Source organism: Fretibacterium fastidiosum (assembly GCF_964642095.1).
Lineage (GTDB): Bacteria > Synergistota > Synergistia > Synergistales > Aminobacteriaceae > Fretibacterium > Fretibacterium fastidiosum.
Window position 1 is genome coordinate 1,030,832 of record NZ_OZ209244.1, and the last position, 57,671, is coordinate 1,088,502.

The 57,671-nt window shown below is 59.9% G+C and carries 44 protein-coding genes and 1 CRISPR repeat array (2 of these 45 running past the window's edge); of the genes, 38 read left to right on the forward strand and 6 right to left on the reverse strand.

Annotation, left to right across the window (positions count from 1 at the left end):
- On the reverse strand, positions 1-1,338 hold the beginning of the coding sequence (locus ACK28C_RS04580) for a DNA-directed RNA polymerase, beta subunit/140 kD subunit (RefSeq protein ID WP_015556895.1). 3,249 nt of this gene lie to the left of the window's left edge; 1,338 of the gene's 4,587 nt are visible here — the first part of the coding sequence; it begins with the start codon at positions 1,336-1,338; its stop codon lies off the left edge, out of view.
- Positions 1,331-3,532 (reverse strand): hypothetical protein, encoded by a 2,202-nt coding sequence (locus ACK28C_RS04585; protein ID WP_208873619.1) that lies wholly within the window; start codon positions 3,530-3,532, stop codon positions 1,331-1,333. The genes ACK28C_RS04580 and ACK28C_RS04585 overlap by 8 nt, the downstream gene beginning before the upstream one ends.
- A 181-nt stretch (positions 3,533-3,713) precedes the next feature.
- On the opposite strand from ACK28C_RS04585, the gene ACK28C_RS04590 reads away from it, so the two are divergent.
- The 3 genes from ACK28C_RS04590 (at position 3,714) to ACK28C_RS04600 (ending at position 5,616) form a co-directional block, all read left to right on the forward strand.
- Positions 3,714-4,349, forward strand: a complete 636-nt coding sequence (locus ACK28C_RS04590) for a hypothetical protein (RefSeq protein ID WP_409152523.1) — start codon at positions 3,714-3,716, stop codon at positions 4,347-4,349.
- Positions 4,350-4,399: 50 nt separating this feature from the next.
- The gene (locus tag ACK28C_RS04595) at positions 4,400-4,876 is read left to right on the forward strand and encodes a hypothetical protein (protein WP_409152524.1); all 477 of its coding nucleotides are present in this window, start codon (positions 4,400-4,402) and stop codon (positions 4,874-4,876) included.
- A 68-nt stretch (positions 4,877-4,944) separates the two neighbouring features.
- Complete coding sequence (locus tag ACK28C_RS04600; protein WP_208873615.1) at positions 4,945-5,616, forward strand: lecithin retinol acyltransferase family protein; 672 nt, start codon at positions 4,945-4,947, stop codon at positions 5,614-5,616.
- A gap of 163 nt (positions 5,617-5,779) precedes the next feature.
- Here ACK28C_RS04600 and ACK28C_RS04605 read toward each other — a convergent pair whose 3' ends face one another.
- Complete coding sequence (locus tag ACK28C_RS04605; RefSeq protein WP_015556891.1) at positions 5,780-8,647, reverse strand: hypothetical protein; 2,868 nt, start codon at positions 8,645-8,647, stop codon at positions 5,780-5,782.
- Positions 8,644-10,917, reverse strand: a complete 2,274-nt coding sequence (locus ACK28C_RS04610; RefSeq protein WP_409152525.1) for a GTPase domain-containing protein — start codon at positions 10,915-10,917, stop codon at positions 8,644-8,646. Before ACK28C_RS04610 ends, ACK28C_RS04605 begins: the two co-directional genes overlap by 4 nt.
- A 465-nt stretch (positions 10,918-11,382) precedes the next feature.
- Positions 11,383-14,626: a CRISPR direct-repeat array (repeat unit 36 nt; unit sequence CTCAGCACGTCGGAAACCTCGGAAGGGGATTGAAAC).
- Positions 14,627-14,745: 119 nt separating this feature from the next.
- On the opposite strand from ACK28C_RS04610, the gene ACK28C_RS04615 reads away from it, so the two are divergent.
- The 22 genes from ACK28C_RS04615 (at position 14,746) to cmr6 (ending at position 35,860) form a co-directional block, all read left to right on the forward strand.
- Positions 14,746-15,711, forward strand: a complete 966-nt coding sequence (locus ACK28C_RS04615; RefSeq protein WP_015556889.1) for a hypothetical protein — start codon at positions 14,746-14,748, stop codon at positions 15,709-15,711.
- Positions 15,712-16,254: 543 nt separating this feature from the next.
- Positions 16,255-17,415, forward strand: a complete 1,161-nt coding sequence (locus ACK28C_RS04620; protein WP_015556888.1) for an MBL fold metallo-hydrolase — start codon at positions 16,255-16,257, stop codon at positions 17,413-17,415.
- A gap of 21 nt (positions 17,416-17,436) precedes the next feature.
- Positions 17,437-18,525, forward strand: a complete 1,089-nt coding sequence (locus tag ACK28C_RS04625; protein WP_208873604.1) for a hypothetical protein — start codon at positions 17,437-17,439, stop codon at positions 18,523-18,525.
- 78 nt (positions 18,526-18,603) lie between these two features.
- Positions 18,604-18,903, forward strand: a complete 300-nt coding sequence (locus ACK28C_RS04630) for a hypothetical protein (protein WP_015556887.1) — start codon at positions 18,604-18,606, stop codon at positions 18,901-18,903.
- The gene (locus ACK28C_RS04635; RefSeq protein ID WP_208873602.1) at positions 18,900-21,278 is read left to right on the forward strand and encodes an Hsp70 family protein; all 2,379 of its coding nucleotides are present in this window, start codon (positions 18,900-18,902) and stop codon (positions 21,276-21,278) included. Before ACK28C_RS04630 ends, ACK28C_RS04635 begins: the two co-directional genes overlap by 4 nt.
- A gap of 42 nt (positions 21,279-21,320) precedes the next feature.
- The gene (gene cas2 / locus ACK28C_RS04640; protein WP_015556886.1) at positions 21,321-21,608 is read left to right on the forward strand and encodes a CRISPR-associated endonuclease Cas2; all 288 of its coding nucleotides are present in this window, start codon (positions 21,321-21,323) and stop codon (positions 21,606-21,608) included.
- Between the two features lie 220 nt (positions 21,609-21,828).
- Positions 21,829-22,653, forward strand: a complete 825-nt coding sequence (locus ACK28C_RS04645; RefSeq protein ID WP_208873600.1) for a reverse transcriptase domain-containing protein — start codon at positions 21,829-21,831, stop codon at positions 22,651-22,653.
- Positions 22,650-23,660 carry a CRISPR-associated endonuclease Cas1 gene (gene cas1, locus ACK28C_RS04650; RefSeq protein ID WP_015556884.1) on the forward strand — a complete coding sequence of 337 codons (1,011 nt, stop codon included), beginning with the start codon at positions 22,650-22,652 and terminating at the stop codon, positions 23,658-23,660. The genes ACK28C_RS04645 and cas1 overlap by 4 nt, the downstream gene beginning before the upstream one ends.
- 133 nt (positions 23,661-23,793) lie before the next feature.
- A complete protein-coding gene (locus ACK28C_RS04655; RefSeq protein WP_015556883.1) occupies positions 23,794-24,162 on the forward strand; it encodes a hypothetical protein in 369 nt (122 codons plus the stop codon).
- Positions 24,163-24,164: 2 nt separating this feature from the next.
- Complete coding sequence (locus ACK28C_RS04660) at positions 24,165-24,494, forward strand: GIY-YIG nuclease family protein (protein WP_015556882.1); 330 nt, start codon at positions 24,165-24,167, stop codon at positions 24,492-24,494.
- A gap of 38 nt (positions 24,495-24,532) precedes the next feature.
- Positions 24,533-24,958, forward strand: coding sequence for a hypothetical protein (locus ACK28C_RS04665; RefSeq protein ID WP_015556881.1), 426 nt, complete (start codon positions 24,533-24,535; stop codon positions 24,956-24,958).
- Between the two features lie 9 nt (positions 24,959-24,967).
- Positions 24,968-25,477, forward strand: a complete 510-nt coding sequence (locus ACK28C_RS04670) for a hypothetical protein (protein ID WP_409152527.1) — start codon at positions 24,968-24,970, stop codon at positions 25,475-25,477.
- 42 nt (positions 25,478-25,519) lie between these two features.
- Complete coding sequence (locus tag ACK28C_RS04675) at positions 25,520-25,744, forward strand: hypothetical protein (RefSeq protein WP_409152528.1); 225 nt, start codon at positions 25,520-25,522, stop codon at positions 25,742-25,744.
- Entirely contained in the window at positions 25,741-27,384 is a 1,644-nt protein-coding gene (locus ACK28C_RS04680; protein ID WP_409152529.1) for a ThiF family adenylyltransferase, read from the forward strand. The genes ACK28C_RS04675 and ACK28C_RS04680 overlap by 4 nt, the downstream gene beginning before the upstream one ends.
- 26 nt (positions 27,385-27,410) lie before the next feature.
- The gene (locus tag ACK28C_RS04685) at positions 27,411-28,256 is read left to right on the forward strand and encodes a hypothetical protein (protein ID WP_409152530.1); all 846 of its coding nucleotides are present in this window, start codon (positions 27,411-27,413) and stop codon (positions 28,254-28,256) included.
- Positions 28,257-28,672: 416 nt separating this feature from the next.
- Entirely contained in the window at positions 28,673-29,101 is a 429-nt protein-coding gene (gene cas6, locus ACK28C_RS04690; RefSeq protein ID WP_208873592.1) for a CRISPR system precrRNA processing endoribonuclease RAMP protein Cas6, read from the forward strand.
- Between the two features lie 36 nt (positions 29,102-29,137).
- Positions 29,138-30,454: a type III-B CRISPR module RAMP protein Cmr1 gene (gene cmr1 / locus ACK28C_RS04695; protein ID WP_409152531.1), complete on the forward strand. Its 1,317-nt coding sequence runs from the start codon at positions 29,138-29,140 to the stop codon at positions 30,452-30,454.
- A complete protein-coding gene (gene cas10, locus ACK28C_RS04700; RefSeq protein WP_015556879.1) occupies positions 30,451-32,283 on the forward strand; it encodes a type III-B CRISPR-associated protein Cas10/Cmr2 in 1,833 nt (610 codons plus the stop codon). Before cmr1 ends, cas10 begins: the two co-directional genes overlap by 4 nt.
- A gap of 2 nt (positions 32,284-32,285) precedes the next feature.
- Complete coding sequence (locus tag ACK28C_RS04705) at positions 32,286-33,455, forward strand: type III-B CRISPR module-associated Cmr3 family protein (protein ID WP_208873588.1); 1,170 nt, start codon at positions 32,286-32,288, stop codon at positions 33,453-33,455.
- Positions 33,456-33,487: 32 nt separating this feature from the next.
- Positions 33,488-34,396 (forward strand): type III-B CRISPR module RAMP protein Cmr4, encoded by a 909-nt coding sequence (cmr4, locus tag ACK28C_RS04710; protein WP_015556878.1) that lies wholly within the window; start codon positions 33,488-33,490, stop codon positions 34,394-34,396.
- An 11-nt stretch (positions 34,397-34,407) separates the two neighbouring features.
- Positions 34,408-34,737, forward strand: coding sequence for a type III-B CRISPR module-associated protein Cmr5 (locus ACK28C_RS04715; protein ID WP_015556877.1), 330 nt, complete (start codon positions 34,408-34,410; stop codon positions 34,735-34,737).
- Between the two features lies 1 nt (position 34,738).
- Positions 34,739-35,860 (forward strand): type III-B CRISPR module RAMP protein Cmr6, encoded by a 1,122-nt coding sequence (gene cmr6 / locus ACK28C_RS04720; RefSeq protein ID WP_015556876.1) that lies wholly within the window; start codon positions 34,739-34,741, stop codon positions 35,858-35,860.
- Positions 35,861-36,032: 172 nt separating this feature from the next.
- Here cmr6 and ACK28C_RS04725 read toward each other — a convergent pair whose 3' ends face one another.
- Both ACK28C_RS04725 and ACK28C_RS04730 read right to left on the reverse strand, forming a co-directional pair.
- Positions 36,033-36,158 (reverse strand): hypothetical protein, encoded by a 126-nt coding sequence (locus tag ACK28C_RS04725; RefSeq protein ID WP_279369735.1) that lies wholly within the window; start codon positions 36,156-36,158, stop codon positions 36,033-36,035.
- A 213-nt stretch (positions 36,159-36,371) separates the two neighbouring features.
- On the reverse strand, positions 36,372-39,491 hold the full coding sequence (locus ACK28C_RS04730; protein ID WP_409152532.1) for a hypothetical protein: 3,120 nt from the start codon (positions 39,489-39,491) through the stop codon (positions 36,372-36,374).
- Between the two features lie 328 nt (positions 39,492-39,819).
- Between ACK28C_RS04730 and ACK28C_RS04735 the strand changes: the two genes are divergently transcribed.
- From ACK28C_RS04735 to ACK28C_RS04795, 13 genes are all read left to right on the forward strand, one after another.
- Positions 39,820-41,655, forward strand: a complete 1,836-nt coding sequence (locus ACK28C_RS04735; RefSeq protein WP_015556875.1) for an ABC transporter ATP-binding protein — start codon at positions 39,820-39,822, stop codon at positions 41,653-41,655.
- The gene (locus tag ACK28C_RS04740; RefSeq protein WP_015556874.1) at positions 41,652-43,394 is read left to right on the forward strand and encodes an ABC transporter ATP-binding protein; all 1,743 of its coding nucleotides are present in this window, start codon (positions 41,652-41,654) and stop codon (positions 43,392-43,394) included. Before ACK28C_RS04735 ends, ACK28C_RS04740 begins: the two co-directional genes overlap by 4 nt.
- A gap of 550 nt (positions 43,395-43,944) precedes the next feature.
- Positions 43,945-45,588 (forward strand): nucleoside kinase, encoded by a 1,644-nt coding sequence (locus ACK28C_RS04745; RefSeq protein WP_015556873.1) that lies wholly within the window; start codon positions 43,945-43,947, stop codon positions 45,586-45,588.
- Positions 45,578-46,522, forward strand: coding sequence for a site-specific DNA-methyltransferase (locus tag ACK28C_RS04750; RefSeq protein ID WP_208873584.1), 945 nt, complete (start codon positions 45,578-45,580; stop codon positions 46,520-46,522). Before ACK28C_RS04745 ends, ACK28C_RS04750 begins: the two co-directional genes overlap by 11 nt.
- The gene (locus ACK28C_RS04755) at positions 46,519-47,154 is read left to right on the forward strand and encodes a BglII/BstYI family type II restriction endonuclease (RefSeq protein ID WP_015556872.1); all 636 of its coding nucleotides are present in this window, start codon (positions 46,519-46,521) and stop codon (positions 47,152-47,154) included. Before ACK28C_RS04750 ends, ACK28C_RS04755 begins: the two co-directional genes overlap by 4 nt.
- A 12-nt stretch (positions 47,155-47,166) precedes the next feature.
- Positions 47,167-48,930, forward strand: a complete 1,764-nt coding sequence (gene ade / locus ACK28C_RS04760) for an adenine deaminase (protein ID WP_015556871.1) — start codon at positions 47,167-47,169, stop codon at positions 48,928-48,930.
- 16 nt (positions 48,931-48,946) lie between these two features.
- Complete coding sequence (locus ACK28C_RS04765; RefSeq protein ID WP_015556870.1) at positions 48,947-50,266, forward strand: NCS2 family permease; 1,320 nt, start codon at positions 48,947-48,949, stop codon at positions 50,264-50,266.
- A 180-nt stretch (positions 50,267-50,446) separates the two neighbouring features.
- Complete coding sequence (locus ACK28C_RS04770) at positions 50,447-52,090, forward strand: hypothetical protein (RefSeq protein WP_208873582.1); 1,644 nt, start codon at positions 50,447-50,449, stop codon at positions 52,088-52,090.
- 36 nt (positions 52,091-52,126) lie between these two features.
- Positions 52,127-52,867 (forward strand): gamma-glutamyl-gamma-aminobutyrate hydrolase family protein, encoded by a 741-nt coding sequence (locus tag ACK28C_RS04775; RefSeq protein WP_015556869.1) that lies wholly within the window; start codon positions 52,127-52,129, stop codon positions 52,865-52,867.
- Between the two features lie 100 nt (positions 52,868-52,967).
- Positions 52,968-53,891, forward strand: coding sequence for an AraC family transcriptional regulator (locus tag ACK28C_RS04780; RefSeq protein ID WP_015556868.1), 924 nt, complete (start codon positions 52,968-52,970; stop codon positions 53,889-53,891).
- 230 nt (positions 53,892-54,121) lie between these two features.
- Entirely contained in the window at positions 54,122-55,345 is a 1,224-nt protein-coding gene (locus ACK28C_RS04785) for a hypothetical protein (protein WP_409152533.1), read from the forward strand.
- A 358-nt stretch (positions 55,346-55,703) separates the two neighbouring features.
- Positions 55,704-56,801: a hypothetical protein gene (locus ACK28C_RS04790; protein WP_208873578.1), complete on the forward strand. Its 1,098-nt coding sequence runs from the start codon at positions 55,704-55,706 to the stop codon at positions 56,799-56,801.
- A gap of 345 nt (positions 56,802-57,146) precedes the next feature.
- Positions 57,147-57,671 carry the 5' portion of a hypothetical protein gene (locus ACK28C_RS04795; protein WP_208873577.1) on the forward strand. It continues 375 nt past the right edge of the window, so 525 of the gene's 900 nt are visible here — the first part of the coding sequence; the start codon lies at positions 57,147-57,149; its stop codon lies beyond the right edge, outside the window.

Genomic DNA, 57,671 nt, shown 5'->3' on the forward strand with positions numbered 1-57,671 from the left:
GTAAAGGACCCGGGGCAGGGGGCAGGGCTTGAGTGAGCCGTGCCGATCCCGCTCTTGAAAGTTAAAGGCAGGAATCGGCAGCGGGGCGCCGTAAAGGTAGCGAGGCTCCGGGACCGGGGTGCTGTCACGGATGGCCGAAGCGATATCGGGGACGTTGAAATCGGCCTCCCGAATCCACCGTTCGCAGGTTTTTCGGATCGTGTGCGTCCCGTTCCGGATAAAGAAGTGCCGGGCCAGGGATTCCGATACCACGAGCCCGTCCTCGTAGGTGTAGCCCTCGAACGGCATGACCAGGGTCAGAGCGTTCAGTCCAATGGGGGGGCTGAGACGCCCGTTCGAGTCCAGAGAGCCTTTGAGGGCGGGAATGAAACGCGCGCGCTGTCCCTCCAGGTATCCGGGGACGATGGGAGGCTCCGCACCCTCGATTTCGATCTCGGCCTGTTTCATGTTCTTGCCGCCCATCATCAGACGGGGACCGTCCGTGTGAAGGGGGTAGGGGATCATTCCAACGGCGATGGAAAAGAGGTAATCGTCATTTGGCTTGATCGAACCGTCGTTTTTCACCTCGGCCCCTGCGGCCAGTTGAAGGTCCAGTCCCGTGCGCTTGGACTCAGGGGTCTGGAAGGGACAGAGCCGTCCTCGGTGGCTCTCGTGCGGCAGGCGCAGCCTTCCGTGGCTTTCGACGCCCCAGAGCCCGATGCAGACCTGGCGCTGCCCTTCGAGCCTCAGCAACGGGTTTTCCCGATGGGGGGACCCGATTTTCGTCAGCAGGCGATGGCGTTTCCGGGAGCTGACCCAAAGCGCGTTGAGTCCGGCCTCCAGGCGGACGAATGCCTTCAGGTTGACCTTATCAGCCTCCACGGAGTGGGCAAACTGCCCCCAAAGCCGTTCTGCGTCATGCCACCAGAGCTGGGAAACCCTCCCTTCATCCAGATCTGGAGCAAGTTTTAGCCGTGAGCGATCCGTTTGGTAAGCGCTGGGAGAATTTTCCTCGCCCTCCCCGCCCTCCGTCCTGGAAAAGCCTTTCAGCGTGAAGATATGGGCCGAAGCCCATTTCGTGTCCGTTGCGCCGTCTGTGAGGTCAACAAACACGTGGGGTTCGGAGGGAAGCAGCCAGTGCAGGGTCAGAGAGCCGTCCTCGCCGAACTCGGCGGCCAGTTTCCGGAGCCTCTGGCCCTTTAAGGTCAGGCACAGCATCCGGAATTCCTGAGGCCGCTCCAACGCCCTTTCCTCAACGGCAACGGAGATGCCGCAGGGCAGAAAATCCCCGAGAGACCGTTCGAGGGAGCGGCTCAGGGAAGCCCATTCCGGGACCTTCAGTCTCCGCCCCTCAGTCATGGGATCCCTCCGTTGAGGTCCTGGCCTTGAGGATCAGGTGCTCCTCCAGGACGGATTTCGCCTTTTTATATTCGCCCTCGATGTCTTGTTCGATCGACTCCATGATTTTTGCAGTGTTTTCGTTGCACATTGTGGCATCGACAGGATACAGCCGAACGCTCACCTCTTTATCCGAATCCCGGACCGGAAGGACGAAGCCGACGCTCTGGTGCTTGTAGAAGTGCAGGAACTGCTCCCACTTGAAGGCGACGCGGTTGGCCAGGGACAGCCCGGCGAAGGACAATGCCTCCTCGGTCTGAATTTTCCCCCAGTCCCCTTTGGCCCGATCCTCCGCAGACGGGTGCTTCTGACGGAGGGCATCGAGGGCTTGGAACACCCCAAGGTAGATGGCCCTGCAGGACGTTTTGATAACCTCGTCCTCGTCAACGAAGGTCCCCTCGAGCACCTGTTTCACGTCCAGCCTGCTCGTGGCCTGTTTCAGGTCTGAAAAAGGCTGTGCGATCTGCTGCGGTAGGGCGAAGGCCTCGAGCTGGGCGCTGAGAAACTTTGCCTCGTCCTGCGTCCGGTCGAGCCGCGCCCTCAGGTACTCCCTGCTGATGACGCGGTCGGACTGGACGTCGCAGCCGTCGATGACTCGCAGCAGCGCGGTCGCCTTCAGGATGCCGTCCGCCGTGAAGGGAAGGTCCACGTTTCCGAGGGCCTCCTCGAAACGGACCTTGAGAGGGCGGAGGGTTTCCTTGAATTTTTCCTCGCCGTAGAGGAGTTTCCCGACGGAACCGATGAGTTCGGAGGGCTTCCCGTCGCCGTCCATGAGCGCCGTGTAGCCCCTGTGGTGCTCCGATAGAAAGGGCACGCAGAGTTTGAGAAAGCGGAAGGGGTCGCAGTCGTGTTCCTCCCCGAAAAATCTTTCGGGATACTGGCGGAGAAGCTCACCCGTCAGGAGGTGATGGACCTCGCGCACCGCGGAGGGAAAGAGCCCCAGGGGAAACGGGGTGCACCGCCCCGGCGTGGGTCTGACGGGGAAGGAGAGCGCGGTGTGCCCGATATCGTGGAGGTAGATGCTGGCGATCAGCAGGGCCAGCAGCTCCGGTTTTTCGGGGTCCTCCCCCAGGCTCAGCAGCGCTTCCATCTGGGGCCCGGCGCAGCGGAAGAGGTTCGAGGCGAACTCCATCAGGCGCTTGGAGTGGCGGCGGCTGTGCTCCACCGTCTCGGGGATCTGATCCCCCATCCACAGCTCGGCCCAGTTCTCGGCAAGGAGCCTTTCCAGGTGCTGAGCCAGACGGCGCCCCCTGTCTCCAGCGTTCCGCAGGCGGTCGAACAGGGCCGCCCCCGTGCCGCAGGGCTGACGGCGCCCCCTTTCGTAGCTCTTGATGAGCATGGGGGCGAGGGGGCGCGTGTCGGAGACCCACTGGGGGACCCCCAGGTTCGATTCCAAGTCTTCCCCGGTCTGGCCCTTTCGTGAACCGATGGCCTTGAGCAGGCTGATTTCCTCATCCAGCGTCCCGATCGCATAGCCCAGGGGGATGTGCATGAGTTCGAACGCCTGAGGGCCATTCTCAAAAGTGTACAGGCAGGGTATGGAGTGAAGTTGCGCGTACATCACCGCGAAGGCGACGATGGACTTGTAGCCCCCGGAGGTGCAGAAGACCGGCTGTTCCGGTCCCTTCTGGTCCACTTGGCGGTCGAATTCCTCAAAGAGCACGGCGACGGAGCGGAGAAATTTTTCGCGGTCTGCGACCTCGATCTTGGTGGGGAGGATGTCCTCCAGGCCGCATTGTATCCTTGTGGGGAAGAGATGTTGGGCCGCGTTGAGGTAGATGCGGGCGGCGTGGGCCGTCAGCCTGGACGGGACGTCCTCCGAGGGGAGCAGCACGACGTGCAGGGTCTCAATCTGTTCCCGGTTGTCCTTGAGCCAGTGGACGAGCGTCTGGATCTCGGCCGTGGGGAATGTGAATTCGTCGAAAGTCTGAGGCAGGGCCTGGGAGTCCAGAAGTTCGATGGCCTTGAGCCGGCGGGGATTTCCCATAGCCCCCGTCCGCATTAGCTCGCACAGTGGAGAATCCAGGCCCCCTTCCGATTCCTGCAGCAGTTTTTCATTGTTCTTATTATCCCACAACAGGTTTTTGCCGTCGTTACAGCGATAGTTGAATGAGGTTCCGACGGTACAGATCATCCGCACGTGCTTTTTGTCCACGGTCCTCGCCCCCATGTTCGATTCGTATCCAAGCTGGCATATCATCTTCTCGTTATTGTACTATACTTGGGTGTACACGGCAGGGTATTCCTGATTTTTCACTGATATATCGTCTATATGAATAGGCTTTAGCGAATGGGGTCCATGAGGACGGATTTTAAGGAAGGATGGTGTGAGTTGGATGAAGACAGAACCAGCGGGCCTTAAGGGGGACGGGTCGATGAGGGCGTTGACGGTGACCACCTGCGGAACCAGTCTCCTGACGAATGGAGCGGACCGGGAGGATATTCCTTTCCTTCGGAGCAACGCCAACAAGCGGGAGGAGGAGTACAGCGCGGAGGACAGGGGCAGACTGCTGGCGTTGGTGGAGGAAAGGCGAGGGCACCTTTTGTCCGCGAGGGATGAGGCGGAGATCCGCAGGCTCTCGGCGGAATTGAACGGCTTTATCGGGTGCTATCGCAGGGCCGGAGGTTTGGCGGACGCGGCCGGCGATATGCATTTCCTGATCTGCACCGATACCTTCCAGGGGCGCCTCACCGCAGGTTTGTTGAGCGACTGGGGGGAAAAACGGGGCATCAAGATGACCGTCCAGCCGATCGAGGACCTGAACACCCGCGACATGAGCGCTTTCAGGCTTGGGATCAACAATCTGGTGGAGTGGTGCAGCGCGGTGCTGCCAGGATACCGCCAAGCGTCGTGGCGTATTCTGTTCAACCTCGTTGGGGGCTTCAAGTCGCTTCAGGGCTACATGCAGGCCCTGGGGATGTTCTACGCGGACGAGACCCTCTATATTTTCGAGGCCGGGGGGAGCTTCTGAGCATCCCAAGGCTGCCTGTAAACTTTGACGAGAGCGCCAGGCGGTCGGTTGTGGACAACTTCTCCGTCGCCCGGCGCCTGACGTGGCAGTCCCTTCCCATGGAACAGTGCTCCGGGCTGCCCGAGACGATGCTGGATATCGTTGACGGCGAGTGCACCTTCTCCGCCTGGGGGAAATTGATGTTCGATCAGGTTTCGGCGAAACTGTACGGCGAGAGGCTGCTTCCTCCGCTGTCGGACCGAATCCGTTTCAGCAGCGCAACGGAGAGCGAGGCCGGCAAGCTGGACCCCGACAAAAAGGTCCTCTTGAACCGGGCTATCGACAACCTGTCCCGTTTCCTTGAGAACGGGACCAACCTGAGCAGCTTCGACTTCAGAGCGCTGAAAGGAGATCCAAAGGAGGACTCCACGCACGAGTTCAACCTCTGGTCAACGCAGAATGCCTGGCGGGGCTTCTGCCACTACGCCTGCGAGGAGGGCAAAAAGGTCATCGTGGTGGACTCCATCGACGCAGGGATCGGGCATTAAGGTATGGCGGTCAGGAAGGGGGATCGCCCGGAGCACGGTCCCCCCTTTGGCGCTTTTAATTTCGACGCGTGCCGTGCTTCGTCGGGGGCGGCAGGGAAGGATGGCTTGTATTCCAGGAATGGAACGAGGAGGGAAAAGCTCTCATGGTTATGAGAAATCAGGAAAACCTCAGGAGGCTTGAAAACGGCGACGTCATCAGAGTGTACAGGAAGTCCTTTCACTACGATCACTATGGAATCTACGTGGCGATGGACAACAGCGTCATTCACTACACGACCCCCAAAAAGGAAGGGGACGGTAATGATTCCGGTATTTGCGGGGATAGTTGCGGGATAGTCCGCGAAACCAGCCTGGATGAATTCCTGGACGGCGCCGAAAGTTTTGAGGTCTGCCGCTACCCCGAAGAGGGGTCGTGGCGCCCTCTGTGGTGGGCACGGGAAACCTTCGAGGTAAGGCGCGACGAAGTAAAGAAAAACAGGCCGCCCTTCTGTGAAATGGCTCAGAACTCTCCGGGGGGCCAGGCAGTGCAAAACGCGAAGAGTCTCCTGGGAGAGAATAAATACAACCTGGTGTGGAACAATTGCGAGCACTTTGCCGTTTTCTGCCGGTATAACTATCGTGCTTCCGGCCAGGTGCAGGGCTGGGTGGGGGCAGCGGCGGTATTCATTGCCATTGTTGTTGCCATTCCTCTGGCCCTCTTGGAGCTCGGAAAAGCGAGAAATGAGGACTCAGACAGCTGAAGTCTCCGATCCCGCTCCTGAATGAGCGGTCGAGGGTACACAGGGGAGGGGGCGGGCTTCCTTCGTCGGGTATTGTAAGGGGATCGCCAGAAGCACGATCCCCTTTGAATACTTTGATTTTGAAGTGTGCGGCGCTTCCCCTTTAACGCCCTCTCCTGTGTCCTCAGAGGAGGAAGCCGGGGTCGCGGTCTATGGGATGACTTCCGTCGATGTGGATTTTCCCTGAGTTCCGGAAATCCTTCTCGTCGGAGAAAAACCTGATTTCTGCCGTAACGTTTTCAACGGTCAGCCTGTTCCCTTCCTGGTGCGTTGAGACGCTCTCGACGGTATCCCCGTTCTCCTTGGTCAGCAGCGCCCGGTTGAAGCAGAGCTCCGTGGCGGACTTCTGCCGGAAGAACATCTTCAGCGACCGGTAGGGGGTCCCTTCGGCATTTTTCAGGAGGATGCGTGCAAAGACCTGGGGCCTGTCGATGATGTCGGCGTTCCCCTTGCCCGCGAAGTTGATGCCCAGGTAAAGGCCCTTGCCCTCGGAGGTAAAATTGGTCTCCTCGACATAGGTGGGCAGCTCCTCTTCGGGGTTGATGTTTCCGTAATCCGCCTCGACCAAAAGGTTGAAATCGTTGCGGAAGCGCGGGAGCCAGCGGTCGCCGTCGTCCGTCGCCAGGATGCCGATGCAGCGGCTGCGCCGCATGGTGTCCAGAGGATTGCAGCGGATGTAGTTGCCCTGGAAGGTGATGGACTTTCGGGCGTTCTCCAAAAGGCCCTCTGCGACAACCGTTTTTGCCTCCATCTCCATCCGCATGTTCTTTTGAAGGTCCTGCTCCCCGGCCGGGGTCTCCAAATAGCCTTTGGCGGAGTCCTCAGGGCGGTCGTCAAAGGAGTATTCCAGAGGCCAGATGAAGTCGTTTTTAACGGGAGCTTTTTCCCTGGGGATGCTCTCCTCCAGGAGCTCCCTCAGGCCCAGAAGGGCGCTGGACCTTCCGGAGACCAAAATGAGGTCGAGTTCGGGCTTGGCCCGGCTCCAGGCGGCGATTCGCTCGAACACGGGGCGGAAAACTTTTTTGACGATGTCCTTCAGCTGATCCTGGGTCAGGAGGGACTCGCTGTCGCCTGGGGCCTTCAGCGGAGTTCCTGACAGTAAAGGAGTCCAGTCTATGGAAAAGCTGGGGTTTTCCCCCAGATGCCTTTTTGCCGCTTCCGCGATGTCGAAGAACTCCGATATCTTGGAACGCCTGTAACGGGATAGGATCTGTTTTTGATCCCCATCCAGGAAGGTCTCGTCGATTCGGGGATCGTTGAGGTTCGTCCTCAGCCAGTGGCTGGCCTGCTCCTGCGACATGCCGCTGTTGACGTTATGCTCGCGGATGCGGTCCTTCAGTATCTCTGCGATGCGCCGTGTGATCTCGAGTCCGCCCTGATCGAGGGCAAAGTACAGCTGGATGTCGGACTCCACGATGGGGCCCATCTTCGTCTCGTGTTTCAGCGTCAGCCAGACGATGTCCGTTGTGCCCGCTCCGAAGTCGAGAGCCAGCACGTTGCGCTCCATCCTGTCGCCCTCGTCGTTTTCGGTGCGGTAGGGTCCCATCAGGCTCAGGATATCTACAGGCGGCATTTTGTTGAAACGTCTTGCCAAAAATCCCACGAACGCGGCGGAGGCCTCATCCAGCGCGTACCGGCTTTGCAGGATGGCCTCCGGCCTCCAGTTGGCGACGTAGTTTCTCAGGGCGCTGCGAGCCAGGGCCTTCTTAAGACACTCTTCATATTTTTTGACCTGATGCTTCAGCCAGACCACGGGATAAGACCAGCTGAGGCTTTTTAGGGGCCCCCTGAAGCCCTTTCCACACCCATCCAGGATGGAAAGGCGGTGGGCCGTCATCTCAAAAAGAGCAAAGAGGTAGTTCTCGATGTCCTCGTCCGACTGCGGATCGTCGTTGAGTCCCAGCGACTTCTTCGGCGAAAAGACAAAGGTGTGCAGCACCCTTTCGGAAGCCGTGTGCCGGCTGGCCTCCAGGATCAAGAGTGCCTCGTCGCCAATCACGATTTTGTCTTGCCCCTCATAGCCCCTGACCTTGCAGAAGAGAGAGGGAATCCAGGGGGTTCCCCTGCGAGGCAGAGGGAAGCGGTTGCGCAGCATGTCGGGCGGAAGATTCAGGGACCTCTTCTCCGTGCTGTCGTTCCCCTCCTCCCAACGGATCACTTCCCAGGAGGCTTCCCGTTCGCTCTTCATGTTCGAGAGGTCCGGAACGAGCGTTTCATGCTCCCAGGGGCACAGATCCCTCAGAAAAAGGTCCTGCGACTCGTCGGGATTGCCGTCGTAGTTGACGATGGACAGGATGCTAGCAGAGGTCCCGAAGTCGAGAGCCATCAAAAACCCGTCCTCCTGGCGGACGTCCGTTTCGGAGATGTGGAAGGCAATCTGTGGTGGTCTGAAGTGCCACTCCCTGGACCTGAGAAGCCCCCCCAGGTTGGAAAACGAGTCCACCGGTTTGGCGGAGGGTTCCCAACCGGGATGGTGGGGCAGGAATGCCAGGCGGGGCAGGGAGAGCAGAAGGACTTTTTGCCCTTTGTAGAATTGCCCTATTTCTTTGATGAAAGCCGTGTTTTCGGAAGACACGGACTGCGGAGAGAGCAGGAGGGGGCAGTCGTTGGTTTCGGGCCTCCACTCCAGAAAGAGGGTGCACTCTTTCGCGTCCGAAAGGGCATAGCCCAGCCTGAGGGGAAGATCGTCAGCCGGAACCTGAGAATACTCAAGACATTGCCCTTCCCTGTCGATCGAAAGTTCGTAAAGGCATTTTTCCCACAGTTCCTTCGGCAAGATGGAGGCGAGGGGCAACGGCGTCCCGGAGCGCCGCCAGCAATCCGGGCCGGGGGCCCCATTCAGGACGTACGCAAAGACGTTTTTTGACCTTTGAGACGTCTCAAAAAAACCCTGGGCCGTCTTGGACTTTCTTTCGGAGGACGTGCAGCACTCGCAGCGAAGGGCAAACCGTTTTGGGGAGCGTCCCTGGACGGAAACAAAAGGCAGGCTCATGATTGAACATCCTCCTTGACAAACGAAGTCGTGTTCTCGAATAACGTGACCACAGGATCGTCTTGCAGGCTTTTGAGGCAGGCGGCGCATTCCGAACGGGCTTGCTCGAACAGGCTTGAAACCTCCGGCCTCTCCTCCGCCAGGTGGCTTTCGTAAATCTCCCTGAGCAGCTCCATCTCGTCGGGATCGGCCTCAAAATAATTCTGGGCCAGATGCGACCGGGTCGCATTGTCGATGTCCCTCAAAAACTCGACGATCCCAGGGAGCCTTTCCAGGGCTGCCGCCATGAGTATGGTCATTTCGCCCCTGTTTTCCTCAAAGGCCCCTTTTTTGGCGTTGAACAGCCCGGCGATGGCAGGGGTGTGCAGCAGGCATTGTCTGAGCGTGGCGGACAAGGCCTGTCTGTCTTCCTCATTGATGTTTCGAGTCCATAATTCATTCTGCAGCGTGTCCGATACGACGGCGTTGAGGACGTCCTGCTCGCTGCATGCCGGCCTTGAACGTCCCCGAAGCTCAACCTGATTGTTTTGGCTTGCCTGCTCCAGAAGACGCCGGCAGTTCTGCCCGAAATGCATTTTCTGGTCGTAGCGTCCTGTTCCAAGGATCTTGCGGACCAGTTCGGATGCCCGCGCGATCTCCTCTTCGGCTTGAAAATTGGCGCGCGAGAGGGAGAATCCGGCGAGGAAGTTTTTGTAAGAGGCCAGGATGTCCTCCAGAAGTTTTTCCCGTTCCCTGGCATGGGCGATGGCGACGGGGCCGCGTGAGGCATAGTTGACGATGCTTTCGGTCAACAGCTCCAGGCCTTTGTCGGAAGGATCGAGAAAAGCACACAGGGAACGGACGAGCCACCTTTTGAAGGGGGAGAGATCGACCTGTCTGTTTTCGTACGCGATGTCGTCGCACTCCCGGACCAGAGACAGGACGCACCTTTCGGCGTCCGAAAGGTCGTTTTGTGGGGCGCCGTCGAGAACCCCGCACAGGCGTTCGGACATCTCGGCTCCGGACCCGCTGGGGACGCTTTGCGTGAGCCTGTTCAGGAAATCGTAATCCCTGTCGTAAAAAAAGATGGGGGGCCAGGTGGTGATGTCGTCCTTCTGCACAATGGGGGGCGTCCCGTCGGGTGCCGTGGCGAAGAGGGGCATCAGGATGTTCTTGTACAGCATCCGTCCAAAGCTGTTGTTCTGTGCCGCGATGTCCTCCTCGTCCTCTTCCTCGTCAAGCGCTCTCATGGCATTTTTAAAGAGCTCCGTCGCATGGGTCAGGAGCACGAAGAGCCGGCCTTCCGATTCCGACCGGCATCGCCGGGCCCAAGGGTACATGACGTCCTCCTGAAACTGACCGCCGATGTTGATGGAGCTGGGCTGCGAGGAGGCGGTGAGCAGCAGCATGTCCAGCTCGTTGACGGCGACCTGAAAGACCTTGGTGTTCTTGACCTTCTTCCAGTCGCCAAAGTCGCCTTGCTTGGTGGAGTCCGCGCCGGGGGAGTCGACGATATCCACCTCGGCGAGCACCGATCCAGCCCTGCCGCAATCCTCGGAACGGACGTCCATCGGAATGCAGATCTCTCTCGCATGCCACTGAATGTCCTCAAAACGAACGGCGCCCCTCCCCGTCTCGTCCAGGACGAAGATACCGTCCACCTCCTGAAGAGAGCGCGTTTCGTCTCCTCCTTTGTCCTCTGCTTTGTCTTTTCTATTGCCGTAGACGGGGAAGCGGGCCAGGCAAAAGACGCGGTCCTGATCGTCCCGCCTGACCTTGAAAAAATCTCTGTCGGGACGCGGTGGCCTTGGGGAGTCCTCTTGCAGGTCGCCGCTCATGCAATTTTTGTCGAGGAGGGAGACCTCGATGGAGTTTGAGGTGTCGTCATCCCGTTTGGAGGTGATCCTCACCAGGCAGGCGGTCGTGTCCTCGGTGCCGTAGGGAAGGGCCTTGAGAGGGACCCCTTTTTGTTTTTTGGTTTTACCGAGCCAGGAATTAAGAAGGGTTGTCTTGCCGGCTCCCCGTCTTCCCATGACGCAGAGGCTGGGGCGAAGAAGCACGCAGCGCTCAAAATCGGACAACTCCCTGTTCATCCTCTCGATCCGGGCACCCCAGGTTTTTTGATGACAGCGTTCGAGGGCCTGGTTTTGTGCGACGGCTCTCAGCATCACGGTGTTGATCTCCCCGATGTGTGCGCGAATGGCTTTACCCGTCTCGGTCAGGGCTGCGATGAAGTTCTCCCTGTGTTCAATCGGGTGCTGTCTCTCGTCCGTTTTTTTGACCTCGTCCATGTGGATTTGCCTCCGTTCCCGCTCAATGTCGATGGAGCGTAACAGTTCCTCCGAACGCTCCGCCGTGTTCTTGTTCTCGAGAGATCTCTTTCATCATCACGTTCCTTATTTTATCGTATAACACTCCGCTGTGCACCTGGCCCCCGATAAGACTCATGACTCGTGTGGTGTGATGGCGCAAAGTATGCCGGAGGAGATGAACGTCTTTGGCTTTGGAAACGGTGTTTTTCACCGGTCCCTTCTTTGGCGTTTGTTCTGCCATCCTTGGTGTGTTCGATACATGGGGTGCAGGGCTTTGTGCTGCACCCCGCAGAGGGGATGGGGTGAAAAAACGGCAGGGACAATGCGGCATGGCTTCTGAGTGGCATGAAAAAGCATCGAAAAAACGATTTTTTGAGAGGCCGGGGAGGGGGTGAAAAAAAGAGGGCTTAAAGAAGCTTGCTCAACGTATTTTTTCGTGATACACTCAGCACGTCGGAAACCTCGGAAGGGGATTGAAACCCGGGTGGTCAAACGGCACACCATCCCACTGGCAGCTCAGCACGTCGGAAACCTCGGAAGGGGATTGAAACCATACTGACCGGCCTCCTCGTCCATTCGCGAAATGCTCAGCACGTCGGAAACCTCGGAAGGGGATTGAAACTTACCCAGCTTTCCGGTTGGAAGAACTGGGTATCTCAGCACGTCGGAAACCTCGGAAGGGGATTGAAACGCTAAAATGGCTATGGAGTATCATCTTAATAGTACTCAGCACGTCGGAAACCTCGGAAGGGGATTGAAACGAATTCCATAGTAATTAATCGCCTGCAGGCAACTTCTCAGCACGTCGGAAACCTCGGAAGGGGATTGAAACACAATCAACCAGCTATATGATCCTTCCCCCGTTCTCAGCACGTCGGAAACCTCGGAAGGGGATTGAAACAGTAGTGAAAGGCCTCTTGGGCCTGCTCGAGAGCTCAGCACGTCGGAAACCTCGGAAGGGGATTGAAACATCGCTAGATTCAGTTACTGCCTCCAACTGTTACCTCAGCACGTCGGAAACCTCGGAAGGGGATTGAAACAATTCCTCGACCTGATCTTTCGGGATTAGGCCCCTCAGCACGTCGGAAACCTCGGAAGGGGATTGAAACGATCCACTGAACCACTCGATGAGTTTGATGAGCTCAGCACGTCGGAAACCTCGGAAGGGGATTGAAACCTTTGACTGTGGCTCATAGTAGATCCTAAGAGCCCTCAGCACGTCGGAAACCTCGGAAGGGGATTGAAACTCAACCCGTCCAGTAGCACTCGTATGATCAAAACTCAGCACGTCGGAAACCTCGGAAGGGGATTGAAACTAGCACGGTGAAGTTTCGTTTTCAATAAAGTAAACTCAGCACGTCGGAAACCTCGGAAGGGGATTGAAACAAGATGAAGACGCTGATGCCTCTTGAGTAAAATCTCAGCACGTCGGAAACCTCGGAAGGGGATTGAAACCTGCCTGTCCTGATAGGGACGATCTTCTTCAAAAACTCAGCACGTCGGAAACCTCGGAAGGGGATTGAAACTCTTCGTGGATTCTGAGGGAGAGCCGATCGAAAACTCAGCACGTCGGAAACCTCGGAAGGGGATTGAAACAGTAGGGTATCGCCAGCAAATTCCCAGACGATACCCCTCAGCACGTCGGAAACCTCGGAAGGGGATTGAAACCTGTGACGCGGATAAAGGCGCCACGCCGGTTCATCTCAGCACGTCGGAAACCTCGGAAGGGGATTGAAACGGCTAGGTCCGAGATTAGTCCAGTAATACTCCCACTCAGCACGTCGGAAACCTCGGAAGGGGATTGAAACTCCCTATTCGGGCAGGCGCTCTTCACGAGCTGACTCAGCACGTCGGAAACCTCGGAAGGGGATTGAAACTCGGATGGGGCGTCATGTTAATGACGCTCATTGCTCTCAGCACGTCGGAAACCTCGGAAGGGGATTGAAACCAGGAGGCCAAAAGCTTCGTACTTCCTGCATGGCCTCAGCACGTCGGAAACCTCGGAAGGGGATTGAAACTGTTTATGGAAGTAAGAGCTCTTCCGTTAACATCTCAGCACGTCGGAAACCTCGGAAGGGGATTGAAACGTCACGTACCTCATTCAACTTGTAATTGACGAGGCCCTCAGCACGTCGGAAACCTCGGAAGGGGATTGAAACCCATCAACTTCTTCACAAGAAGCGCGCCCACCTCAGCACGTCGGAAACCTCGGAAGGGGATTGAAACACGGGCTTGAGCGTGACTTCATTGCCACGCCCCTCAGCACGTCGGAAACCTCGGAAGGGGATTGAAACCTTGGTGCCGGTGTCGCCGGCACCGTGGTCCTTCTCAGCACGTCGGAAACCTCGGAAGGGGATTGAAACTCCCGGGTTATTATTCATAACCCGGGCAGCCGCCTCAGCACGTCGGAAACCTCGGAAGGGGATTGAAACACCTCCGCCGGGACAAGGAGATCGGCCCCATACTCTCAGCACGTCGGAAACCTCGGAAGGGGATTGAAACACTGCCCCAGGGACTGGCAGTAGAGAATTTTGCCTCAGCACGTCGGAAACCTCGGAAGGGGATTGAAACCCCCTCGGAATCCGAGGGGGAGGTTTCCTCCGTTCTCAGCACGTCGGAAACCTCGGAAGGGGATTGAAACAGATAGTTGTTTCGGCCTATCTCCAGTAGGCGTCTCAGCACGTCGGAAACCTCGGAAGGGGATTGAAACCCTTTTCAGAATCGTCACGTACCTCGTTCAACTTCTCAGCACGTCGGAAACCTCGGAAGGGGATTGAAACAAACTATATCTTCTTGCACATCTCCATCAATCGCTCAGCACGTCGGAAACCTCGGAAGGGGATTGAAACCCCGCTCTCCCTTTTTCTTAGGATAGTCATAAAATCTCAGCACGTCGGAAACCTCGGAAGGGGATTGAAACGCTATTCGCCAAGAGAGCGGCACCCGATGATGGCTCAGCACGTCGGAAACCTCGGAAGGGGATTGAAACCTGTTGAAAACTAAACTTCATCATCCTCTTCACCTCAGCACGTCGGAAACCTCGGAAGGGGATTGAAACTCAGGAGAAAGTCTACCCCAAAAGATCTTCTCGCTCAGCACGTCGGAAACCTCGGAAGGGGATTGAAACGAAGGTATACTTCTCTCTTCCTGTTGTACCTTTCTCAGCACGTCGGAAACCTCGGAAGGGGATTGAAACACCCCGACTGCTGGGTCATTACGATCTTCCTCCCTCAGCACGTCGGAAACCTCGGAAGGGGATTGAAACCCAAGCTCTTTCCACGTAATCATTTCCTGATTCTCTCAGTACGTCGGAAACCTCGGAAGGGGATTGAAACAGGGAACATCACCGCAGCAATACCGTACTTATTGCCTCAGTACGTCGGAAACCTCGGAAGGGGATTGAAACAGGGAACATCACCGCAGCAATACCGTACTTATTGCCTCAGTACGTCGGAAACCTCGGAAGGGGATTGAAACACGGTCTGGTCGGTCGCCTTCGCGCTGGTAATGTCTCAGTACGTCGGAAACCTCGGAAGGGGATTGAAACATCTGGGCGCTTCCTACGATGTTTTGTAGGAAGATCTCAGTACGTCGGAAACCTCGGAAGGGGATTGAAACGTCGATAGAGGAGTAAATCTTATTTCATTTAGAGCTCAGCACGTCGGAAACCTCGGAAGGGGATTGAAACGCAACTAGTGCCGCAACCCTTTTTGTCCGTGTTCTCAGTGTCAGTGCGTCCAGTGACGCGCCCTGGGTGCGAGAGGGCTGGTTTGCTATAATGAGACCAGGAGCTGAAGGGATGGGGGGATGGTGCGGATGCTGGTCAACACGCCCTACGACGACGTGTTCCGAACGCTTCTGAACGATTGTTCGAGCCTCATTATTCCTATAGTAAACGAAATCTTTCACGAGTCGTACTCCGGGGACGAGGCGGTGGAGTTCTACTCGAACGAGCACTTTATCAACGGTCAGGATGGCAAAGAGCGTGAGCGCATCACGGACTCGTGCTTCGGGATACGGGGCAGGTCGCTGAAGAAGTACCACATCGAGTGCCAGAGCACGTCGGACGACACGATGTTGGTCCGGATGTTCGAGTACGACGCGCAGATCGCGCTGGATGCGGGCGAGGTCAACGATGGTGTGTTGACGGTGCGTTTCCCCGCGTCTGCGATCCTGTACCTTCGGTGCCGCGCGACCACGCCGGACGTGCTGACGGTCCGCATCGAGCTGCCCGGCGGAAGGTCTGCGGCCTACGATATCCCGGCGATGAAGGCCCAGCGGTACACACCGGAGGAGATATTCTCCAAGGGGCTGTTGTTTCTCATCCCCTTCCGCATTTTTGCGCATGAGGGGCGATTTGGGAGGTACGAGAGGGACGAGGGGCTGTTGCGGGACTTTCTGTCGGAGTACGCGGGGATACGGGATCGGCTTGAAGGGCTGGCGGAGAGTGGGCAGTTGACGGAGTACGTGAAGCGGACGCTTGAGGAGATGTCGGGCAAGGTGTTGGAGCACATAGCCCGCGGACACGAAAAGGTGAGGGAAGGAGTGAAGTCCATCATGGGAGGCAGGGTGTTGGAGTACGAGGCGAAGACGATCCTGAGGGAGGGCATCGCTCTGGGCGAGGCCAGAGGGCTGGCCAGGGGCGAAGCGAAGGGTATCGCCTCGACGGCGCGGCGGATGTTGATGCGGGGTGTCCCGCTGGAGCAGGTCGTTGACTTCACCGGGCTGTCCCTCGGCGAGGTTGAGGCGCTGAGAGGCGAGTCCGGAAACTGAAGCACCGACTTCAGAGGACAACCCCTCCGGTCCTTCGGACCACCTCCCCTTTCAGGAGAGGCTTTTGGCCCCCCTGCAAGGGGGGCTGTCCCGCAGGGACTGGGGGGTGTCGGGGAGGCAAACTTACGCAGTAGGTTTCACTGAAAACATTGGTCTGACATCTCCCGCCAACGCCGAAAGACGACAATAAATTGTCCTCTTTCGGCACAGCCGACCGACCGGTCGCCGCAATCCTCCCGAAAGATCGGCTTGCGTGAGGCCGGTTGTCTGGCCGAGCTGCGGAAGTCCCCCGGACTTCCTTCGCCCTCAGCCGACCGACACGACGCCGACCGCCTGTCGGCGTCCGTAAGTCGTGTCGTCTGGCCGAACCCCTCCGCCCCTGCGGACTACCCCTCCTTTCAGGGGAGGCAAAGCAGCGGAAAAATTCAATGCTTACATTCTCCATTCACTAAAAGAAAATCTATTAAGTATGAAGAGCAGTGAAAACGAGATTTTCGGCCAGCGCCGGAAGAGCTCACTCTATCTGTCTGTGGGGAGGTCGCCATGAAAAAGAAAAATGAAAAATATAAGATGTTCCCGATTGGTGGGGGGGATGAGATTGGAGCCAGTTGCTATGCCGTTCAGATGGGTGGGGAGCGGGTTCTTTTAGACGCCGGCATCCGTTTTGGAGCTCCTTTCGGTTCCTTCCCCAGTCTGCTGGCGTTCCTGAAAAAATGGGATATGGACGGACTCTGGGAGCTCTCAGCCGTAATCATCAGCCATGCCCATTTAGATCACATGGGAGCGTTGCCGACCCTTCTTGATGAACTGGGAACGGTGCCGGTCTATTCATCGCCAGCGACCCTGGATTTGATGCGGACATACTATGAAAATTTTGAGCAGCGTTCCCCGGCCTCTTCGGGGCGAAACATCGCTGTCCGCCTGGCGGCTACAGACCGCCTGATTCCCAAACCTTATGGAACTACCATTCAAACGAAGGAGCTTAACATCACTTTATTTCCGGCTGGGCATATCCCTGGAGCCGCCATGACCCTGCTGGAGGACGGCGAGCGGCGTGTCCTTTACACGGGGGACTTTTGTGATTTTGCCCAACATACAGTAGGAGCCGCGGAGTTTCCGCAGACGAAAGTGGATACTTTGATCTGTGAGTGTACCTGTGGATACCGCAATCGAAGCTCCGAGGGCAGGAACAACGTTGGCCTCATGCAGCGTCTGAATGCGCTCCTTGATGAGGGATCACTTGTTGAATGCCGCGTCAGAAGCATTGGACGAGCAGCAGAGCTGGCCGGTGTCCTTCGAGAGTGCGCCAACCGTGGAGAGATGCCGGATGTGGATATCTGGGTTGATCCGGATTGCGAAGCTGAGTGCCGTGTCTGCGAACGCTGGGGAAACCCTGTGTTTAAGGGCCGCGTCAAACTCTCGGATCGTATGCCCGTCAGGGGGATGCGTGGGGTCCGCATTCACGCTAGTCCGGCTTCCTGTGGGGGAAGAAGAGTGGAGGACAGAGAATTGGGTCTTTTCAACCATGCAGGTTGTTCCGGCATCCTCAATTTGATCGCACACGTCAGGCCAACGAAGGTTATCCTCGTCCACGGCAGCCCCTTGACAGGAGGCGTGCGCAATATTGTCGAGGAGGCGCGGGAACGTTTTGGAACGTGTGTCGAGGTGGCTCACAGCAAAAATGGTCAGGAGATGTTTGTCTGAGTGCGGAGGGTTGAAACGATTATGGAAAAGAACGAAATGAAGAGTGCGCCAATGGAACGTCTCGCCTATGTTATCGAGAGAACCATTGCCTCGCGAAAGCGCATGACAAAAGCTTTCCTGCTACAGAGGAGCCAGGATGACCTTGACACTGTCGAACGCCTGCTGGCCTGTTCCGGTAAAACGGAGGAGGAGTTCAAACGAGTGCTCTGTCCCAAAGAGAGAAAATCTCTGAACTCTGTTCGGATTGTTACAAGGAGACTTCGTTTGCAAAATTTTGATGCGTTGAGGCACTGGGCTTCGCGAACTCGTTGGTGTGCACGAAATCTGGCGTTCTGGGTCCGCGATCGTCATATCGACCCTGGGAGATTGGCTCGGCTTACCGCATTGGCCGATGCGAACAGTTTTGAGCAGATCGCCGTGCTGGTGGCGTTCCTTGAGGTTTGTCAGGACTTCCCCTGCCGTACGCTCATGTACGAACTGCTCCGCATTGCCTCTCCTGGAAACCTGAAGGAGCTTGTTCAGTCCTTACTGACAACGCCTCAGGCCCTCGTGGTTCACGAAGAGGACCAAAGTGGTGCTGAGGATATGGCGGAATTGCAGGAGCACGGCGACAAGATCGAGATCCTTACAGGGCAAATCAAAGACCTGAAAAGTGCCCTGGAATGCGCGCAGATTCAAATCTGTTCCTATGAAAAGAGGATGGATAGCCTCCAAAAGAAGCTTGCCGATAACGTTTGGTTCGATGCCTTGTCTCAGATGAATTCCCCCGCCATGGGCATGCTCCTTGACCAGTTTGCCGCGTCGGAGGAAAACCTCCGTAAACTTCGGAGTAAGGGTGTCGAGATACCGAGGGAGATCGAATCAATTCCGGCCTGTATACGCATGTTTATACGTGCGATTGAGGCCTTGGGCGTTGTACCGATTAAGAAACCTGGCGCGATACTGAACATCACCCTAACTGAGTCCGAGTCTTACGAGTACAGTGGTTCCGATTTTGTGGACAGCGCAGAGCGAAAGGTCGTACAGGTTGTGACACCAGGCTGGATTTACGGAGATAGAATCATTTCTCTCCCTCGTGTGGTGGAGCAGCTTGCCTCTTCCCAAAACTGACCGGCAAAAGCATTTCTGCAGCGTTTGTTGCCTGTTGTATCCCATATCTTGTGCGTATCAAGCAGGGAGGAGAAAAACATGACGGTACAGACGAACAATTTTTATCTCGGCATCGACCTTGGCACGACGAATTCCGTGCTTGCATGGGGACGTGTGGACGCCCGAAGCGGACGGGTCATTCCCATGGTTGCCGAGCTTCGATCGATGTCCGCCGGACAGGGGATGGTAAAGCAGGCGCTTTTGCCTTCCTGCGTGTACTATAAGAGAGGGAGTGAACAGCCCATTGTCGGCGGCTATGCGCGAACGATGATCGGACGCCAGAGCAGCCGGGTGATAAAGTCCGTAAAGAGCGCAATGGGGTCCGGAAAAAATACGTGATCGACGAACAGGAACTGAGCCCTTCATGTATATCGGCTGCAATCCTCAGGCAGATTGCATCTGCTTCACAGGAGTTGTTTGGCTTTATCCCGGACGATGTTGTCATCACGGTTCCTGCCTCTTTTGACAGCGATCAACGTTCCGATACGATTGAGGCCGCGCGTCTTGCCGGGTTCAAGGTGACAAACGAGGATGGATCGCCTCGAAACATTCTCATGGATGAACCAAGGGCCGCGCTCTGCGATTTTATCAATCGTCAGGAACGTGGCGAGATTCCCGAAACGCTGATAGACTTTTCCTCGCCACAGAATGTGCTTGTCTTTGACCTTGGAGGCGGTACGCTTGACGTGTCCTTCCACCAAGTTAGACGTTCCGATGGAGGAAACGGAAACGTTGAGGTAAAGGACTATGCCATTTCACGTTATACGCAGCTTGGAGGAGATAATTTCGATCAGCTGCTTCAGGAGTTCTTTATCGAAAAGTTTTCGGACAAGCTGGATATCAGCTGTTTGGACGAATTCACGTCTTGCCTGGTTCGCAATAATTTTCTTGATGAGGCCGAAAGGGCGAAAATTGAGCTCAACGCGATGGTGGAGAATCGGCGTCTTCAGGGACAAAGTGGCACCAGCGGTCTTGTTCATGAAATTCTCCGTCCAAACATCTTTGAAAGCCATCTCTTCGAGTATGATTTGTCGATTGAAGAGTACCGCAGCGTCATCAGGCCCCTCCTGGCCCCTGAGCTGTCGATGGAGTCTCTCGAACGGTTTGACTGCCTGGGAACTCAATCGTACAACATCATCTACCCTATCCTCGACGTCCTCAACAAGGCCCGCATGAAGCTGGGGCATCTGCCTCATGTCGATGCGGTTCTGCTCAACGGTGGCATGTCGAAGCTTTTTGCCGTCCGTGAGCGCTTGGAGGAATTCTTTGGTTTCGCTCCCCTCGAAGTTGGAGACCCCGACAAATCCGTCGCACGCGGTGCCGTTGTTCATCACCATGCCCTGCATAAGGGAGCACGCCCCGTGCGTATTCAGAACGAAAATTTAGGCATAGCCCTCAAGGGAGGACATCTTCTCAACCTTGTCCGGGCCGGCGCTCCTCTGCCGTACAGCACCGGAGTCATCGATATGGCTACGACGGAAGAGCAGGCGATGACGCTCGACCTGCCGTTTTACGTTGGCTCGAGAGACGACATTCAGCCGCCCAACCGCCGCATGGCTACGCGGCGCGTCCGGTTCGACAGACCGCTGCCCAGGGATACTCCCGTTCAAATCCGGGCGACGGTAGACGAGGCCGGTATCGTGAGCCTCGAAGGTTGGGGACGCGATGCGCCTGACGTGCGGTTTTCTGTGCTTGCCGTTTCGGGGGAGATCGAACGCGAACCCGTTTTCCGCATCCAGACCAATCCCTCCGTCAGCCTTCCGAAGTCCTGGCGAAGGCGCCCCAAATTGGGTGTTCGCACCGATAAGATCGTGGATATGCACGCTCTCATCAAACGCTATGAGAAGGTGGGAGCGCGCAACAGCTGTATCGACGCCTGTACCACGAAAAAATTGAAGGAGATTGAGCGCTCGATTGCCGAGGCTGCGAATTGCGACCAGGCTCTTTTACCTCTGATTAGAATTGTCAAATGGAACTCGCGCCTTTCTGTACGCGCCGTTCGCCTGATGGGGCGCATTGTCGGGCACTGTTCCAGGGAGGAGGCCGCCGTCGGTCTTCAGGCGCTTGAGAAGATATGTTCCGTAGGCATGCTCAAAACGCTGTACGGCTGTTCGTGGAACATCGGAAGAGCCCAAGACATCGTGCATGCCGCCATCGTGGCCCTGGGAAAATTGTCTTTGCCTTCTCATGAAAAGCTTTTCCTGGATATGATGCACCATAGACACTTGATCCCGGGGTATTACGTACCGGCCTTGTGTTGTTCTCTGGGGCGCACCGGAAACTCGGAGGAGGCCGTCAGGGCCGTTGCCGATTTTATGGGAGGAAGTGACGGTGAGAGGATCGCCGCCTACTGGGCCCTTGGCCATATCGGCAGCCGCGAGAAGAAAAATCCACTTCCCATCTCGTGCTTCGAGGATGTTCTGCCAAAGATGTTCCGGCATCTGCATGTCGAGCCTCATGGGGACGTGGCACGTAACGGCGTTTACGCTATTGGGGAGATTTGTGACAGGCGCGGTCTGGGTTCTTCCGACCGGATAAGCGAGCATTGGTCCAGTTTTATCACCCCCCTGCTCAATAGCCTGGGAAAGCGCAAATTCCGCGTTGGCGGAAGGGATGTTGCGCGTTGGGTGAAGATTGCGGAGGCCATGCTCCGCGGTTCCGATCTGGATGCCGGACAGAAGGAGCACTTGCTCAAATTGCGTGTAGAAGGATAAATCGGGTGGACCTGTCGAACCGGACGTAAAGGAGGGAAAAACATGCCTGGAATCGTCCATGTCCTGGCCTACGACATTCACGATGATCGCAGGCGTAGGCGTATGGCCAAGCTGATGGAGGGGAGAGCGACCCGTGTTCAGGAAAGCGTTTTCGAGACCTGTCAGACCAAAAAACAGGTTATGGAACTGATTCGGGACAGTCTGCCGTTCCTGAACCCTTCGGAAGGGGATTCCCTGCGCGCATATCGCGTCTGTGCGGACTGTATGCGCCACTTCCAAACGGTCGGAGGAGAGCGGATCGACTGGGAATCGGCTTTGATCCTGCATTGATAGGGGAATCGAAAAGGAGAGGGACAAGATGAGCCTTTACGCCCAATTGTGCTGTCCGGAATTTCTTTTGCAGGCGTGGAAGAGGGTGGAATGCAGGAAGGGTATGGCCGGTACGGATGGACAGACCATTGATGCATTCCGCCGAGACCGGGACCGGAACGTCACGAGGATTTCGGATTCGCTGAAAAACGGGACTTATGCTCCATCCCCCCTCCGGGGTGTGAAAATCTCCAAGAATGGGGGCGGGTTTCGCAGACTCGGTGTCCCCACCGTCAAGGACAGGATCGTTTTCCAGGGGGCGAATCGTCTGCTTGCGGATGTATGGGACCCACTTTTTGCGCCGCTCAGCTTTGCCTACCGGTCCGGGCGCAGCATCGCCGACGCCATCGACGCCGTCATCGAACGCATCCGTAAGGGCAGGGTGTGGTTTGTAAAAGGCGACATCAAGGGGTGTTTTGACGAGCTCAGCTGGGATGTGCTCTCGGCGTGTCTTCATGACTGGCTGCCCGACGAGTCCCTGAGGCGCCTGGTCAATCAAGCCATTCGGGTTCCTGTGGTGGAAGGAGGGCAGATTCGCCCACGTCTTCGCGGGATACCGCAGGGTTCCCCCCTCTCCCCTCTGCTGGCAAACCTGTACCTTCACTCGTTCGATCTTCAGATGCTCCAACAGGGATTTCCGGTCATCCGGTACGCTGACGACTGGCTTCTTCTGGTGGGGAGCGAGCCGGAGGCTCAGGCGGCACTCCAGACCGCGCAGGGGATTCTCTCCGTGCTGAATATCGCGATCAACGAGGAGAAAAGCGGCATTGGCAACCTGCGCTGCGAGTCCGTAGCGTTTTTGGGACATCGCATCGGCGCAGAAAGGATCGATGCCGATTCAAGCGGCTGGAAGCGATTCCTGAACGCCCTGAGGCAGCTCCAGGGGGCAAAAACTCCTTCGGAGCGGATTCAGGCTCGATCGGCGCTGTCGCATATCCGTTCCATGTACAGGAAAAGTGGCGCCATCCCCATGGAAGATGAGTCTATGGAAGAGGGCGAACGATGACACGGACGATTTACCTGACGCAGGATAACGGAGTATTGGGCAGAAATGGCGAGGGGTTTTCCTGGAGGAGGAGCAGGAAGGAGCCGCCGGAAAAGATACCCAATACCAACCTGGGCGATGTGGTCGTGGTGGGGAACGGGAGCATCACGACCCCCGCCCTGCACCTTCTCATGGACAGGAACATCCCGGTTCATTTCGTCAGTTCAGGAGGACGTTACAAGGGAAGCCTGACGTCCGGCATGGGGCACGGGTACGAGCTCCGGCGTGCGCAGTACGATTCCGCGCTGTCGGAAGACCGGAGCCTGGATTTTGCCCGGTCCTTTGTTGTGGGAAAGGTACTCAATCAAAGGCAGACGTTGACTCGATTCATGTACCGCCGGCCCGGAGGGGGAGAGGTTTTTGAAGATGCGGCCAGGGAGCTCGCCATCCTGGCCCGCGAGGCGTCGGGGAGCAGCTGCCTGGAAGCCCTTCGAGGGACTGAGGGAAATGCCGCAAGAATCTATTTTTCTGTTCTCGGCAACGCCCTGATCGCTCCCTGGCGCTTCGATGGAAGGACGCGCCGCCCTCCGCGCGACCCCGTCAACGCCCTGCTCTCGTTCGCCTACACCCTCCTGCTGGGCCGGGTGACGACGGCCGTCGTGACGGTTGGACTGGACCCCTGCGTTGGATGGCTGCACCCTGCATACCGGGGACGTCCCTCGGCATCCCTGGACCTGATGGAGGAGTTCCGTTCTGCGGTTGTCGACAGGCTGGTGATCTCCATCCTCAATCAGGGTTTTCTGTCCGAGAACCACTTCTCCGCCGGAGAAGGGGGCGGGGTGAGGATGGCGCAGAGCGCGAGAGAAAAACTGATGCGCCTGTTCAAGGAACGGCTGCGGACGGAAGTGGTAAACTCCAGCAACAACCACAGCAGCAGCTATGAGAACCACATTTTTGCCCAGGCTCAAAGTCTGGCCCGAAGTATTCGTGATGGAGACAGCTACCTGCCGTTCGTCCTTAAGCTCTGAACCTATTTCTAGCTCCCGAGGCGAAAATATCACCGAAAGAATTTCTATATATTTTGAGAAGGCAATGAAGAATCCTCTGAAGGGCTCGGAGAGCGAAATCGGTGAAGGACGAGATGAGGGAGGAGATGCAGAGATGACGGACAGCCAGAACGCAATGTGCCACGGCATCATTCATGCGGCCGCGACTTCCGCGGCTGCGGTCGGGGGCAGCCTGGCGCAGCTGCCGGGGTCGGATAACCCTCCTCTGGTCGCGCTTCAGGCAACGATGATCGTTGGGCTTGGGAAGGTCTTCGACATGAGGCTGAGCGAGGTGGCCGCCAGGGCGATCTGTGCCACCGTGTTGAGCAGCATGATTGGAAAGTATGCTGCACGGGTCGCTACGCAGGTGCTGGTGGGGTGGATACCGGGGGTTGGAAATGCGGTCAACGCAACTACCGCCGCTGGCATCACAGAGGCCATTGGGTGGGCTGTGGTCGAGGAATTTGACAAGGAGGCGCGTTAGATATGGGAAACAGCGTGATCGGTCCGGGGCGTATGAGGGAAACGGACAGGGTGAGGGGCGCAGACTGCGACACTCCGAACGCCCCCGGAGTTTACCGGATTCGGGATAAGGCTACCGGCGAGATCGTTTATATTGGCCAAACCGGGGATGTCCGAACGAGGCTTCAGCAGCACGAGCGATCGGGGCGTTTCGATCCCGAGACTCAGAAGGCGTCCTACGGCATTGCCCGCGATGGGGCGTCGGCTCAGGAGCTCTGCGATACCGAGAAGCTCCATATCGCACGCCACAGGCCGTCGGGCAACAAGACCGCAGGCGGCAATGGAAGGCGGTAGCAAGGAAATAAGAAAAGAAATGAAAGGAGGCAGCCGATATGGCCATCAACGTCACTAAGACCCTTTCCGAGCGCATTCAGGCTCACGAGGCGCCGATCATGAAGCGTAAGTTTCCTCAGTTCGCCTTGTTTCAGGGGGACCCTTCCCTCCCCTTCGCCTCGAATGGGGAGTTGTTCTGGGGAGGAACCCTGACCACGAACTTCGGTTCTTCCTTCAGCGTGGCCGTCGTCTACCCTGCCAGTTACCCGCACGGGCAGACCAAGGTGTTCGTCCGTGAATTGATGGGGGTCAGGACACCCCACAAATATGTTGATGGACACCTTTGCCTCTACTCCAACGATCACGGCGGCGGGGGGGAGGGGATTGGAACGGAGACCACGGCAGCGGCTCTGTTGGGCTGGGCGGCTGCCTGGCTGAACGCCTGGGAAGTCTATCAGCGCAGCGGAAACTGGCCCGGGAGGTAGGGGAGCGGGGTGATTCAAATCTACTGCGACGCCTCCTTCCGAATGGGGGTCGGTGGAATGGCCGTCGTCGCCGGGGCCCGTGACCCTTTGGAGCTTGACGGCTTACGGCGCTGGCGCCTCTGCTGGAATGTTGTGGAGAGGCGCATGTGGGGGCTCGTCGTCTTCCATGCGGGATGTCGCTGCGGCACCTCCGGTGAGGCGGAATTGAGGGCCATGGGCATGGCTTTTATCGTCGCCTGCGAGCTGATGAGGGTAAGAGGGGAATGGAGAGCTGAGATCGTCAGCGACAGCCTTTCCGCGATCCGCGATGTTATGGGGGACAAAGGAGGCCTGCCCTTCCTGGAGAACATGCAGCGTCTGTGGAGGCAACGGAGGATCATCCTCAGCAAGGTCGGGGCCCATCGGGGCAATCGCTTCAATGAAATTTCCGACGCCTGTTCCCGATGGGCACGCATCGAAACCGAAAAGAAACTGAGGAGCCGTTTCTCGAACCGGAGATCAATCCGGAGAGAAAACTGAGACATTCACAACTTACGTTATTAAAGAGGGGGAGATTTTATTATGAAGATGCCTGGAGCCGGTAAGAGCGAGAAAGTGCAGAAGACTTCCAATCCCTTCGACGGGGCCGCTGAGATGGATATTCTGAAGCTTACGGAGCGCGTGCTCAATGACGATTGCTGCAAGGGGTATGTGACGTCGGACGGCAGGGTGATGCCGCGCAACGATGCGTTTCACTCCGGAGCCAAGGATGGGATTGAGCTGGTCAAGGAGCGTGTTTGGGGATGAGTTTCAGCGGGGAGGTGACGACGCGCCTGTCCCTGGATGCACTGCAGCGCATCGTGCGGGAGGCCGTGGTGGCCCCCGGACGTGAAACCGGCGGCGTCCTGGTGGGCAGTTTCTGCAACGGTGCCGAGGGGAAACTTGAAATTCATGCGGAACGCGCCAGCGGGCCGGGCGAACAGGCCCTCCTTGGCAGCGGAGTTTTTCGTCCCGAGATGCCGCATTATCGCGACCGGGTCGCTTACTACCGAAGGACGAAGAACTGGAATTATCTTGGGGAGTGGCATAAGCACCCTGGAAGCTTTGGCGCTTTGAGCCGCCTGGATGTCCTGACGGCGCGGGAAATCTGCGAGACGGAGGGATGGCCGTTCTTGTTCCTGCCCGTTATTACCCTTTGTGGCGATGATTACCGCATCGACTGTCACGTCTGGATGCGGGAAGACGGAGGGGATGGAGGAGAGGGAGGAGAGGGAGAAATTCGTCATACAGGCGTCTATGAGGGCTCCGTTTCGGATATCCTGAGGGAAAGGGAAGGGGCGTATCGGATGAAGCTGTACATCGACCAGAAGTTGATTCAGGATTTTCGGGCTTCCTCCGCATCCGAGGCCGAGCATCCGGGGGTGTGGAACAAAGGCGAGAGCTTCGTCTTCATTCCCGGCCCCGGCGTGAAAAATGCCCGGCTCCGTCTTGTTCGGGAGGGCTGCGAGGCGACGGTCAATCTTTTGCCTGGTGGGGTTTTGGGAGTGGTTGGCGAGGATAGTGAGCGGTTCTGGATGTTTTGCGAGGGGGAGATGGTGTCGGTCGTCCCCGAGGTCATCGACATGGGAGCGGCGGTTTACGAGAGAAACGCCGGCCTGCTGGAGACGATGGAGCTGGCCGGCAAGTGCGTGTGCCTCGTCGGGTGTGGCAGCCTTGGGGGGACGATAGCCCTGGAACTGGCCAGGGCCGGGGTGGGGAGGTTCTTTCTGTTCGATATGGATACGCTTGAGCCGGCGAACCTTTCCAGACATGTCGCCGGCGTTGACGAGCTTGGACGCAATAAGGCGTATGTCGTGGAGCGGAGGATCCGATCCGTCAATCCCAACATTCAGGTAAGCTGCTGCACGAGGAACGTGGTGGACGATCCCGGTGGGATGGCCGCCCTGGAGGAGGCGGCGAAGCAGAGCCATCTGCTGATCTGCACCACCGATACGGACGATTCTCGCGTGCTCGTAAACTCCATATCCGTAGAGCACGGGATCAAGAGCCTTCAGGTGGGGCTCCACGAGAGGGCGGCATCGGGGATCGTTCAGCTGGTTCGTCCCGGAGAAGCGTGCTTTTCGTGCCATCGGCGGCGTATTCTGAGCGAGAGTGCGCTGCGTTCGGAAAAAGTCTCCTACAGCGAGGCGGAGGACCCTAGGGACCTTTACGTTCAGCCCGGACTTTCGGCTCAAATTAACCTGGTGGCGGAGGTTGGTGCCTTGAGGGCCATAGAGGCGCTCATGGACAGGGATTCACATGAGAACCTGACCCTCGTTTACGTCGACAGAGGAGGGGAGGCCCCTGAGGTGGAGAGCGGGGAGGCGCGGGGCAGGGAATTGCAGCTCAGGATATGCCGGCTGGAACTTGAGAAGGTCTCCGGCTGTCCGGTATGTGGGGGGGAATGACGAAGATGACGGCTCTGGAGTTCTTATTGACGGCTGCGGCGGCGGTTGTCCTGCTGTGTCTTCGAGGAGACGGCAGTTCGGTTTCGGCGGAGAACAGGCAGCCTGACGAGACGACGCGAGAGGAGGTGCCGGAACGCTGCCCGGCGCGGCATAGTCCTGTCGCTTCCTCTCAGCCGTTCGGGATGTCCTTTTCGTCAAAAGTCGTGCGGGAAATGGAAGCGCCCGAGGAGAAGGATCACCGCCTGCGTCCCTTTCACGTCCTCAATCCGGAGGGGGAGCTCTTCATGGTGGATACGGGAGCGGAGGGTCCGTTTTACGGTCCGGTCTGGACGCGCGTTCTGGACGCCTATGAAAAAGGCGAGTTTCTCCGTGCGCGCGTTGCATTCCGAAAGACAAGCCGTCAGAACGAGTTCTCCGGGTATGTCCTGAGTCTGGATGGGCTCCCTGTCTTTTTACCGCGCAGCAAAAGTTTTTATTTCTACGACGAGAAAAAAGATGCCGCAAAACGCTGTATTGCTGTTAAAATTGAGAGCATATACCCCAATGGGCCTCGGATCGGAAACGTTGTCGTCAATGCCAAACCGGCCTGGGACCTGGTAAGAAAGGGATTGTACCGCCTGGCTCCGGGCATTGAGGTCCATGCCCTGGCTATGGATATAGACCAGGGAGGAGGCGTGGAGGAAGGACATCTGGTCTTCCCGGCGCCGGAACACCGGCGGATTCTGGTCCCGCTCCCTGAGGCCCGAAGGCTGGCCCGGCAGGCGGGGCAATCCGTTCCGGACGATTTCCTCACCGGCCTGTATTGGCGGCTGCGGCTGATTGCCGGAGATGAGAGTGCATGGCAGGCCGAACCCCTGGAGGTTCTTATTTGAAGCTTGTCGTGGAAAATACGACTTGCTGAGAGGATGGAGGAGTCTTGATCTCTTCTCTTGTTCTGTGTGAGGCTCTGTCGGATGGACACGTTCCCGTTTCCAACGGGTACCTGCTTTTTTCCGCTTTGGCTCGTCGGCTCTCGGGGTTTGGGGGGCCGGAGCCCCTGCATGGAGCGCCCGGGTTCAAGGGGGTGGCCTTGAGCGCGCTCACTCCGGAATCCTTCTGGCGCACGCTGCATTATTCCTGGGGGAAAGGGGTCCTTCAACTTCAAAAGGGCGACAGGCTGGCCTTTCGCGTTTCCTTCCTGGACGACGCGCTTTTGGAGCCCTTTGCGGAGGCCGTGACGGGCTCTTCCCTCACCCTGGGCGGGGCGCCTGTCGGCGTCAAAAGGGTCTCGCGTCCCGGGGAAAACGCGATGAGCCGCCAGACGGACGAAGGGGCACTCAGGGAAAGCCCTCCCTGCGGCGGGGCTGACGTGACGTTTCTCTCTCCTACCGGGTTCAAGAGCGGGGCGGTTCAGAACATCCTCCCCTCTCCCGAACTCTGGTTCCGTAGTCTGGCTGCCCGATGGAAAACGGCCTATGGGGAAAATCCGCTGGAAAATCTGGGACAGGAAAATTCGATTAAAAACACGTTTGTCGCAGATTATTCCCTGCGAAGCGCGGCAGTGGTGCTGAAGGAAAATCTCGTCTTCCGCGGCTGTGTGGGACGGGTCCGTTATGTCTGGAAAAACGAAAGTACGGCGGTTAGAAAGGCGCTTGCCTGTCTGACCGCCTTCGCTTTTTTCTGCGGCGTCGGCTACAAGACGACCCAGGGGATGGGACAGGTGTTGGCGGAGTTTTGAGGCGATCGGTATTTTTTATGGAGAGGATGGTGCGGTATGGGGCGAAGCATTCCGAAGTCGGTGTGCATTGACGGGATTGAAAGTATCGGGCCAGGCGGCTCCCCCGAAGAACGGGTCTATGAAATCGAGCTGATCACCCCGATGTACGGCGGCGGGGTTGTGGCGGGGGTTGTCGATGAGGAGATGCCGGTGAGGGCGACCTCTATTCACGGACATCTGCGATTTTGGTGGCGTTTGCTCTATGGACTGAAGCTGTCTTTAAACGATATGAGAGAGGAAGAAGCCGCAATTTTCGGAAGCACTCGATCAGCCAGCAAGATAGCACTCAGGGTCAGGCTACATGATACCCGCTTGAGCTTAAAAGCTATGGCTTCTATTTCAGAAGAAGGCGAAAAGAAAAAGATTGTTTTTGAAGAGGGAAAAGAAAAGCTACAGTACGCGATTTTTCCTTTTCAGGGAAAAATCGGAAAAAGAGGAGAACCGGATGTCGCTCCATTTTTGGCTATCGTAAAGGCAGGATTCAAACTTTCCCTGTCCTTTTCTCCGAAACTTCCAGATGCTCAGAGGGAACAGGTTTTGAATTCCCTTCATGGCTGGATTAATTTCGGAGGGCTGGGGGCCCGGACGCGGCGTGGGTGCGGAGCACTTTACTCTAAAGAGTGCGCGATGGAAGAAGCAAAAAATATTTCCAGCCTTTTAGCAGGAGCTCCAGGTATTGAGACTGTCCTGATGGGGAATGTGAAGGATAATGCGGAAAGTGTCTGGTGCGAGATGGTTGACCTCATGAAGCAGTTCCGTCAGGGGGTGGGGATAGGGCGAAACGAAGGACAGAGCAAAGAAAGCAAAGAAAAAACAAAAACGCCGGGTCGCTCACGATGGCCGGAGCCTGATACGATTCGAAGGCGGGTTGAAGCCCATTTGGAGCGCCATGCGCCGACCATGCAAGTTGAGGGATTCCCCCGCGCGAGGTTTGGTATGCCGATCATCTTTCACTTTAAGGACAGCGATCCTGAAGGTAAATACAATCGAGCGGAGGACCCGATCGATACGTGTTTGCGTCCGGAGTCCAGCTCCAGAATGGCAAGCCCCGTCCTTCTCTCACCTGTCAAATTGAAAAATGGTAAAGTCGTCCCCGTGATCGTCTTCTTGAAGGCCGGGCCTCTCAGCAGCCTTCTGCTCGAGCGCAGCGACACAAAAGCCACATATTCAATTTCTGATGATCAGATCGTCAACCCCAAACTCGCAGCGTACAGCAGTTCGCCGATGAAAGGGCGCTCGGAGAGCGGCGACGCGCTCGAGGCGTTCAAGACCTATCTGCTGAAGGAAAAAAATTACAAGGAGGTGATCCTATGAGCCAGGGGACCAGCTGGCTGTTGCAGATAAGCGTCGGGCCGGTGCAGGAGTTCATCGCCGCGGCGCGGCGCACGCGCGACCTGTGGTTCGGTTCGTTCATGCTCTCGGAGATATCCAAGGCCGCGGCGAAAGCCGTGAAGGATGCCAGGGCCGAGCTGATTTTTCCTGAACCGAATGGGGACCTGAAGCCCGACTCCGACCTGAACGTCGCCAACGTGATCCTGGCCCGGGCGAGCGGCGATGACCAGGCGATGAACGCCCTGGCGGAGAAGGCAAGGGAGGCCGCCGTCGCGCGTTTTAAGGTGTTTGCCGCCGAGGCCTTTGAGAAGGCGAAGCGTTATATTGTAAAGGAACGTTGGGACAAACAGATCGAAGACGTCATCGAGTTCTATGCCGCCTGGGCAGAGATCGGGACGGGGGAGGGGGCCTATAAGGCGGCCCGCCAAAAGGTGGCCCGCCTGCTGGCGGCCCGGAAGAACCTGCGCGATTTCCTGCCGCATGAGGGGGAGTTCAGGGTTCAGAAGTCCTCGCTGGACGGACTGCGGGAGAGCGTGTTCAAGGATGGAAAGGGCCCGAAGATTGCGGGATTGTGTCTGAAGGAGGGAGAGGTGCTCGACTCCGTGGGGCTCATCAAGCGTATTTCCGGGGATAAGCGTAAGCGTTTCCCGTCCGTGTCGCGCGTCGCGGTGGACCCGTGGGTGCGTGGCGTGAAGGAGGAAACGCTCCGGGCGCTGGAGCCGTATTGTGGGGCGCTGGTCGAAACGGGGGCCATCAGTGATGTGATAGGGTACGAGGCCTTCCCCTACGAGGGGACGGCTGTGCTGCTCTCCCGCCACGCCTCGATGCTGGCGGAGTGCGAGCTCAAGTACGAGCCCGAGGAGAGGGAAGCGGTCAGGGAAAAGGTCAGGGCAGCCTGCAGGGGGATCGCCACCATCCTGTCCGGCTTGAAGGAGCACGACAGGCCGCAGGAGCCCTACTTCGCCTTGCTGGTCGCCGACGGCGACCGCATGGGAGCGGCGATCTCGGAGATCGGGGACATGAAGGGACACCAGGAGTTTTCCTCGACCCTCTCGAAGTTTGCGGGGGAGGCTCGGGATATTGTCAGGAATTTCCACGGGGTCTGCGTCTACACGGGAGGGGACGACGTGCTGGCCTTCCTGCCGCTCGATACCTGCCTGAGTTGTGCCCGGGGGCTGCACGAGGCGTTTGGAGAGCTCCTGAAAGATTACAAGTCCATCAAAGATCAAAGGTCTCCGACCCTGTCCGTTGGTATCTCGATCGGGCACGCGATGGAGGACCTGGAGGACCTGCTGGAGTTCGGCCGCGGCGCCGAGAGGATAGCGAAGAAGGGCATCGGAGACGAGGCCTCCCGTCAGGGAGTCGACCGCAACGGGCTTGCCGTTGTTGTGCGGTCCCGAGGTTCCGATTCCGTCATCGTGCGCGAACAGTGGGGACGCAAAAATACGGAAGGGCTGGAGGATACTCGGGCTTTGGCCAAGGTCTCCCTGGACGAGCGCCTGCACTATTGGGCGCGTCTGTTCTCCGATGGGGCCATACCCAACAAGTTCCCCTACGAATTGCGCGAGAATGCGGAATTTTACAGGGGATGGGACCCTGGGGATGTCCTGGAGGCCGCCGTGCGGGACGACATAAAACGAATATTCCGCCGCAAAGATGTGACGCTGAGTGATGAGGAGAAAAAGCGGGTGGAGGGCTACATCGATTTGCGCCTGTGCGGGCATCGGGACATCGACAGGCTCTCGGACGAGCTGGTGATCGCTCAGTGGATCGGGTTTGGGGTTCGACAGGCGAAGGGAGGGGACCGGTGAACATGGGAGAGAGTACGAGGTATCTTCGACTGACTCCGCTGAGCCCGCTGATTGTGCGGGACTCCAGGCCCTTTGGTGCGGGGCAGGGGAACCGGGTGCGCTCGATGGACTGGATTTCCCCGTCGGTCATCGCGGGGGCCGTGCGTACCGCCGTCTGGAAGGCAAAGGATACGCTCACGCCGGATCAGCTCAAGACGATCGAGGTGTGCGGCGGATTTCCGGTCCTGAACGAGAGGATTTATCTTCCCAGGCCGCTGGATGCCCTGATTCGTAAGACAGATGAGGCAACGGGCACCACGGACGTCCTTCGCGTCCGTCCGATGGACGGGAACGCGGGCGTACGGATGCCCCATGCAAGCCTCGTCCCGTCCGCGCCGGTGGGGATGCCGGAGGAGGACTTCAAGCCGGAGTCGGGCGACGCCTTCTGGCCTTTGGAGACGATGGCGGAGTGGCTGGGATGTGAGGACGATCAGCCGGCTTCGATGAAGCTCGACGGGCTCCCCGCTCCCGTGAAGGAGGACCGCACGAACGTGACGATCCTGCCGGAGAGCGGTGCGGCGGAGGATGCCAGGCTGTTTACGACCACGGGGCTGGACTTCGTAACAAAGATCAAAGAGGGCGCGTCGAAGGGGCAGTTGGGCCAGATGCGGATCGGCGTCCGGGTGAACTTCGGCGACCAGGCCCCTTTGCCCGAGCGCTTGCTCGTTCCCCTCGGCGGGGAGCGGCGCCTCGCGGAGGTGCGGATGGCCGAAGCGGATGAGGGGTTCTGGGAGGCACCCAAGAACCTGTCCTGGACGGGGAAAAAAGGGCTTCGCATGGTGCTGGCGACCCCGGCGATCTTTGAGAAGGGCTGGCTTCCGGGCTGGCTTCGGGAGGAGGACGGGAAATTGACGGGGGAGGTTCCGGGGAGTGGGGTTTTGGTCCGGCTCGTCTCCGCCGTCGTGGGGCGCTGGAAGCCCTTGTCCGGGTGGAGCTATGAAAAAGGCAGGAACGGCCCCAAGGCCCTGCGCCGGATGGTCCCCGCAGGGAGCGTGTATTTCTTCGAGGTGTTGAAGGGCGGGGAGGGTATTGCCGATCTCTGGCTCCATTCCGTCTGCGACTGCCAGCAGGACGGGCGCGATGGATTTGGGCTGGCCCTCTGGGGTTGTTGGCGTGGCCGTGAAACAGCCTGAGATTTTTGGGCTTCGGGAAGGAGAGAACTGTGATGGATAACGTGAAGTTCGAGAGAAGATACTGGATTCATACGGTGACGCCGCTCCACGTGGGGACGGGACGGGGCGTTGGGTACATCGACCTGCCGATCGCGCGGGAGAAGGTCACGAACTGGCCCTGCATCCCCGGCTCCGCCGTGAAGGGCGTGGTGGCCGATCATTTCGGCGCCACGGAGGAAAAAAGGTCGGTTGACGGGCTTGTCCGGGCCGCGTTCGGGAGGAAGAAAGAACCGAATGCCATCGAGGCGAACAGCACGGCGGGTTCTTTGGTCTTCACGGACGCGCGGATCGTCTGCCTGCCCATCAGGAGCTTCTACGGGACGTTCGCCTGGGTCACCTCGCCCTTCTGTCTCGAACGGCTCAAGCGAGATACAAGCTTGTCCATTCTGTCTTTGGTCGTGGAATCCGCCATCGTGACCAGCAGAACCAGGCTCGTTAGGAATGGAACGAAGCTCTACCTCGAGGACCTGGACCTGGATTGCGTGATAAGCCAGGAGGCCGATGCCTGCGCGGAGCTCATTGCCAAGGCCGTCTTTGCGGACAATTCCGACTGGCAGGCCATCTTCCGCGAGAGGCTGGCGATCGTGAGCGACGATATCTTCACCTTTCTGTGCGAGGCCGGGACGGAGGTCAGCGCACACATTCGGATTGACGAGGAGTCGGGGACCGTTGCCCCAAAAGCACTCTGGTACGAGGAGGCCCTGCCGGTCGAGACCCTGCTGGCGGGGACGGTCTGGTGCGACCGCGTGTACCGCAACAAAGAAGATGCAAAGGGTGCGGACGGTGATCTGACGAAGGAGAAGCTGCTGGAGAATTTCTGCTCCAGGCCCCTCGAACTGCAGATCGGCGGCAAGGCCTCGACCGGCAAGGGGCAGGTGCGCTGCCTCTTCGAGTCACGGTAAGGAGGCCGATCATGGGTATTCGGACGAAGGAACAGCAGATGGCCCAGGCCGCATTTGAACGTGTCCAGGGCAGGAACAGCGGGTTTGAGGAGTACAGCAGTTTTGCCCTCGCGTTCCCGTCGCTGGTGCACTCCTGCGGATTGGCTCAGGCGCTGGCGTTCGCTCAGGCCAAGGGCAGGGCGGACTACCTTTCGGACTTGGAGAACGTTTTGGGCGAGGGGGGAGATCTCTGTGCGCGGAGTCGGGAGGCGGAGGTGATGGAGTATATGCGCCTCTCACGCCGCGCCCTGGCGGCCTCGTCCTGGATCAAGCGCTACTGTCAGGCGAAGGGAGGAAACTGAGATGCAGGCGCTGAGAGATGCGCTGAAAGACCTCTCCAAAGGGCAGAACGCCTCGCTGCTCCTGGCCCGTTATCTGAGGGAGACGAAACAGGGAGAGGATGAGGACAAGGAGGCCGCACAGAGGGGGCGGGACGACCTCTTTCAAGCCGCGCGCTCCGCGGTGAAGGACGAGGAGGTCCAGGCCCTCTATGCCAGGGCGTTCGAGGCGCGAAAAAATGCCCTGTCCGCCTGCTCCTCCTCGCGCACCTTCCAGACGGAGGGACGGCTCATCGCGGGGCTTGGGGGCAGCAACGTGCTTGAAACCGGCCTGACCCTGAACCCGCTCTACGGGGTGCCGATGATCCCCGGAAGCTCACTCAAGGGGCTGGCGGCGCACTACTGCTCCATGGCGTGGGGTGCGGGGGACGAGCGTTTTCGTTCTCCTGCCCTCGATGCCAGGACCCGCCCGACCCGTCAGGCGGGGGCCGTCTACGAGGTGCTTTTTGGAAAGGTCCCCCTGACAGGTAAGGAGGAGGACGCCGAGGCGGGATACCTTCGTTTTTACGACGCATGGCTCCTTCCCGATTCCCTTCCAAATTCGCTCTGCCCTGACGTCATGACGCCTCACCACAGCGGATACTATACGGGCGAGGGGGCCCCGACGGACTTTGACGACCCCAACCCGGTGACCTTCCTCTCCGTCAGGGGATCGTTTGAGGTGCGCGTGGGGTGCGAGGACCCCGACCCTGAGGTCCGGAAGAAATGGGAGAAGCTGGCGCTTCGGATTCTGGGAGAGGCTTTTGAGCGCTGTGGCGCGGGTGGGAAGACCCGGTCGGGCTATGGACGGATGAAGTGGGTCAAGTCCAAAGAGGAACAGCAGGCGGAAACGGAGAAGGCTAAGAAGGCGGAAACGGAGAAGCGCAACCTCGAGGCTGGTTTCAAGCATCCGATCGGCGAGGAGTTGACGGTTCGGTGTGATAGCGTCAACAAGAAGGGAAACAGCTCCTTTACGATAGAGGGCATGGAGGCCCGGTTCGATCCTGCTCTGAAGGTCGAAAAGGGGACCGAGGTTCTGGCCAGGATCGTGAGGACCGAAATGAAACCGAAAAAGGCCTATATTTTGGAGCGGGTTCAGAAGGACTGATCTCACGGCAGGTTCTCATTCCAACTTCAAGTCATTTGCGGGGCGGCCTTGCCGCCCTTTTCCATCTGCGGAAATAGAGTATTGATGCTTCGCCAGCGAAACAAAAATCCCGGAGCACGGGAAATTGTTGAAGGAGGGGATGCGCAGCATGGACAAATAAAGAGAGAATTCGTCAGATAGAGGAGGGGAACGTCACCGTGGCCCTGCTCCGGCTCAGAATGTCGTTGGTCGTCAGCATGTTGGTGACGGCCCTGTACAATTTGGTAGATACCTGCTTCAGGATCGTTATGCTAGGCATGTTCGTCGTCTTTGGGTTCACTCGCCCCGGGATGTCCGGAGTGAGAACGAGGAGTTTTTGACAGGAACGACAAAGCGAAGGAGAAGGCTGTCGGCAAAACCGGTATCCTTCCCCTTCGTGTATCACTTGGTTTTCACTCTTCCCATGAGTGTAGAGGTTAAACTGGATGGGCTGATAACGCGCTCCTTGTCGTTAGGCCCTTATCGACAAGCACTACCTGCGGCGCCCCTGCCTGCCGACACAACCGTGGGCGAGGGCCAGGAGCAGAAGCGGCAGCATAAGGGAGAGCAGGGAGCCCGAAGCCGCTCCCAGGGAGCATCCGCTGTCCGACGTCGCTGGTTTCTTCGCGCCGGGAGAAGGAGGATTGGCAGGATCGCTCGGTTTTTCCGGTCCAGGGTTCGGCCCCGGTTCAGGACTTGGATCGGGGCTCGGCTTGAGATCGGGGGCAGGCTGCTTCGGCTTGTCATACCCTGGAGAGGGTGCAGGATCAGAGGGCGTCGAGGCCTCCGGCACGAAGAGCCCCTGGGCAAGCACGAGCTGGAGCGAACGCGCCGCTCTGCCGTTGATCGCACTTTTATCCAGGATGTCCTTTCCGAAAACGGCGGTCTTTCCTTCGAATGACGGATGAACCTGTCCGTCGTCCGTCACGGCAAAGGCCACAAGAGACATTCCCTTCTTCGAGGGAAAACGTGATGGGAAGAGCGGCAGCGTAATCCGATCCGACGAGGCGGTCGGGGTCAGATTGATCCTCGCGGAGACGCACTCCGGTTCTCCCTTGAGCACGAGTTTTCTTTCCTTTATTTTCTGTATGATTGAACGGGTCAGGGCTTCGTTCGTCAGCTTTGCAAACGGCCTCACGAACTCGACCTGGCCTCCTGCGGCGTCCTTTGCGGACGGCGTCCGGAAGGAGGCGGGACCCGTATACCTCGCCGTGAAGAAGTCCTTGCGCGAGAACCCCGAAACGAATATCTTTCCGTCAGGTGCCAGGGCCCCTGACAAGGCACCCGACCAGGAACCCAGGTCGGTGTAGACGCTGCCTCCCCGTCCGAACGTGGTATCCAACGAACCGTCGGGTTGAACGCAGAGCGCGGCGATCTTTCCGTTGTTGTCTCCGACCAGGAGAGCTCGACCGTCGGGGAAGAGGGAGAGAGAACGGCCGTAATAGCGCTCCGACGATCCTCCTTTGACGCTCAAAAACTGTCGTCCGCCGTTACCGTAGGAGGGGCGTAGCTTTCCGCCCTCGTCCAGGCAGACCAACATCATCTTCCCCTCCGGCCCCCCGGAACCTCCAAGTAGAAGGGCTCCGTCGTTCGTCAGGGCTACGCTCCTGACATATTCGAGTCCCCCCTGATCCAACAAGAGCGTTCCGCCGTCCCCGAAGTTTGCGTCCAGGGCTCCGTCAGGAGTATAACAAGCCACGAAAATGTCCATGTCCTTGTTGTTCTTCGTAGAGCCATGTCCTGCCGCGAAGATGGTCCCGTCGTCCCGGACCGCCAGACTGTAGACGTCGGTTTTTCGACCGTCCAGATTGGTAACGACGACCCCGTCCGAGCCAAAGGATGGGTCCAGCTCCCCCGAGCTCAGGTAGCGGCACAGGACGACTCGATGGTCGAAACGGCCGATCTCCATTCGCCCTCCCAGCAGTATCTTTCCATCTTCCTGAAGGGCCATGGCCCTGCCCCAGCACTTGTGTTTTGTCTGAACGATGGAGGCTCCCGACTGTCCGAATGACTTGTCCAGCGTCCCGTTCGTCTCGAAGCGGAACAGGGCCGGGCGGTCGTCGACGGCCCCGCCTACGTAATATTTGCCGTCCGCAAGAGGGGCGATCTTATACCCGTAGGCCTGATATCCCGGATCGACCCGGCTGAGGCCCTGCCTTCCAAAAGACGTGTCCAACGTCCCGGAAGGCAGATATTTGGCCATGACGACCCCGCTGGCGTTTGTCTTTTCGTTGACGGAGGACCCCAGGACGATGAAGCTTCCATCGGGGAACACTGCCATGTCGTTGGGTTTGTCGTCCCCGGAAAAGTCGGTGCGGACGAAACCATGATGGCCGAAGGTCCCATCAAGGTCCCGGTCTCGCTGGGGCAACTCGTCCGGCTGGACGACCTCGGCGTAGCGGACCAGGATCATCTTGAGGTTATTGCTGGACCAGCCGTATTTTCCCGAGCTCCCGGCCACGAGGACCTTCCCGCCCCCTAAACTGGATACGGCACAGACCTTCTCGTCCGCACCGAGATCGGTCGAGAGCACGCCGTTGACCCCGAAGCTCTCCTGCATCGCCCCGTCGCTGCGGAAGCGCGCAAGCAGTATATCGTGTTTTTCGGGCCGTTTGTTGTTGCCGTACTGCCCTGCGATCAGAAGGCTCCCGTCCTCCAGCACGATCGCGTCCGTGCCCATCGATCCCAGGTCTCCGGTGTCGAGGAGCTTCTTCCCGTTATCCCCGAACTCTTCGTCGGGAGCTCCGTTTCCGAGGGTCTGAAACAGCGTGACGGTCCTGTTCTTATTCCCGGCCTTGATCGATTCCCCGACGAAAAGGATCGACCTGTTCCTGAGCTCGATCGCCTTGTTGAACCTGTCTCCCTTGCTTCCAAGGTCGATTTCCAGCGTCCCGGAATCCGCAAACGTGGCGTCCCTGGCCCCGCCGGGCGTGTATCGGGCTGCCAGTGCGTTGTAATTGCTCTGGTCGTCCGCGGTATAACCGCAGGCTATGATGGCCCCGTCCGCCTGCAACGTCAAAGACGTGTATTCCGAGTTTTCTTCGTCACTGTAGACCGCTCCATTCGACCCGAAGGAAGCGTCCGGGATCCCTCTGCGGTCGTATCGGGCGATCATCGCCCTTTTAAGGGACGCGGCCCTTCCCGATATCAGGACGGAGCCGTCGCTCAGGGGCACGATGGAGTCGATTTTTGACCGGGGCCCTAAGTCGGCGGAGACCACCCCGTTCTCCCCGTATCCCGCATCGATCGTCCCGTTTTTGTCGAATCGGACCAGCGCGATCCGCTCGCTTGTTTGCCCCGCAGGTCTCAACGTTCCTCCGACGACGATCGATCCGTCAACGCAGAGGCCCATGGCGGAGAGGGTGTCCGTGCCGCCGCTGTCGAACGAGGCGAGGCCGCCGTTCCCGAAGGACGGATCGGGCTCGCCCGTAGGCAGACACCGGATGACGATCATGTCGTTGTCCGCGGTCCCTCCGAACAGCAGTTTTCCATCCTTCTGGACGCAGAAACCTCCGGCCTCCGTATTCTTGGCCCCGTACTTGAACGAGACGACACCGTTTTTTCCGAAATCCGGGTCGAGACCCGCCTGCTGTGCCAGGGCCGTCCCTGTCATAAGGCAAACGCACACACAACAAGACAGCAGTTGCCAATCAAATTTTCTCAATTTCAAAGGATTCCTCCTCACTAAAATAAATCCTGAATCCGTCGGTGCTGCCTTTTAGGATACAGAACATTAATATAAATTTTATTCAACGAACTAGAATTATACCATAACCCATGTGTCCGCCCCCTTTCATCCTTGCCCAGGCCCCCAGAACGTCGAGGCGTTTTTGGTTGTATAATAAGGCAAATGAGAGTTTTGTCTATATAACTCTCACGGCTTTGGAGGTTCGTCCTTCGTTCGTCTTTCGGGTTCGGGCTTCAGGAAAGGAGCGGTTTGCATGGAAAAAAAGAAAAGGAGCGGGATCGCCCGGCTTCTGGAGATCGCCGGGCAGCGGCGCGGGCTGGTGACGCTCTCCTGCGCGCTCTCGGCGGTCAGTGCGGCACTGATGCTGGTGCCCTTTCTGAACGTGTACTTCATCCTGGGAGAGCTCTTGCAGCACGGGCTGTCTCCCGCGAACTCCGGCTTCTTCGTCCGTCAGGGGGCCGTCGCCTTCGGGGCCATGGCGCTGGGGTTCGTCGTGCGGTACGCCTCCCTGATGGCCTCGCATGTCGCCGCGTTCCGCATCCTGTACGGCATCCGATTGGGCCTGGCCCGCCACATCGGCAGGCTACCGCTGGGGTTCCTGTCGGGCACCACCATCGGCGCGGTCAAGAAGACGATGGAGCAGAACGTCGAGGACATCGAGCTCTTCGTCGCGCACAGGATTCCGGAGGTGGTCGATGCGGCGACCACGGTGCTCATCCTGGCGGGGGCGCTCTTCTTCCTCAGCGTGCCCCTGGCGCTGACCTGCGTCGGGGCGTTCGTCGCAGCCCTGGCCTTTCAGGGGTCCCTCTGGTTCGGGAAGAAGGGACGGGATAACCTGAAGGCGTACTACGACGCGCTGGAGCGGGTCAACGCCTCGGCGGTGCAGTACGTCCGCGGGATGCAGATCGTCAAGGTGTTCGGCCGCACCGTGCAGTCCTTCCGGAGCTTCTACGCCGACCTTCAGGACTACGGGAAGCTGTGCATCCAGTTCACCAACGCCTTTCAGAACGGCTACATCCTGTTTCGCGTGGTCGCCAACTCCTTCCTCGCCCTCCTGCTGCCCGTCGGCCTCCTGCTCCTTCGGGACGACCCGGCGGGCCAGGCCTTTGCGCTGACGTTCCTGTTCTTCGTGGTGATGGCGCCCGGCGCGGCGGCCCCCATGACGAGCCTGGCGATGCTGGCCATGCAGGGACGGCAGATCGACGAGGGCGTGGAGCGCATCGAGGCCGTGATGGACCGGAAGCCCGTGCCCGAACCCCAAAAGCCCAGGCGGCCCGACCGGTTCGACGTCGAGTTCCGGGACGTGAGCTTCTCCTACGATGCGGAGGGGCCGGAAAACGCAAACGCCGTCTCCACGCGAGCCCGCGCCCTGTCCTCCGTCTCCTTTCACGCGGAGGAGGGGCGCGTGACCGCTCTGGTCGGGCCTTCGGGCGGCGGAAAATCCACCGTCGCCAGCCTGATCCCGCGCTTCTGGGACGTGCGGGAGGGGGAAGGACAAATCCTCATCGGGGGCGTGGACGTCCGGGACATCCCGAACGAGGCGCTGATGGACACGGTGTCGTTCGTGTTTCAGGACAACTTCCTGTTCTTCGACTCCGTGATGAACAACATCCGGATCGGGCGGCCGGACGCGACGGACGACGAGGTGGTCGCCGCGGCGCGGGCCGCGCAGTGCCACGAGTTCATCGAGCGTCTCCCGAACGGGTACGACACCCTCATAGGTTCGGGCGGCGTCTACCTGTCCGGCGGGGAGGAACAGCGCGTCTGCATCGCCCGGGCCGTCCTGAAGAACGCGCCCATCCTGGTGCTGGACGAGGCGACGGCCTTCGCCGACCCGGAGAACGAGTTCGAGATTCAGAAGGCCCTGACCGAGCTCATCAAGGGCAAGACGGTGCTGGTGATCGCGCATCGGCTCTCCTCGATCCGAAAGGCCGATCAGATCCTGGTGCTGAACGAGGGGCGCCTCGCAGAACGAGGCCGTCACGAAGAGCTGCTGATGGCGGACGGCCTCTACGCCCGCATGTGGCGGGCCTACGTCGGAGCGGGGAGTTGGAAGCTCGGCGGGAACAGGAAGGGGGAAGTGGCATGAAGGACAGCCTGTTTCGGACCGTCACCATAGGGCACCCCGAGAAGCTGCGCAAGTCGGTCTTCTACACGATCGTGTCCTACCTGGTGAACGTCGTCCCGTTCGGCATCTCCATCGAGGTGGCCCGCACCGTGTTCACGGCCTGGTCGGCCGGCGGTGCTCCGGACATGGCGAAGCTGTGGGGGCTCTCCGCGTTCCTGCTCGTCTGGATGCTCGTGATGTTCGCGGCGGAGGTCCCGGCCTATCGGGCCTGCTACTGGGACGCCTACGAGGCCTCGGCCCAGGGGCGGGCCGAGCTGGCGGAGAAGCTGCGCAGGCTTCCGCTGGGCTACTTCGCCCGGCGCGACCCCGGTGACCTCGTGAACATGATCATGGGAGACTTCCTGCTGCTGGAGACTGCGATCTCCCACCAGGTGCCGCAGATGGTCGGGGGGCTCGTCCTGCCCGCCATCGCCTTCGTGGGCCTGTGCTTCTGGAACCCGCTCATGGCCGTCGCCATGTTCGTCTCGCTCCCCGCAGCGGCGCTGGTGCTCGCGCTCTCGACGAGGCTCCAGAACCGGCTGAGCCAAAAGCACATGAGGGCCAAGATCGACGCGGGGAACCGCATTCAGGAGTACATGAACGGCATCCGCGTCATCAAGGCCTACAACTTGACGGGCGGCCGCTTCGCCCGCCTGGAGAGCGCCTTCCGGAGCTTCATGAAGGAGAGCATCCGCATCGAGGCGGCTATGGGGCCCTTCGCGATGCTGGCGATCTCCATGATCCGCCTGGGACTCACCCTGATGATCGTGCTGGGCGTTCACCTGATGATCGGGGGGACGCTGGACCCCGTGACCTTCGTCGGTTTCCTCATCGTGGGGACGCGCGTGTACGACCCCCTGACGGCGGCGCTGCTCAACTTCTTCGTGTTCCGCTATTCCACGCTGGCCGGCAGGCGCATCCTGAGCCTGATGGAGGAGCCTGAGATGACCGGCGGGGGCGACGCGCCCGACCGCCACGACATCGAGCTGAAGAACGTCACGTTCGGCTACGGCGACGAGCCCGTGTTGCGGGACGTGAGCCTGACGTTCCCACAGGGGAGGCTGACCGCGCTGGTGGGCCCGTCGGGCTGCGGAAAGACGACCCTGATGAAGGTTATGGCCCGCTTCTACGACCCCCAGTCCGGGACGGTGCTCTTCGGCGGCGCGGACGAGCACGGGCTGGACCCGGAGAAGCTGATGCGGCGGATTTCCTTCGTGTTCCAGGACGTGTACCTGTTCCGGGACACGGTGCGGAACAACATCGCCTTCGGGCGCGAGGGGGCGACGGAGGCCGAGGTGGAGGAGGCGGCGAAGCGGGCCTGCGCGCACGACTTCATCCTACGCCTGCCCCAGGGGTACGACACGATGGTGGGGGAGGGCGGCTCCACCCTGTCGGGCGGCGAGAAGCAGCGGATCTCCATCGCCAGGGCGCTCCTGAAGGACGCGCCGGTCGTCCTGCTGGACGAGGCGACGGCGAGCCTGGACCCGGAGAACGAGGTGGAGGTGCAGCGGGCCGTCAACGCGCTGGTGGAGGGGCGCACCGTGGTGGTGATCGCCCACAAGCTGCGCACGGTCGAAAACGCGGACAACATCGTAGTGATGGAGGCAGGGCGCGTGGTGGACCAGGGTCGCCATGCGGAGCTCCTGGAGCGCGGCGGGCTGTACGCGCGGCTCTGGACGCTGCAAAACGAGTCCGTGGGCTGGAGCCTCACCGGGGACTGAGCGATGTCGCAGTTGGGCTGAGGGGGTCGGCCAGACGACCGGCTTCACGCAAGCCGATCTTTCGGGAGGATCGCGGCAGCCGGTCGGTCGGCTGAGCCGAAAGAGGACAATTTATACCAATTTGCGTTTAATACGGATTGCCTCCCCTGAAAGGGGAGGTGGTTCGCGTCAGCGAACCGGAGGGGTTCAGCCAGACGACCGGCCTCACGCAAGCCGATCTTTCGGGAGGATTGCGGCGGCCGGTTGGTCGGCTGAGGGCGAAGGAAGTCCGGGGGACTTCCGCAGCTCAGCCAGACGACACGACTTACGGACGCCGACAGGCGGTCGGCGTCGTGTCGGTCGGCTGTGCCGAAGCAAGGCAATTGATTGCCTTGTGGAGGCGTTGGCGGGGAATGTCAGACAGGCGCATCTTATGAAAAACACCCCTCCCCTTCGGGGAGCCTTCCGCCCCGCCGTTTTCCAAAAAACCGGCCATGAGCTATAATTCTCTAAAAGTACGCACAGACGCACCCTCTGCCAGGGCGTATCTCGACCGTGAGGAGGAAATGCTATGGCCTTTACCATCCACGTGCTGAACCAGGACAAGTACATCACCAGCGAGACGCCGGTGACGGGGCACAACGTGCTGGCGGATCTCGATTCCGCCGAGAAGGGGAGAGTCATCGCCTGGCGCGTGAACAACTACACCCGGCCGCTGGGCTGGGTCATCGACGACGACGCGGCGGTGGAGTTCGTCCTGACCACGTCGCCCGACGGGCTGCGCATCTATCAGCGCTCCCTGGACTTCCTGTTGGTCATCGCCTGCGAGAAGACGCTGAACCGCAAGGCGGTCCTGCGCCACTCCATCGGGGAGGGGCACTACTGGGAGCTGGAGGACGGCCCCGTGACGCAGTCCGACGTCTACAAGCTGCACGCCGCCATGAGCGAGATGGTCCACGAGGACCTGCCCATCACGCGCAAGATCCTGCCCATCGACAAGGCCAAACGCATCTTTCAGGAGCAGGGGGAGCCTGAGATCGCGGACCTCTTCGTGCGGGCCAACCTGGACCCGGTGGAGGTCTACCGCTGCAGCTCGCGCTACGGCTACTTCTGCGGGGCCATGGCCCCCTCCACGGGGCTCCTGCGCACCTTCGACCTCCTGTTGTTCGACCGGGGGCTGGTGCTTCAGTTCCCCACCGTCGATACACCGGAGGGCGTCCCCCCCTTCCAGGCGGACGCCTCGCTGGCCAGCATCTTCTTCGACTACGCCCACTGGCTTGAGGTGATGAACCTCAACTACCTCACGAGCCTGCACCGCTGTGTGGCGGAGGGGAAGGTGCAGGAGCTGATCCTCATCGCGGAGGCCTTTCACTCCCAACGCCTGGGCAGCATCGCGAAGGACATCGCCTCAAAGCCCGTGAAGGCGATCACCATCGCGGGGCCGTCGGGATCCGGCAAGACGACGTTCTCCGAGCGGCTGAAGGTGCAGCTCATGGTCTGCGGCAAGAACCCCGTGACGCTGCCCCTGGACAACTTCTTCAAGGAGCGGGAGGACTCCCCCCGCGACGAGAACGGGGATTACGATTACGAGAGGCTGGAGGCGCTGGACCTGGAGATGCTCCAGGACAACCTGGCGCGCATCCTGGCGGGCGAGGAGGTCGTCACGCCGCGCTACAACTTCATCACCGGACACAAGGAGCCCGGAAAGGTCATCCGTCTGGGGGAGGCGGACGTGCTCATCATGGAGGGCATCCACGGGCTGAACGACCGCATCCTGGCCATGCTTCCGGAGAAGAGCCGCTACGGCATCTTCGTCTCGCCCCTGACGAGCATCTGCATCGACCCCCACAACCGCGCCAGCACCGGCGACAACCGCCTGCTGCGGCGCATCATCCGCGACTACCGCACGCGGGGCAAGTCCGCGCAGGTGACCCTCGAAGTGTACCCCAAGGTCATCCGCGGCTCCATGCGCTACATCTTCCCCTACCAGAGCCGGGCGAACGCCACCTTCAACTCCGCGATGCCCTACGAGCTGGGCGTCTTGAAGAGCTACGTCGAGCCCCTGCTGCACACGGTGGACGAGCGCTCTCCCGTCTTCAGCGAGGCGCTGCGCCTCCTGAACATCCTGCGCTTCGTCCCCGCCATCCAAAACGAGGGCATCCCCAACAACTCCGTCATCCGCGAGTTCATTGGAGGCAGCTGCCTTGACGTGTGAACAGGGCGTTTTGTTCGAGATGAAATTGCCGGATTTCCGCTACGAGTGTCGAGATGCGCTTGATTTCTGCAAGGAGATACCCGATGAAACGGTGAAGCTGGTCATCACGTCACCTCCCTACAACATCGGGAAGGAGTACGAAACACGAACGGGAATTGAGGAATACGTTCGTAATCTGGAACCGATCCTTGCCGAGTTGGTCCGCGTTTTGTCGCGCGACGGCAGCCTGTGCTGGCAGACGGGCAATTGCGTTGAAGAAGGCGAAATTTACCCGCTTGACATCTACTTCTACCCCTGTTTTAAAAGAATGGGGCTGCATTTGCGTAATCGTGTGATATGGCATTTCGGTCACGGCCTGCATTGTTCCAAGAGGTTCAGTGGCCGTTACGAGACGATTTTATGGTTTACGAAGTCGGATGAGTACACGTTTAACCTCGATGACGTGCGCATCCCTTCCAAGTATCCCGGAAAAAGATACTTCAAGGGGGAAAGGAAGGGGCAGTTCAGCGGCAATCCAAAAGGCAAGAATCCTGAGGACGTTTGGGAGATGACGGTAAGCCGGTTAATTGACGATTGGGACGCGCTGGTGTGGGACATCCCCAACGTCAAGAACAATCATCCTGAAAAGGTTGAGCATCCGTGTCAGTATCCGGTTGAGCTGGCGGAGCGCTGTATCCTGGCGCTCACCAATGAAGGGGATATCGTTTACGATCCTTTCGCAGGGGTGGGGTCCTCCCTGGTGGCGGCGCTCAAGAACGGCCGCAGGGCCTACGGATCGGAATGGGAGCGGAAGTTTGTCGATACCGGCTTGGACAGACTGCGAAAGTTGAGGGAGGGCACCCTTTTAACGCGCCCTATCCATCGGGAAATATGGAGGCCCAGGCCGGGGGATAAAATCGCCCGCGTTCCCGAAGAATGGACCCAGGCACAATGAAAATCGCCCAGGTGTACAGCCATTTGAATGGACTGGAGTTCCTCCTGGTCCACAGGCCTGCGTTGTGGGATGAGGTGAAGGCCGCTGTCCAAAATGTGGATGCGTCCCTCGCCTTCAACAAAGTGAGCAGGGAAAAAACGATGACGGGAAGGACCCTGTTTGCGCCAAAGGAGCTGAACCGTCTTTTCAAAGCCGAGTTTTTGAGCAAAGGCTGGCGTGAAACAAGGATAGACTACTTCGTCAACGAGGATTTGGAGACGACGCGGGACACCGTTCACATTCGGGACAAGGACCGGCAAAGACAGGCGATTACGGAGAAGGGCTTTACTGCGTACAGCACTTATAATCAGGTGGATTTCGTGAAGGATCGCGTTGCCGTTGAGGTCCAGTTTGGCAAGTATTTTTCGGTGCAGTACGACCTGCACGTCAAGCACACGTTCTTTTATGAGAGAGGGGACATTGACGCGGGCATCGAGATCATTCCCATGCACAGCCTCATGTCGCAGATGTCGTCGGGCCTCGCCTGGTACGAAAATGAGTTGACCAACATCGTGCGCGAAGGTCGTTCTAATCCATCGGTCCCCATTGTACTGGTCGGAATTGAACCCGATGAGCGACGTCTGTCGGAATAGGAGGGAGAGTCGATGAACACACTGGCCGCAGTTGCCAGGGGCAGCCGGCCTGCGGACCTCGTGATTCGGGGGGCCCGCGTCGCGAACGTCTTTACCCTGGAGTACGAGGAGGCCGACGTCGCCGTCTGCGGGGACCGGATCGCGGGCGTCGGCAGGGGCTACGAGGGGCACCGTGTCCTGGATGCGGCGGGGGCCGTCCTGGTCCCCGGCCTGATCGACGGGCACGTCCACATCGAAAGCAGCCTGATGGCGCCGGCGGCCTTCGCGGACGCCGTGGTGGTCCACGGGACGACCACCGTCATGGCGGACCCCCACGAGATAGCGAACGCCCTGGGCCTCCCCGGCGTCCGCTACATGTACCTGGCGAGCCGCGGACTGGCCGTCGACGTCTTCCTGGGCGCGCCCTCCTGCGTCCCCGCGTCCCGCCTCGAAACGCCGAGGGATGAGCTGGACATGATGGCCGTTCGGGAGATGCTTCGGGAGGGGTGGTGCACCCACCTGGGGGAGCTGATGAACTACCCCGCGCTCATCGAAGGGGACCCGGACGTGTGGGGCAGGGTGGCGGCGGCGGGCGACGTCGTCCTGACGGGCCACGCGCCGGGCGTTTCGGGAAAGGACCTGAACGCCTACCTCACCTCGGGCGTCTCGTCGGACCACGAGTGCGTGGACCTCGATGAGGCGCGGGAGAAGCTGCGGCGCGGCATGTGGGTGATGATGCGCGAGGGCGCCTCCTTCCCCAACCTGCGGACGCTCCTTCCTCTGGTGAAGGAGAACCCGTTCCTGGCCGCGCGCTGCATGGTCGTGACGGACGACGCCACGGCGCGCTACATCCGGGACACGGGGCACATGGACGCCAAGCTGCGCATCATGATCGAGGAGGGCGTGGACCCCCTCGTGGCCCTTCGCCTGACGACGCTCTCGCCGGCGGACTACTTCCACCTGTGGGATCGGGGGGCCATCGCGCCCGGACGCCGAGCGGACCTCGTGCTGGTCGATGACCTGGCGAGCTTCAACGTGAAGCACGTCTGGAAGGACGGACGCGCCGTCGTCCAGGACGGCGTCGCGGTCAAGGGCGCGCAGGCGCGTTCCATCCCCCTGCCCCACGCTGTGCAGACGATGCCCCTCACCGAGGAGCAGCTTCGCGTCCCCGCCGGGGGCGAGACGATGAACGTCATCGAGATGCAGCCGGGCGAGATCATCACCGGCTCGCGGCGGATGCCCCCGCTCGTGTCGGAGGGGAACGCCGTCCCCGACCCGTCCCGCGACCTCGCCAAGATTGTCGTGCTGGAGCGCCACCACGGCACGGGACGCTTTGCCGTCGGCTTCGTCACGGGCTTTGGGATGCAGCGCGGCGCCATCGCCTCGTCCGTGGCTCACGACGCGCACAACTTCGTGACCGTCGGCATGGACGACCGGTCCATCGCCACGGCGCTGAAGTGCCTGTGCGAGACGGGCGGCGGCCTGGTCCTCGCGGAGGGAGGGTCCGTGCGCGGCAGCCTTCCCCTGCCCATCGGCGGCCTGATGACCCACCTGGACGCCGAGAGCGTCGCCCGCGCTCTGGAGGACCTGGAGCGGGGGGCGGAGCAGCTGGGCGTGCAGCTGCCCCACCCGTTCATGGCCCTGTCCTTCCTGTGCCTCTCCGTCGTCCCCAACCTCCGCATCACGGATCAGGGGTACGTCGATATCATGAGGGGCGGAGTTCAGCCCCTCTTTCCCGAAGGCGGCCGGGCCCCGCAGCAGGGGGACGCGACCGCCGTACCCAACTCAATCTCTTAGAAGGGGTGTCTTTGTCATGATGTCGTTTCTGGATCGCACGTTCCACGTCAGGGAGGCGGGGAGCTCCGTCCGCACGGAGTTCCTGGCCGGCCTGACCACCTTCGTCACCATGTCCTACATCGTCTTCGTCAACCCGGCCATCCTGAGCAAGACGGGCATGGACTTCAACGCGCTGGTGGTGGTCACCTGCCTCAGCTCGGCTCTCGCCACGTTCCTGATGGCCGTGCTGGCCAACTACCCCATCGGGCTGGCGCCGGGCATGGGCCTCAACGCCTTCTTCACCTACACCGTCGTGCTGGGAATGCAGATCAACGGGGCCCCCGTCACCTGGCAGATGGCCCTGGCCGCCGTGTTCATCGAGGGCGCGATCTTCATCCTGCTGACGCTGACCCGCATCCGCGAGATGGTGGTCAACACCATCCCGAAGGCGCTCAAGGTCGGCATCTCGGCGGGCATCGGCTTCTTCATCGCCTTCATCGGGATGAAGAGCGTCGGCATCGTCGTCCACAACGACGCGACCCTCATCGCCCTGGGACAGATCGGCGACAACGTCCCGGCGCTCCTCGCCATCGTCGGGCTGCTCCTGATGGCCGTGCTCACCGCCCACCGCGTCCACGGCGCCCTCCTGATCGGCATCCTGGCCGTCACCGTCCTCGCGGCCGCCTGCGGGATCACGACGCTGCCCGATACGCTCGTCTCGATGCCGCCCTCCATCGAGCCGCTGTTCTGGAAGATGGACTTCTCCCTCGTTCGTGAGCCGGACTTCTGGGTCGTGGTGTTCACCTTCTTCTTCGTGGACTTCTTCGACACCGTGGGGACGCTGGTGGGCGTCTGCAGCCGCAGCGGGCTGCTGGACGATCGGGGGCGTCTGCCCAGGGCGAAGGGCGCCCTCATGGCCGACGCCGTCGGCACCGTCGCCGGCGCGATCCTGGGGACCTCGACGGTCACCTCCTACGTCGAGAGCTCCAGCGGCGTGGCCCAGGGGGGACGAACGGGCCTCAGCTCTGTCGTGACCGCCGTCCTCTTCATCGTCGCCATCTTCTTCACGCCCGTCGTGGGCATCGTCCCGAGCTGCGCCACGGCCCCCGCCCTGATCCTGGTGGGCGTCTACATGATGATGAGCCTTCGGGACCTGGATTACGACGAGTGGACGGACGTCTTCCCCGCGATCCTGGGCTTCACGATGATGCCCCTGACCTACAGCATCGCGACGGGCATCGAGTTCGGCGTCGTCTCCTACGTGCTCGTCAAGAGCTTGTCCGGCAAGTTCCGCGACGTGAGCGGCCTCATGACCTTTTTGGCCATCCTGTTCGCCCTGAAGGAGCTCCTCTCCTGAGCCGGCCTGCGGCGTCTCGGCCCCGGACGTTTTTCGCTCCCCCGCAAGGGGGAGTTTTTTGACGACGCTCCGTGGCGGGCCCTTGCCCTTCCCCGCGCTTTCATGGATAATAGACGCAGGTGTCGTCGGGCCTCCATCGACGCCCAAGGCGCGCTTTCGCCGATGGAGGGACTTTTTTCGTTGGAGAATGGGAGATCGTCCGTGCAGTTTTTCGTGGAGATGAGGAGAGACAGGGCGGCCGCCGGATTTTCGACGTTCGACGAATTTTTGGCTCGGACGGCGAACGAGGACCGCCAATTTTTGACCGTGGAGGAGCTTCCCCTCTTTGCCCCCACGGCCTGCGGCATGGCCAACGGCGCCGGAGGCTGGGTCGTCCTGGGGGCGGAGTGGCTTGAAGAGGAAAGCCGCGCCGAGCCGCGGGGGCTCCGGAGCCCGGACGTGCTGCGCGATCAACTCGCGGTCGACTGCGGGGATGGCCGGACCTTCAGCACGGCGCTCTCCGTCACCTTTCACGTATTGAGGGACCCTGCGCCGATCCTGCTGGCCCGCGTCCTGCCGGCGGAGTGGCACGAGCGCCCCGTGTGCATCGGGCAGGACTACGCCCGCGGAACTTGGCGGCGAACGGAGGGCGTGGGCTTCCTGTCGGGCGTCGGAGCGCGCTTCCGTTTGGGGCTGGACGCCCTCGAGAGGCTGAAGGACGATCGTCCGATCCGCGGCATGAGCCTCGACGACCTTCACGAGGAGAGCGTCGCCTCCTTCCGCTCCGCGGTGGTCCGGCGCCGGCCGGAGTGGTCGGAGCTGTCCCTCGAGGCGTTTTTGGCCCGCGCGCAGGTCCTCTCAGGCGGCGCCGTCACCCAGGCAGGACACCTCATGCTGGGCCGCAGGGCCACCCGCGTCCGGGCGGAGGTCCGCAGGGGAAACGCCGACGGCGAGGCCCTGGAGGTGCGCAACCTCTGGAAGGCGTACTCCGACCTGATGCCCCGCCTCACCCGCAGCCTCTCCCCGGCCTGCGCCGCAGCCTTTCGCGAGTGCTTCGTCAACGCGCTCCTGCACGCGGACTACGACGGCGGAGACGTGACGGTGCTGCTGAGGGGTGGACCGGCCTCCGCCCGCTTCAAGAACCCCGGCCTGATGCGGACGCAGCACCGGGGCGAGAGCGCCTGCCGCAACTTCCGATTGATGAAGGTCTTTCAGCTGCTGGGGGCCGCCTGGGGCGACGGGCGCGGATTGTCCCTCATCCGTCGCTATCAGCCCGACTTCGCGCTGCAGCAGGACGCGCTGGAGCTGACCACCGCGGCGGTCCTGAACCTGGAGCCCCTGGCCGCCCTTCAAGGAACGCCCCCCACGGCACGGCGCCAGGCTGGGGCCGCGCCGCTCACCCCCCGGCCCGACGACCGGAGATCGCAGCGGGAAGCGCCGTCGCAGGAACCGGCGCCCATGGAGGCCGAGCCGGCGCCGTTCCTGCTGGCAGACCCCACGGCAACGGCCGAGGCATCGACGCCCGCCCATGAGGCCGTTTCGTCGAGGTCTGACGAGGAATCGCCCCCTTCAGGGGCTCTTGTCAGCGACCCAGTGGAGCCTGCTGAGGAAGCCCCTCTGGAGCACGCTGGGGAGGCCCCGACGGAGCCTGCCGGGAAAGCCCCAACGGGGCAGGGGGGTGAAGCGGAGCGGCGGGCGGAGGAAGCGGCCCCGGTGGCGTCCGAGCTTCGGCGGCAGACCTCCTTCGGCAGCGCCGCGGACGAGTTGGAGCGAGCCATCGCGGAGATGCGCGGCAGGCCGGAGGGCCGGCGCGCGCAGGACGAATCGGAACGGGCATCGAGTTGAGGTGCGGGGCCCATCGCGGGCGAGGAGGACTTGAACATGGCAAAGCCGATTATCGGAATTCTGGGCAACATCCTGGTGACAACGTCTTCCACCTCCGGGAGCGTCATGCGCCGCAGCTTCACGAACGACACCTGCGTCCGCTCCGTGGCGAACAACGGCGGCGTCCCCGTCATCCTGCCCTTCGTCAGCGACCTGAGCCTGATGGACCCCCTTCTTGAGGCGTGCGACGGGCTGCTGTTCCCCGGCGGGGACGACGTGGACCCCGCCTACTACGGGGAGGCGCCGCACGAGAAGCTGGGGGAGGTCGATCGCGCCCTCGACGAATGTTGGTTTCACGCTGCGCGATACGCCATGGAACGGCAGGTCCCCATGCTTGGCATCTGCCGGGGGGCCCAACTTTTGAACGTCGCCTGCGGCGGCAGCCTGTACCAGGACATCGGGGAGCGGGGGGAGGACCACCTGACGCACGTTCAGACGGAGAAGCGCCACGTCGTCACGCAGACGGCGTGCGTTGTGCCGGGCACCCGGCTGGCCCGACTTCTGGGGCGGGAGGCTGTGCCGGTGAACAGCCTGCACCACCAGTCCGTCAAGGCGTTGGGAAAGGGCCTGGCCGTCTCCGCTCAGGCGGAGGACGGAATCGTGGAGGCCATTGAGAGCGCCGACGGGCTGATCGTCGCCACCCAGTGGCATCCGGAGGACCTGATCGAGTCCGTTCCCGTGATGAACGCCCTGTTTCAGGACCTGACAGCCCGTGCCGCAGCCCGTTGTGGTGACTGACAGCCCGTGAGCAAGGGCGAACGGCAGCCGGAAGGCTCCCCGGAGGGGGGACTGACGATCTCGCCGGCCTTGAGGGCTTGTGTCGAGGAGGGATAACGGGATGAAGGACAACCTCTCCGAGAAGGTCACCCGCCCCTGGGTGCCGTTCCGCGAGTTCATCGGAAACAACCCCTACCTGGAGTTCTTCAGGACGAACAACCTGACCGTGATCGTGAGCCGCAGGCCGGTCTGTATGCTGCCCAACAGCTACCGGCACGAGAGCGTGCAGTTCTTCATCGCCCTCTCCCCGGTTCGGGGCGGGACGAGGGATGGACACCCCATCTTCGTCCCAGCCGGCTCCATCTACCCCGTCAACGGCAGTCAGCCCCACGCGGTGACCGAGCCGATCCCCAACGTCTCCTTCATCAGCCTCTACTTCCGCTATGCCTTCTTCCAAAAGATGTGCCGTACCCTGCGCGGCAGTCCCGACACGGTTTTCGAGAACGACCTGATCCCCTACGACCCCGAGCTCAAAGCCCTGATGCGCGCATTCTTCATCGAGTACGGGGGGGGCAGAAGGGGCAGCCCAGGCATCGGGTCCGGAGTGATGGTCGACTGTATCGTCATCCAGCTTGCCGTCTGCCTCATTCGCAGGCTCCGTTTCTCCGCGGCGGCCACGGAACAGCGCGTCCCAAGCGACGCGGAGCTGGACCGGGCCGTCGAGCACCTGAGCGAACGCAGTGACCCCTGTCCTCTCTCGGAGGTCTCCCAAATCGTCCATGTCAACAAGTTTACTGCCCTGCGCAAGTTCCGCGCTCACACGGGCATGACGCCCCGCCAGTTCCAGATGCTGATCCGCATCCACCGCGCGATGGATATCCTGAAGGACCCCCGGTGCACCATCGCCGAAGTGGGGAAGCTCTGCGGATTCCCCAACCCCAGCCACTTCGCGCGCGTGTTCCGCCAGAAAACCGGGCTCTCTCCCACCGAATACCGCCGAAAATCCCTCAACGAAGTGCCCCGGACCTCCAGATTTTCCTCTTAAAAAGTCAATAACGAAACAGGAAAAGGACAAAAACGGAACATTCTTTTTCAAGGCAGCGTGATAACCTAATTGCACGCAGGCTCTCATTATCTACATCTACGGGGAGGTTCGTGTACGCTCCCGGGAATGAGCAGAGGAATGATCAAACGAGGGACGGACGCGAGGCGTTGTCACGGTGCCGGGCTCAAGGAGCCTGGGGAAGACCGAAAAGGAAGGAAGTGTTGTTCGTCATGACAAAGCGTTTGAGGCAGTTTAAGGCTGCGTCAGTACTGTTTGTGTTGGCTCTGGCCGCCATCACGTTTGAGGGTAAGCCGGCTTCGGCTGCTCCTCCTGGTCTGAAGACCGAATTCTTCATCGAATACGCGGCTTCGACTTTGGAGTCGGGGGATGTAAGCGTCGAAGGGGAGACCGACCTCACGGTAAAGGGCTTTTCCGAGATGTTCCTCGGTGCGAAGGTCGATGTGGTGGGAACGCGCCAGGAGGGCGTCTTCCCCCTCAAGGTGCCCAACGAGATACAGAAAGATTCCTCTGCCGGTCTCGACTACCGGGTGGGGGTTCCCAACCACGAGGGGTCATTCGGGTTCTCGGCCGGGACGAAACCGGGCGATACGGGAAAGCTTGTGCTGAAAATGCAGAATGGGGGGACATCCTCCAAGTTCACCTTCGACATCACCGCAAAGGATCCGGTCAGCGTAGATCAGAGCAAGGCGGCACTCGCCATCGATACCTCGACGGCTTCAGAGGACACGCTGACCCTGACGCTCAAACCTATGGTCGGAGCGGTTCTCAAGGACCTCAAGGTCGCCGGCGTCGCGTTCGACTTCGACCCCGCAAAACTGGACGCAGCCAAGCTCTCCCTCACCTGGGATGGAGCCGCCAACAAGATCCAGGCCAAGGCGCTCAATGCGGCCTACAGCGTCAAGGACGTTCCGGTGAAGGCCAAGGTGGACGTGACGTTTACCGGCGTGGACGGCCAGAACTGGACCCTTTCCGAGGCCGTCAACTTCACGATTACGTCCCGGCCGGGACGCCCCGCGACCGTCACGGTGACGGCCACGGCAGGGGCCGGCGGCACCATCGCGCCGAAGGGTGCCGTCACGGTAGCCTTCGGCGCGGATCAGGCCTTCACGATTTCACCCGACAGGAACTATAAGATCAAGGACGTCAAGGTGAATGGCGCCTCCGTCGGCGCGGTGGCTACCCACACGATGAAGAACGTCACATCCGACGGCACCATTGAGGCCACGTTCGAAAAAACCTCTGGTGGCGGCGGCGGTGGCGGTAGCGGCGGCGGCGGTGGTGGTAGCGGCGGCGGCGGTGGCGGTAGCGGCGGCGGCGGTGGCGGTAGCGGCGGCGGCGGTGGCGGTAGCGGCGGTGGCGGATGCAACGCAGGCTATGCCTTCCTGCCTCTGCTGGGGCTCCTTCCGCTGGCCTCGAGGATGAAAAAACGATAATCGATAGCGGATCGAACGTAGCTTGGGAACGGGGGCCGATCTCCGGCCCCCTTATGACATCGAGTCCGTTCCGGACCTCCGGATTCTCCCTAAAAGTCAATAACAGAATAGGAAAAGGGCAAGAACGGAATATTCTTTTGCAAGGCAACGTGATATCCTGACAGCAACATAGGGGTCTGTACTGGAGGGGACGTTTCGGAGAGTTCCGCGCCCCCCTCGGGAGGAGAGGGAATCGGAAAGTAGGCGGATGGGGTTCGGACATCTTCACCATCCGTGCCGCGGTTGAGGCGCGACGAAAGATCAAAGAGGAAAGGAAGTGTGGTGCATCATGGCAAAGCGAGTGAATCAAGGAGGATTCGTGTCGGTTCTGCTCGTTCTGGCGGCTGCGGTCGTCCTGGGGACCGATCTGACGGCGGACGCAGCGGAGTTCGGATTTCACTACAAATCTTCGGCAGGGCAGGAGGGGTATGTGACTAGCGTCAAGGATACGACCACCGAAGTACCGGCACTCAAGGAGATGTTCTTGGGTGAGGAACTGGATTTCACAACCTCGGATGATTACAGCGGTGTTTGGGATAAGGTTTTGCACATGGACGCCCTTCTCGAGGAGAAGATCGAGTATGTCAACTTGGGGATGGGGACAGGGAAGGCACACTTCCTCAAAACCGTAAAACCTGGTGAAACGGGCAGACTTTTGCTGTCCCCTTCGGCCACGACAGGAGAAAAGACCTCTTTCGATCTGAAAGGGATCACCGCGAAGAGCCCCGTCAGTATGGACCTGGACAAGGCGGCACTCGCCATCGACACCTCGAAGGCTTCGGAGGACGCGCTGACCCTGACGCTCAAAGGCAAGGCCGGAGCGGTCGACAAGGACCTCAAGGTCGCCGGCGTCACGTTCGACTTCGACCCCGCAAAACTGGACGCGGCCAAGCTCTCCCTCACCTGGGACGGCGCCGGCAAGAAGATCCAGGCCAAGGCGCTCGACGCGGTATACAGCGTCGCGGGCGTCCCGGTGAAGGCTGAGGTGGGCATGACGTTTACCGGCGAGGACGGCCAGAACTGGGCCCTTTCAGAGGACGTCAACTTCACGATCACGTCCGGGCCGGGACATCCCGCGACCGTCACGGTGACGGCTACGGCAGGGCCTGGCGGTACCATCGCGCCGAAGGGGGCCGTCACGGTGGCCTACGGAGCGGACCAGGCCTTCACGATTTCACCCGACATAAACTATAAGATCAAGGACGTCAAGGTGAATGGGGCCTCTATTGGCGCGGTGGCCACCCATACGATGAAGAACGTCACATCCGACGGCACCATCGAGGCCACGTTCGAAAAAACCTCTGGCGGTGGTGGCGGTAGCAGTGGCGGTGGTGGCGGTGGTGGATGTAGCACGGGCTACGCCTTCCTGCCTCTGCTGGGGCTCCTTCCGCTGGCCTTGAAGATGAAAAAACGATAATCGATAACGGATTCGACTGTAGCTTGAGAACGGGGGCCGATCTCCGGCCCCCTTTATGACATCGAGTCCGTTCTGGACCTCCGAATTTCCCTCCTAAAAAGTCAATAACGGAACAGGAAAAGGGCAAGAACGGAACATTCTTTTGTAAGGCAACGTGATATCCTGACGGCATGCAGTCTCTCGTTCTTTATGGAGAGGCAGGGGGAGGTTCTCGTGTCCGCCTCCCGGGAACGGGCGGAGGAATGGCCAAACGAGGGACGGGCGCCGCTGCGGAGGGAGGTGTTGTCACGGCGCCGGACTTGAGGGGCCTGGGGAAGACCGAAAAGGAAGGAAGTGTCGTTCGTCATGACAAAGCGTCTAAGACAGTTCAAGGTTGCGTCAGTGCTGTTCGTGTTGGCTCTGGCCGCCATCACGTTTGAGGGTAAGCTGGCTTCGGCTGCTGTCCCTCCTATTCTGAAGACCGACTTCTTCATCAAATACGCGGCTTCGACTTTGGAGTCGGGGGATGTAAGCGTCGAAGGGGAGACCGACCTCACGGTAAAGGGCTTTTCCGAGATGTTCCTCGGCGCGTCGGTCGATGTGGTGGGAACGCGCGAGGTTGGCTTCTTGATCGCCCAACCTAACGAAATACAGAAGGATTCCTCTGCCGGCCTCGACTACCAGGTGGGGGTTCCCAACGACAAGGGGTCCTTCAGGTTCTCGGCTGGGACGAAACCGGGCGATACGGGAAAGCTTGTGCTGAAACTGGAGCATGGGGGGACATCCTCTAAGTTCACTTTCAACGTCACCGCAAAGGATCCGGTCAGCGTGGACCTGAGCAAGGCGGCGCTCGCCATCGACACCTCGAAGGGTTCGGAGGATACGCTGACC

Coding starts and splice junctions, on each gene's coding strand:
- ACK28C_RS04715 (WP_015556877.1), top strand. CDS start 34,408: ATGGGTATTCGGACGAAGGAACAGCAGATGGCCCAGGCCGCATTTGAA.
- ACK28C_RS04590 (WP_409152523.1), top strand. CDS start 3,714: ATGAAGACAGAACCAGCGGGCCTTAAGGGGGACGGGTCGATGAGGGCG.
- ACK28C_RS04765 (WP_015556870.1), top strand. CDS start 48,947: ATGATGTCGTTTCTGGATCGCACGTTCCACGTCAGGGAGGCGGGGAGC.
- ACK28C_RS04655 (WP_015556883.1), top strand. CDS start 23,794: ATGACGGACAGCCAGAACGCAATGTGCCACGGCATCATTCATGCGGCC.
- cmr6 (WP_015556876.1), top strand. CDS start 34,739: ATGCAGGCGCTGAGAGATGCGCTGAAAGACCTCTCCAAAGGGCAGAAC.
- ACK28C_RS04675 (WP_409152528.1), top strand. CDS start 25,520: ATGAAGATGCCTGGAGCCGGTAAGAGCGAGAAAGTGCAGAAGACTTCC.
- ACK28C_RS04620 (WP_015556888.1), top strand. CDS start 16,255: ATGAAAAAGAAAAATGAAAAATATAAGATGTTCCCGATTGGTGGGGGG.
- ACK28C_RS04625 (WP_208873604.1), top strand. CDS start 17,437: ATGGAAAAGAACGAAATGAAGAGTGCGCCAATGGAACGTCTCGCCTAT.
- ACK28C_RS04730 (WP_409152532.1), bottom strand. CDS start 39,491: ATGACAGGGACGGCCCTGGCACAGCAGGCGGGTCTCGACCCGGATTTC.
- cmr4 (WP_015556878.1), top strand. CDS start 33,488: ATGGATAACGTGAAGTTCGAGAGAAGATACTGGATTCATACGGTGACG.
- ACK28C_RS04630 (WP_015556887.1), top strand. CDS start 18,604: ATGACGGTACAGACGAACAATTTTTATCTCGGCATCGACCTTGGCACG.
- ACK28C_RS04665 (WP_015556881.1), top strand. CDS start 24,533: ATGGCCATCAACGTCACTAAGACCCTTTCCGAGCGCATTCAGGCTCAC.
- ACK28C_RS04660 (WP_015556882.1), top strand. CDS start 24,165: ATGGGAAACAGCGTGATCGGTCCGGGGCGTATGAGGGAAACGGACAGG.
- ade (WP_015556871.1), top strand. CDS start 47,167: ATGAACACACTGGCCGCAGTTGCCAGGGGCAGCCGGCCTGCGGACCTC.
- cas10 (WP_015556879.1), top strand. CDS start 30,451: ATGAGCCAGGGGACCAGCTGGCTGTTGCAGATAAGCGTCGGGCCGGTG.
- ACK28C_RS04775 (WP_015556869.1), top strand. CDS start 52,127: ATGGCAAAGCCGATTATCGGAATTCTGGGCAACATCCTGGTGACAACG.
- ACK28C_RS04610 (WP_409152525.1), bottom strand. CDS start 10,917: ATGGACGAGGTCAAAAAAACGGACGAGAGACAGCACCCGATTGAACAC.
- ACK28C_RS04605 (WP_015556891.1), bottom strand. CDS start 8,647: ATGAGCCTGCCTTTTGTTTCCGTCCAGGGACGCTCCCCAAAACGGTTT.
- ACK28C_RS04755 (WP_015556872.1), top strand. CDS start 46,519: ATGAAAATCGCCCAGGTGTACAGCCATTTGAATGGACTGGAGTTCCTC.
- cas6 (WP_208873592.1), top strand. CDS start 28,673: ATGAGCCGCCAGACGGACGAAGGGGCACTCAGGGAAAGCCCTCCCTGC.
- cmr1 (WP_409152531.1), top strand. CDS start 29,138: ATGGGGCGAAGCATTCCGAAGTCGGTGTGCATTGACGGGATTGAAAGT.
- ACK28C_RS04725 (WP_279369735.1), bottom strand. CDS start 36,158: ATGCCTAGCATAACGATCCTGAAGCAGGTATCTACCAAATTGTACAGG.
- ACK28C_RS04780 (WP_015556868.1), top strand. CDS start 52,968: ATGAAGGACAACCTCTCCGAGAAGGTCACCCGCCCCTGGGTGCCGTTC.
- ACK28C_RS04705 (WP_208873588.1), top strand. CDS start 32,286: ATGGGAGAGAGTACGAGGTATCTTCGACTGACTCCGCTGAGCCCGCTG.
- ACK28C_RS04680 (WP_409152529.1), top strand. CDS start 25,741: ATGAGTTTCAGCGGGGAGGTGACGACGCGCCTGTCCCTGGATGCACTG.
- cas2 (WP_015556886.1), top strand. CDS start 21,321: ATGCCTGGAATCGTCCATGTCCTGGCCTACGACATTCACGATGATCGC.
- ACK28C_RS04735 (WP_015556875.1), top strand. CDS start 39,820: ATGGAAAAAAAGAAAAGGAGCGGGATCGCCCGGCTTCTGGAGATCGCC.
- ACK28C_RS04785 (WP_409152533.1), top strand. CDS start 54,122: ATGACAAAGCGTTTGAGGCAGTTTAAGGCTGCGTCAGTACTGTTTGTG.
- ACK28C_RS04615 (WP_015556889.1), top strand. CDS start 14,746: ATGGTGCGGATGCTGGTCAACACGCCCTACGACGACGTGTTCCGAACG.
- cas1 (WP_015556884.1), top strand. CDS start 22,650: ATGACACGGACGATTTACCTGACGCAGGATAACGGAGTATTGGGCAGA.
- ACK28C_RS04745 (WP_015556873.1), top strand. CDS start 43,945: ATGGCCTTTACCATCCACGTGCTGAACCAGGACAAGTACATCACCAGC.
- ACK28C_RS04740 (WP_015556874.1), top strand. CDS start 41,652: ATGAAGGACAGCCTGTTTCGGACCGTCACCATAGGGCACCCCGAGAAG.